The sequence below is a fragment of the Bradyrhizobium sp. 23AC genome, assembly GCF_054863025.1.
This window is the reverse complement of sequence record NZ_JAVAYN010000001.1, coordinates 54,739-112,409: the sequence shown is the minus strand read 5'-3', so window position 1 is coordinate 112,409 and position 57,671 is coordinate 54,739. Positions and strand designations below refer to the sequence as shown.

48 protein-coding genes and 1 tRNA gene (2 of these 49 only partly in view) are annotated in these 57,671 nt (G+C 64.1%); 28 read left to right on the top strand and 21 right to left on the bottom strand.

The window, feature by feature from the left end; translation table 11 throughout:
- Nucleotides 1-5,158: the 3' portion of a VCBS domain-containing protein gene (locus RAD10_RS00520; protein ID WP_461615897.1), read on the top strand. 290 nt of this gene lie to the left of the window's left edge; 5,158 of the gene's 5,448 nt are visible here — the last part of the coding sequence; the start codon falls outside the window, past its left edge; it ends in the stop codon at nt 5,156-5,158.
- 130 nt (nt 5,159-5,288) lie between these two features.
- A complete protein-coding gene (locus tag RAD10_RS00515) occupies nt 5,289-7,520 on the top strand; it encodes a CHASE2 domain-containing protein (protein WP_461615896.1) in 2,232 nt (743 codons plus the stop codon).
- Nucleotides 7,521-7,649: 129 nt separating this feature from the next.
- Here RAD10_RS00515 and RAD10_RS00510 read toward each other — a convergent pair whose 3' ends face one another.
- Nucleotides 7,650-9,245: an ABC transporter substrate-binding protein gene (locus tag RAD10_RS00510; RefSeq protein WP_461615895.1), complete on the bottom strand. Its 1,596-nt coding sequence runs from the start codon at nt 9,243-9,245 to the stop codon at nt 7,650-7,652.
- Nucleotides 9,246-9,442: 197 nt separating this feature from the next.
- On the opposite strand from RAD10_RS00510, the gene RAD10_RS00505 reads away from it, so the two are divergent.
- The 13 genes from RAD10_RS00505 (at nt 9,443) to RAD10_RS00445 (ending at nt 23,880) form a co-directional block, all read left to right on the top strand.
- On the top strand, nt 9,443-11,101 hold the full coding sequence (locus RAD10_RS00505) for an ABC transporter substrate-binding protein (protein WP_461615894.1): 1,659 nt from the start codon (nt 9,443-9,445) through the stop codon (nt 11,099-11,101).
- A 275-nt stretch (nt 11,102-11,376) separates the two neighbouring features.
- Nucleotides 11,377-12,330, top strand: a complete 954-nt coding sequence (locus RAD10_RS00500) for an ABC transporter permease (RefSeq protein ID WP_461615893.1) — start codon at nt 11,377-11,379, stop codon at nt 12,328-12,330.
- Nucleotides 12,331-12,559: 229 nt separating this feature from the next.
- Entirely contained in the window at nt 12,560-13,462 is a 903-nt protein-coding gene (locus RAD10_RS00495) for an ABC transporter permease (protein WP_008131747.1), read from the top strand.
- Between the two features lie 3 nt (nt 13,463-13,465).
- Nucleotides 13,466-14,527 carry an ABC transporter ATP-binding protein gene (locus tag RAD10_RS00490; RefSeq protein WP_461615892.1) on the top strand — a complete coding sequence of 354 codons (1,062 nt, stop codon included), beginning with the start codon at nt 13,466-13,468 and terminating at the stop codon, nt 14,525-14,527.
- Nucleotides 14,524-14,721 (top strand): hypothetical protein, encoded by a 198-nt coding sequence (locus RAD10_RS00485; RefSeq protein WP_028140661.1) that lies wholly within the window; start codon nt 14,524-14,526, stop codon nt 14,719-14,721. The genes RAD10_RS00490 and RAD10_RS00485 overlap by 4 nt, the downstream gene beginning before the upstream one ends.
- Complete coding sequence (locus tag RAD10_RS00480; RefSeq protein WP_461615891.1) at nt 14,718-16,133, top strand: amidase; 1,416 nt, start codon at nt 14,718-14,720, stop codon at nt 16,131-16,133. Before RAD10_RS00485 ends, RAD10_RS00480 begins: the two co-directional genes overlap by 4 nt.
- The gene (locus tag RAD10_RS00475) at nt 16,130-17,104 is read left to right on the top strand and encodes an ABC transporter ATP-binding protein (RefSeq protein WP_461615890.1); all 975 of its coding nucleotides are present in this window, start codon (nt 16,130-16,132) and stop codon (nt 17,102-17,104) included. The genes RAD10_RS00480 and RAD10_RS00475 overlap by 4 nt, the downstream gene beginning before the upstream one ends.
- Before the next feature lie 218 nt (nt 17,105-17,322).
- Nucleotides 17,323-17,592, top strand: a complete 270-nt coding sequence (locus RAD10_RS00470) for a GlsB/YeaQ/YmgE family stress response membrane protein (RefSeq protein ID WP_275193776.1) — start codon at nt 17,323-17,325, stop codon at nt 17,590-17,592.
- A gap of 260 nt (nt 17,593-17,852) precedes the next feature.
- A complete protein-coding gene (locus RAD10_RS00465; RefSeq protein ID WP_461615889.1) occupies nt 17,853-19,601 on the top strand; it encodes a type I secretion system permease/ATPase in 1,749 nt (582 codons plus the stop codon).
- 10 nt (nt 19,602-19,611) lie between these two features.
- The gene (locus RAD10_RS00460; RefSeq protein WP_104465049.1) at nt 19,612-20,946 is read left to right on the top strand and encodes an HlyD family type I secretion periplasmic adaptor subunit; all 1,335 of its coding nucleotides are present in this window, start codon (nt 19,612-19,614) and stop codon (nt 20,944-20,946) included.
- A 340-nt stretch (nt 20,947-21,286) separates the two neighbouring features.
- On the top strand, nt 21,287-22,756 hold the full coding sequence (locus tag RAD10_RS00455) for an AMP nucleosidase (RefSeq protein ID WP_461615888.1): 1,470 nt from the start codon (nt 21,287-21,289) through the stop codon (nt 22,754-22,756).
- 120 nt (nt 22,757-22,876) lie between these two features.
- On the top strand, nt 22,877-23,491 hold the full coding sequence (locus tag RAD10_RS00450; protein ID WP_461615887.1) for a tetratricopeptide repeat protein: 615 nt from the start codon (nt 22,877-22,879) through the stop codon (nt 23,489-23,491).
- A 113-nt stretch (nt 23,492-23,604) separates the two neighbouring features.
- Nucleotides 23,605-23,880: a DUF1488 family protein gene (locus tag RAD10_RS00445; RefSeq protein WP_020508771.1), complete on the top strand. Its 276-nt coding sequence runs from the start codon at nt 23,605-23,607 to the stop codon at nt 23,878-23,880.
- Between the two features lie 150 nt (nt 23,881-24,030).
- Here RAD10_RS00445 and RAD10_RS00440 read toward each other — a convergent pair whose 3' ends face one another.
- Complete coding sequence (locus RAD10_RS00440; RefSeq protein WP_461615886.1) at nt 24,031-24,525, bottom strand: CinA family protein; 495 nt, start codon at nt 24,523-24,525, stop codon at nt 24,031-24,033.
- 143 nt (nt 24,526-24,668) lie between these two features.
- Here RAD10_RS00440 and RAD10_RS00435 point away from each other — a divergent pair, with 143 nt between their 5' ends.
- The 3 genes from RAD10_RS00435 to RAD10_RS00425 are packed head-to-tail and all read left to right on the top strand — an operon-like array spanning nt 24,669 to nt 27,275.
- Nucleotides 24,669-25,727 carry an amidohydrolase family protein gene (locus tag RAD10_RS00435; protein WP_461615885.1) on the top strand — a complete coding sequence of 353 codons (1,059 nt, stop codon included), beginning with the start codon at nt 24,669-24,671 and terminating at the stop codon, nt 25,725-25,727.
- Between the two features lie 25 nt (nt 25,728-25,752).
- Nucleotides 25,753-26,862, top strand: a complete 1,110-nt coding sequence (locus RAD10_RS00430; protein WP_461615884.1) for an amidohydrolase family protein — start codon at nt 25,753-25,755, stop codon at nt 26,860-26,862.
- On the top strand, nt 26,862-27,275 hold the full coding sequence (locus RAD10_RS00425) for a Rieske (2Fe-2S) protein (protein ID WP_461615883.1): 414 nt from the start codon (nt 26,862-26,864) through the stop codon (nt 27,273-27,275). The genes RAD10_RS00430 and RAD10_RS00425 overlap by 1 nt, the downstream gene beginning before the upstream one ends.
- A 199-nt stretch (nt 27,276-27,474) precedes the next feature.
- On the opposite strand, the gene tcuC is transcribed toward RAD10_RS00425, so the two are convergent.
- Both tcuC and RAD10_RS00415 read right to left on the bottom strand, forming a co-directional pair.
- Nucleotides 27,475-28,806, bottom strand: coding sequence for a tricarballylate/proton symporter TcuC (gene tcuC, locus RAD10_RS00420; protein ID WP_461615882.1), 1,332 nt, complete (start codon nt 28,804-28,806; stop codon nt 27,475-27,477).
- 142 nt (nt 28,807-28,948) lie between these two features.
- A complete protein-coding gene (locus tag RAD10_RS00415; RefSeq protein ID WP_104464193.1) occupies nt 28,949-29,848 on the bottom strand; it encodes a transcriptional regulator GcvA in 900 nt (299 codons plus the stop codon).
- Between the two features lie 110 nt (nt 29,849-29,958).
- Between RAD10_RS00415 and RAD10_RS00410 the strand changes: the two genes are divergently transcribed.
- Together RAD10_RS00410 and RAD10_RS00405 are read left to right on the top strand one after the other, a co-directional pair.
- Nucleotides 29,959-30,162, top strand: a complete 204-nt coding sequence (locus RAD10_RS00410; protein WP_461615881.1) for a DUF1127 domain-containing protein — start codon at nt 29,959-29,961, stop codon at nt 30,160-30,162.
- A gap of 68 nt (nt 30,163-30,230) precedes the next feature.
- Nucleotides 30,231-30,854, top strand: a complete 624-nt coding sequence (locus tag RAD10_RS00405) for a GNAT family N-acetyltransferase (protein WP_461615880.1) — start codon at nt 30,231-30,233, stop codon at nt 30,852-30,854.
- A 191-nt stretch (nt 30,855-31,045) separates the two neighbouring features.
- On the opposite strand, the gene RAD10_RS00400 is transcribed toward RAD10_RS00405, so the two are convergent.
- Complete coding sequence (locus RAD10_RS00400; RefSeq protein WP_461615879.1) at nt 31,046-31,876, bottom strand: enoyl-CoA hydratase; 831 nt, start codon at nt 31,874-31,876, stop codon at nt 31,046-31,048.
- A 126-nt stretch (nt 31,877-32,002) separates the two neighbouring features.
- Nucleotides 32,003-32,704 carry an SDR family oxidoreductase gene (locus tag RAD10_RS00395; RefSeq protein ID WP_018321377.1) on the bottom strand — a complete coding sequence of 234 codons (702 nt, stop codon included), beginning with the start codon at nt 32,702-32,704 and terminating at the stop codon, nt 32,003-32,005.
- A gap of 34 nt (nt 32,705-32,738) precedes the next feature.
- Between RAD10_RS00395 and RAD10_RS00390 the strand changes: the two genes are divergently transcribed.
- From RAD10_RS00390 to RAD10_RS00380, 3 genes are read left to right on the top strand one after another with little or no spacing between them, the layout of a single operon-like run.
- Nucleotides 32,739-32,891: a hypothetical protein gene (locus RAD10_RS00390; RefSeq protein ID WP_461615878.1), complete on the top strand. Its 153-nt coding sequence runs from the start codon at nt 32,739-32,741 to the stop codon at nt 32,889-32,891.
- Between the two features lie 44 nt (nt 32,892-32,935).
- Nucleotides 32,936-34,720: an acyl-CoA dehydrogenase family protein gene (locus tag RAD10_RS00385; RefSeq protein ID WP_461615877.1), complete on the top strand. Its 1,785-nt coding sequence runs from the start codon at nt 32,936-32,938 to the stop codon at nt 34,718-34,720.
- Nucleotides 34,721-34,765: 45 nt separating this feature from the next.
- Nucleotides 34,766-35,854, top strand: coding sequence for a Zn-dependent alcohol dehydrogenase (locus tag RAD10_RS00380; protein ID WP_028140641.1), 1,089 nt, complete (start codon nt 34,766-34,768; stop codon nt 35,852-35,854).
- A gap of 135 nt (nt 35,855-35,989) precedes the next feature.
- On the opposite strand, the gene RAD10_RS00375 is transcribed toward RAD10_RS00380, so the two are convergent.
- From RAD10_RS00375 to RAD10_RS00335, 9 genes are all read right to left on the bottom strand, one after another.
- Nucleotides 35,990-37,240: a hypothetical protein gene (locus tag RAD10_RS00375; protein ID WP_461615876.1), complete on the bottom strand. Its 1,251-nt coding sequence runs from the start codon at nt 37,238-37,240 to the stop codon at nt 35,990-35,992.
- 388 nt (nt 37,241-37,628) lie between these two features.
- Nucleotides 37,629-37,982: a nuclear transport factor 2 family protein gene (locus tag RAD10_RS00370; protein WP_092254233.1), complete on the bottom strand. Its 354-nt coding sequence runs from the start codon at nt 37,980-37,982 to the stop codon at nt 37,629-37,631.
- 199 nt (nt 37,983-38,181) lie between these two features.
- Nucleotides 38,182-39,654, bottom strand: a complete 1,473-nt coding sequence (locus tag RAD10_RS00365; protein WP_461615875.1) for an amidase — start codon at nt 39,652-39,654, stop codon at nt 38,182-38,184.
- 248 nt (nt 39,655-39,902) lie between these two features.
- Nucleotides 39,903-40,874: an iron exporter MbfA gene (gene mbfA, locus RAD10_RS00360; RefSeq protein ID WP_028140637.1), complete on the bottom strand. Its 972-nt coding sequence runs from the start codon at nt 40,872-40,874 to the stop codon at nt 39,903-39,905.
- Between the two features lie 67 nt (nt 40,875-40,941).
- A complete protein-coding gene (locus RAD10_RS00355; protein WP_461616558.1) occupies nt 40,942-42,090 on the bottom strand; it encodes an alpha/beta fold hydrolase in 1,149 nt (382 codons plus the stop codon).
- A 121-nt stretch (nt 42,091-42,211) separates the two neighbouring features.
- Nucleotides 42,212-43,078 (bottom strand): MBL fold metallo-hydrolase, encoded by an 867-nt coding sequence (locus RAD10_RS00350; RefSeq protein WP_461615874.1) that lies wholly within the window; start codon nt 43,076-43,078, stop codon nt 42,212-42,214.
- Nucleotides 43,079-43,181: 103 nt separating this feature from the next.
- Nucleotides 43,182-43,793 carry a glutathione S-transferase family protein gene (locus RAD10_RS00345; RefSeq protein WP_091955864.1) on the bottom strand — a complete coding sequence of 204 codons (612 nt, stop codon included), beginning with the start codon at nt 43,791-43,793 and terminating at the stop codon, nt 43,182-43,184.
- A 185-nt stretch (nt 43,794-43,978) separates the two neighbouring features.
- Nucleotides 43,979-44,821 (bottom strand): fumarylacetoacetate hydrolase family protein, encoded by an 843-nt coding sequence (locus RAD10_RS00340; RefSeq protein WP_183712963.1) that lies wholly within the window; start codon nt 44,819-44,821, stop codon nt 43,979-43,981.
- Nucleotides 44,822-45,019: 198 nt separating this feature from the next.
- Entirely contained in the window at nt 45,020-45,871 is an 852-nt protein-coding gene (locus tag RAD10_RS00335; protein ID WP_461615873.1) for an MBL fold metallo-hydrolase, read from the bottom strand.
- 127 nt (nt 45,872-45,998) lie between these two features.
- Here RAD10_RS00335 and RAD10_RS00330 point away from each other — a divergent pair, with 127 nt between their 5' ends.
- Complete coding sequence (locus tag RAD10_RS00330) at nt 45,999-46,475, top strand: DUF3775 domain-containing protein (protein ID WP_461615872.1); 477 nt, start codon at nt 45,999-46,001, stop codon at nt 46,473-46,475.
- 144 nt (nt 46,476-46,619) lie between these two features.
- Here the strand turns inward: RAD10_RS00330 and RAD10_RS00325 are convergent, their stop codons facing one another.
- Nucleotides 46,620-47,402, bottom strand: a complete 783-nt coding sequence (locus RAD10_RS00325) for an SDR family oxidoreductase (protein ID WP_028140631.1) — start codon at nt 47,400-47,402, stop codon at nt 46,620-46,622.
- 202 nt (nt 47,403-47,604) lie between these two features.
- A complete protein-coding gene (locus tag RAD10_RS00320) occupies nt 47,605-48,117 on the bottom strand; it encodes a CvpA family protein (RefSeq protein ID WP_461615871.1) in 513 nt (170 codons plus the stop codon).
- A gap of 110 nt (nt 48,118-48,227) precedes the next feature.
- Between RAD10_RS00320 and RAD10_RS00315 the strand changes: the two genes are divergently transcribed.
- The gene (locus tag RAD10_RS00315; protein ID WP_461615870.1) at nt 48,228-48,989 is read left to right on the top strand and encodes an SDR family oxidoreductase; all 762 of its coding nucleotides are present in this window, start codon (nt 48,228-48,230) and stop codon (nt 48,987-48,989) included.
- Nucleotides 48,990-49,183: 194 nt separating this feature from the next.
- On the opposite strand, the gene RAD10_RS00310 is transcribed toward RAD10_RS00315, so the two are convergent.
- A complete protein-coding gene (locus RAD10_RS00310) occupies nt 49,184-50,782 on the bottom strand; it encodes a GMC family oxidoreductase (protein ID WP_461615869.1) in 1,599 nt (532 codons plus the stop codon).
- Between the two features lie 122 nt (nt 50,783-50,904).
- A complete protein-coding gene (locus RAD10_RS00305) occupies nt 50,905-52,281 on the bottom strand; it encodes a coniferyl aldehyde dehydrogenase (protein WP_461616557.1) in 1,377 nt (458 codons plus the stop codon).
- Nucleotides 52,282-52,651: 370 nt separating this feature from the next.
- On the opposite strand from RAD10_RS00305, the gene RAD10_RS00300 reads away from it, so the two are divergent.
- A tRNA-Met gene (locus RAD10_RS00300) sits at nt 52,652-52,728 on the top strand.
- Nucleotides 52,729-52,989: 261 nt separating this feature from the next.
- A complete protein-coding gene (locus RAD10_RS00295; protein WP_461615868.1) occupies nt 52,990-53,889 on the top strand; it encodes an alpha/beta fold hydrolase in 900 nt (299 codons plus the stop codon).
- On the opposite strand, the gene RAD10_RS00290 is transcribed toward RAD10_RS00295, so the two are convergent.
- Both RAD10_RS00290 and RAD10_RS00285 read right to left on the bottom strand, forming a co-directional pair.
- Nucleotides 53,886-54,035, bottom strand: a complete 150-nt coding sequence (locus RAD10_RS00290) for a hypothetical protein (protein ID WP_461615867.1) — start codon at nt 54,033-54,035, stop codon at nt 53,886-53,888. The genes RAD10_RS00295 and RAD10_RS00290 overlap by 4 nt on opposite strands.
- A gap of 199 nt (nt 54,036-54,234) precedes the next feature.
- Nucleotides 54,235-54,726 (bottom strand): hypothetical protein, encoded by a 492-nt coding sequence (locus RAD10_RS00285; RefSeq protein ID WP_461615866.1) that lies wholly within the window; start codon nt 54,724-54,726, stop codon nt 54,235-54,237.
- Between the two features lie 293 nt (nt 54,727-55,019).
- Between RAD10_RS00285 and RAD10_RS00280 the strand changes: the two genes are divergently transcribed.
- A protein-coding gene (locus RAD10_RS00280) for an ATP-binding protein (RefSeq protein WP_461616556.1) crosses the window boundary here: on the top strand, nt 55,020-57,671 show its 5' portion. Its footprint extends 402 nt past the window's final position; 2,652 of the gene's 3,054 nt are visible here — the first part of the coding sequence; the start codon lies at nt 55,020-55,022; its stop codon lies off the right edge, out of view.

Genomic DNA, 57,671 nt, shown 5'->3' with positions numbered 1-57,671 from the left:
TGTCAACGCGCTCACGGGCCATGTCCAGGTCGCTCAAGCCGCCCCCGGCGGCGCTGCCGCGGCCCAGGTCATCGGCCACGTCACAAAACTGTCCGGCAGCGCGACCGCAATCCGCAACGGCGTCTCGGTCATCCTGAACAACGGCGACAACGTCGAGAAGGGTGACGTGGTCTCGACCGGCGCGGATTCCACGCTCGGCATCACCTTCATCGACGGCACCGTGTTCGGCCTGTCCTCGAATGCGCGGATGGTGCTGAACGAGATGGTCTACGACCCCAACGGGTCGAGCAACTCCTCGCTGCTGAGCCTGGTCGCCGGCACCATCACCTTCGTCGCCGGCGAGACCGCCAAGCACGGCGACATGAAGATCGACACGCCGGTTGCCACCATGGGCATCCGCGGCACCGCCGTGCTGACCCAGATCAACTTCGTCGTTCCTGCCGGTGGCGGCGATCCGCAGCCGCAGGCAAGCTTCCAGGTACTGGTCGAGCCGAACGGCACGACGGGCTCCTATATCCTGTTCGACAAGGTCACGCTGCTGCCGATCGCGACGGTCAACCAGGCCGGCCAGATGATCCAGATCAGCGGCGGCAACGTCTCGATCTCCAATGCGCTGATGTCGCCGGACGTTCAGAAGCTGATCACCGACGTGTTCACGCTGAAGTTCACCGACAACAACACCAACACCAAGCTGACCACGAACTTCACCGACACGCTCACGCCGATGAGCCTGGACGTGGTGTTCAAGTCGGGGGGCGGCGCCGTCGCGACCGCGACATTCGTCAATCTCAATCCGCAGGGATCGGAGGCGCCCAGCACGTCCGCGCCGCCCATCGTTCGTATCCCCGGCCAGCCGATTGTGCAAAGCTTCGACGCCGGCGGCAACGTGAAGACGGCGTTCGCGCTGACCGAGCGTGCTGACGCGACCGGCGACACGCATTCCGATACGATTTCCGGCCTGATCAGATTCGTCGATCAAAACCTCGGCGACCGGCCGACGGTGAGCATCAGCCTCGCCGAAGCGCCGAACTACGTCTACAAGGACGCCGGCCAGCACGACGTCACCGGCTCGCTCTCCGCGCTCCAGAAGCAGGACATTGCGGCGACCCAGATCCAGATCAACGTCGCCCCCGACGCCGGCAACAACAACAACGGCTCGGCGGTCTGGACGTACACGATCCCGGACAAAGTCTTCGACTTCCTCGCGGCCGGCGAAACGCTGACGCTGACCTATCTGGTCCGCGTCGACACCAATTTCGCAGTCAATCCAGAGTCCAGATTCATCCCGATCACCATCACGGTCACGGGAACGAACGACAAGCCCACCGTCGCGACGTTGGGCGGAACCGTCATCGAGAAGGTCGGAACGGGCAACGAGACTCTGGATACCATCACGGGCACCGTCACCTTCACCGACGTCGATCTGACGGACCGCCCGATCGTGAGCGCGGCGCTCTCGTCGACCCAGCCGTTCAAATATCTCGATGCCGAAGGCAACGATATCACGTCGACCCTGACACCGCAGCAGCTCGCGGCGATCGCCGCCGTCGAGGTGCCGCTGACCGTGGTACAGGGCGCGGGAAACGGCAACAACGGCTCGGCCACCTGGACCTACAGCGTTCCCGACCATCTGTTCGATTTCCTCGCCAAAGGCGAGAAACTGACCCTCAATTACGTGGTGCAGGTCGATGACGGGCACGGCGGTGTCGTCAGCACGCCGGTTACCGTGTCCATCGACGGCGCGGACGTCAATGTCGAGGGCACCAACGACGTTCCGACGATCGTCGAAGATCTGACCACGCCGACCGGTGCGGTGACCGAGGATACGGCGGCCACGCTCGCCGCCAACGGCACCATCACGTTCAACGATCCTGATCTCACGGATACGCACACCGCGAGTTTTTCGCTGAAGTCGACGATTTCAAGCGCGCACCTGCCGGGCTTCAGCGACGGCACCTCGCATATCGGCACGTTCGCGCTCGCCCCCGTGGTTGAAAGCCCGGGCGCCAGCTCCCGCGGGTCAGTGGGCTGGACCTTCACACTCGACGACAACGACCCGGTGCTCCAGTCGCTGGCCGAAGGGCAGACCATCACGCAGGTCTATACCGTCAGGATCGACGACCATCACGGTGGGACGGTCACCCGGGACGTCACGGTCGTCATCACCGGCAAGAACGACGCGCCGACCGTGACCAGCAGTGCCGCGGCGGCAACGGGCAAAGTGATCGAGGATACCGGCCTGACGCTGTCGATCGACGGCACGCTGGCGATCCAGGATCTCGACCTGATCGACACCCATGCGGCGCAGGCGGTGTTCAAGTCCTCATCCATCAGCTCGGCTCTGCCGGGCTTCGATGCCGACAGCACGCACATCGGCACGTTCACGATCGATCAGTCGGTGCTCGAGTACAATACCGACACGAGCAATGGCGCGACGCTGGGTTGGCATTTCAGCCTCGACAACAGCAATGCAATGCTGCAGTCGCTGGCGCAGGGCCAGACCATCACGCAGGTCTACACCGTTACGTTCGACGATCATCATGGCGGTACCGTCAGCGAGGACGTCACCGTCACGATCACAGGCGTCAATGATGCACCGACGATCACGAGCGATGCCGCCGCAGCGACGGGCGCGGTGACCGCGGATGAGAGCGCCTCGCTCACAGCCGACGGCACGCTGGCGATCCAGGATTTGGACCTGACCGACACCCACACGGCGGCGTGGTCGTTCAAATCTTCGTTCGTCAGCTCGGACCTGCCGGGCTTCGGGACCGGCTCGCATATCGGCACCTTCACGATCGATTCGTCGGTGTCCGAATCCAGCACTGACGGTAACAACGGTGCGACGTTGGGCTGGCACTTCACGCTCGACAACAGCGATCCCGTGCTGCAGTCGCTGGCGAAAGACCAGACCATCACGCAGGTCTACACCGTCACGTTCGACGACCAGCACGGCGGCAAGATCAGCCAGGACGTCACCGTCACCATCACCGGCACCAACGATGCGCCGGCGGTGTCCTATGTCACATCGAGCTACATGAACTTCGACGGCCAGACCATCGCGGTCGGCGAGGTGCCGACGGTCGCGTCCGATGGGGTTACGCTGGATGGCTGGGTAAACTGGAACGGCGGCGCTGCGCCCGACGGCCAGGTCTTGTTCTACAACGGCAATACCTCGACAGCCGGCTTCGGTCTTATCGGTACCGTCGTCAGCGGCAATCTGGAGATCGAAATTCTCGAGGGAGGCGTCGATATCCTGGATACCGGCTTCGCGCTCACTGCAGGGCAATGGCATAACCTCGCCTTGACGCGCGATCAGGGCACCTTCACGCTTTTTGTCGATGGGAATGCCGTCTACTCCCACAGTGGAGGCGTGAACGCGGTCGGCAGCGGCCAGGATCCGTCCTACATGATGATCGGGGCCGCAAGCGACAGGTACGCCCCCGGCTTCGGGGCGCAGGGCTTCACCGGCTCGATCGCCGATGTCAGCGTCTGGACCACCGCGCTCACGCAAGTGCAAATCCAGTCGATCGATTTCACCGCGCTCACCGGCAACGAGGCGAATCTGGCCGGGTATTACCAACTCGGCGACGGCAGCGGGACCACGGTCGCCAATACGGTCAACCCCGCCAAGAGCCTCGCCATCGAGGGCGATGCGGATTGGGCCAGCGGCACCTCCGGGCCGGGCGGCGCCGTTGCCGATTTGATGGAAACCAATGCCGGCCAGCTCGCGCATGGCGTGCTGGCGGTCTCCGACGTCGATGTGACCGATCACGTCACGGTGTCGGTCAGCCAGGTGCGGGCCTATCTCAGTGGCGTGCTGCAAACGGGCAGCGTCGGCGGGCTGTCGAATGCCGACCTCTTGGGCGATCTCACGGTCCCCTCGGGCGACATCCTCGACGGCACCGCGACTCATACGCAGTTCACCTGGAACTTCAATTCGCACGGGCAGGCGTTCGATTTCCTCGCCGCCGGCCAGACGCTGTCGCTGCAATACACCATCGTTCCGTCGGATGCCGAGGGCGCTGGCACGAGCGCAGTCGTCACCGTCAACATCGCCGGCAGCAACGACGCGCCGACGCTTGCAGATCTCCACATCGGTCCGCTCTCGGACACGGCTGCTGCCGACACCTTCTGCGATCTGACCGGAATGTTGGCGGGCAACGATGTCGACACCGGCGAGACGGCGACGCTGACCTATGCCGTCATCAACGCGGATCACCATGCGGCAACGACAGCTGGCGGACTTTACGGGACGCTGACGGTCAATCCCGATGGCAGCTACAGCTACGTTCCGAACGCCGCCGCGATCAACGCGCTGGCCGATGGATCCTACGCGGATATTTTCACGGTCCAGACTACGGATGTGCACGGTGCAACCGGCACGGCCACGCTCACGGTGGACGTGACCGGGGCGAATGAGGCCGCCGGCCCCGTCATCGACACCACGCGCTTTTCCGTCTGGCACGACAACGAAGGCAACACCGACTTCATCACGGGTCTTGCGGTGGCCGATACCGATCCCGGCGCCGCGACGGATGACTTCAAGATCACGGCCGTGACCGCGCATGATCCGGATAGCACTGTCTCTCCGGCGGCGGCGAGCGGCAGCCTCGACGACATCAATTTGCTCCTCGCAGATGGCATCACCTACGATCCGGGTGACACGCCGCCGGCCATCGAGCAGATCACGCTGACGGTTACGGACAAGACCACCGGCCTGTCCGATACCGTCAACTTCATCTTCAACGAGGCCGACGACACCGGCCAGAGCGTCATCCTGGAAGGCACCAGCGGCAAGGACGTCATCTTCGCGACCGATACCAACGATACGCTGACCGGCGGCGGTGCCAAGGATCAGTTCGTGTTTGCGCCGGGGTTGATGTACGATGGCAACGGACAGCCCGTCACCGATTTCTCGCACACCATCACCGATTTCACGGTGGGCCTGGACAAAATCGACCTGCGTCAGTTCTCGGATGTGAGCTCGACGAGTAACCTCGCCATCGCCCAGCAGTTGAATGGCGACACCCTGATCACCTGGAATCAGGAAATCACGCAGCAATCCGGACCGATACAGGAACACGAGTCGCTTCTGCTCAAGAATGTGGTTGCCGCAAATCTTCGGGCCAGCGATTTCATCTTCCACACCACCTGAGCCTCGGCTCGCCGGTTCGTGACCACGGCAAAAAATCCATAAGCCTCAGGCGCCAGGGCATAGCCAATCCCGCGCCGACGCTCCATGATCGGTGCGCCCGGCATGGTCCGGGGCAGGAAGTCCTACTGAAATGAAGCGTCTCAAGATCCTGCGGCGGTGGTTTGCGCGCAAGTTCGGCTTTGCCCGGCTGATGTGCCTTGCGCTGCTGGTCGTGTTCGCCGGCGCGCGCCTGTGGGACCCGCCGCCGATCCAGGAATTGCGGCTGCGTACCTTCGACATGTTCCAGCTGATCGATCCCAGGCACAAGACATCGCGGCCGGTCGTCATCGTCGACATCGACGACAAGAGCCTCGCCAGGCTCGGGCAGTGGCCGTGGTCGCGCACGCGCATCGCCGACCTGATCCAGAACCTCACCAATAGCGGCGCGGTGGCGATCGGCTTCGACGTGGTGTTCTCGGAGCCCGATCGGCTCAACCCGGATCTGGTCGCGAGCCAGATGCGCTATCTGGACGACGCTACCCGCGCCAAGCTGCGCGAGCTGCCGAGCAATGACCAGGTCCTCGCTGACGCGATCAAGCGCTCGCGGGTGGTGCTGGGTGAGACCGGGCTTCCAGAGGTCCTGTCCGAGCTCGACAAATCGCTTCCGTTCACGGGCGTGGCTACGCTCGGGGAGGACGGGGCCGAGCGCTTCCTGTTCGAATTCCCCGGCCTGCTCCGCAACGTGCCGATCATCGAGAAGATCGCGGCCGGTCGCGGGCTGTTCTCGATCCGGACCGAGCGTGACGGATTGATCCGCCGCGTGCCGATGATCATGCGCGCCCAGGGCAACATCATGCCCTCGCTCAGCCTCGAGATCCTGCGTGTCGTCACGGGAACGCCGACCCTGCTGGTCCGCACGGACAAGGCCGGTATCAGGTCGATCCGCCTCAAGGGTCTGGAAGTTCCGACCGACAAGAACGGTCAGCTCTGGGTGCACTATGCCCGCCGGGACCCTTCGATCTATGTGTCCGCGGTCGACGTGCTCGACAACAGCCTGCCGCCCTCCAGGTTCGCCGGCAAGCTGGTGCTGGTCGGTACCTCTGCGGGCGGATTGAACGACATCAAGACCACGCCGGTGTCCCGGGCCATGCCGGGGGTCGAGATCCACGCCCAGGTGCTGGAGAGTGTGCTGAGCGGCGCGGTGATCTCGCAGCCGAATTATGCGCTCGGCGTCGAATTGCTGGCCGCGCTCGTCATCGGCCTGCTCGTGATCATCTTCACGCCGAATCTCGGCCCCGTGCGCCTCGTGCTCGCGGGTGCGACCTTCGCCGCGATCCTGGTCGGCGTGTCCTGGTTCTTTTACGCGCAGTACCGCTACCTGATCGATTTCACCTATCCGCTGCTCTCGACCACCGCGGTCTATCTGACGCTGATCTTCGCGAGCTTCGTGCGCGAGCAGCGCCAGCGCGTGCAGATCCGCGGGCAGTTCGCGCAATACATGTCGCCGGTTCTGGTCGAGCAGCTGGCGCAGTCGCCGGAAAAGCTCGTGCTCGGCGGCGAAGAGCGCGAGATGACGATCATGTTCTCGGACGTGCGCGGCTTCACCACGATCTCGGAAAGCTACAAGCAGGACCCGCAGGGCCTGATTGCGCTGATGAACCGCTTTCTGACGCCGCTCACCGATGTGATCATCGAGCGGAAGGGCTACATCGACAAATACATGGGCGACGCCATCATGGCGTTCTGGAACGCGCCGCTCGACGATGCCGAGCACGAGGTCAACGCCTGCGAGGCCGCGATCCAGATGCTGGAGCAGATCGACGCGGTCAACAAGGAGCGCGAGCAGGAAGCCGCCGACGGCGGTCATGTCTACATTCCGCTCAATGTCGGCATCGGCCTCAACACCGGCATCGGCGTGGTCGGCAATATGGGATCGGACCTGAAGAAGAATTATTCGGTGCTCGGCGACAGCGTGAACCTGGCTTCACGCCTGGAAGGCCAGTCGAAGGAATACGGCTTCCCGATCATCGTCGGATCCAGGACCGCGCTTGCCGCCAAGGACAAGTTCGCGATCCTCGAGCTCGACTTCATCATGGTCAAGGGCAAGACCGAGCCGGAGGTGATCTACGCCATCGCCGGGCGCGAGGACGTGATGCACTCAGGCGCCTTCCAGCGCCTGCGCAACATCACCATCGAGATGCTCGGCTGCTACCGCGGCCGCGACTGGCAGGGCGCACTCGATGCGATCGAACGCGGCCGTCGCAGCGAAGATGCTGACACGCTGGAAAAGCTGTTCAGGCTCTACGAGGCGAGGATCAAGGATTTCCAGCTCAACCCGCCGCCGGAAGGCTGGACCGGGGCGTATGCGCTGCTGACGAAGTAGTAGCCACAATCACCGCTCTCGTAGGGTGGGCAAAGGCGCGGTAGCGCCGTGCCCACGATCTTGCTCGGCAATGTAGAAATGGTGGGCACGCTTGCGCTTTGCCCACCCTACGACACCTGTGTTTGCCTCTCACTCCATCCCGATCGTCGTCAGATCCTGAAACCAGTGTTGCGCCTGCACGAACTGCTTGATCTTCGGCGACAGCGCGTGCGGGTTGGTATCGTGCACGACCCAGACCAGCGTGGCGTCGTCCACGATCAGCGCGTGCGCCTGGGCCAGCAACTCGTCCTGTTTGGCGCTATCGAACGTCTGCTTGGCCTCGTCGATCAGAGCATCCACCTTCGGGTTCTTGTAGCCGCCCCAGTTGACGCCCACAGGCGCGATCTGGCCCGAATGGAAGAAACGGACGATGGCGTAGAGCGGGTCTGAGGTGACGTAGGCGATGTTGTTGGCGGTGATGCCGGCGTTGATCTCGTCGGCCGCGCCCTTGCGCCAATGCGTATAGAGCGTCTCGAGCTCGACCACCCTAAAGTCGATGTCGATGCCGATCTCTTTAAAACTCTGCTGCAGGAACTCGTTCATCGGCAGCGACAGCATCTGGCCGGTGCCGCCCTGTGCGATGATGAAGGTGGCCTTCAGCGGCTTGGCCTTGGAGTAGCCGGCCTCCTCGACTAGTTTCTTGGCTGCGGTCGGATCATATTTCAGCTCGAAGCCGGGCTTGCCGAACCACGGGCTGGACGGGTCGACCTGGCCCTTCGCGGGCTTGGCGAGGCCATTCATCAGCCCGACCACGGCGTCGCGGTCGATCGCAAGGTTCAGCGCCTTGCGCAGGCGGATGTCGGTCCAGGGCGAGCCCGGCAGCACGCTGAGATGATAATTCCAGACATGCGGTGTGACGTTGTCGACGAGCTTCATGCCGGCGGCTTTCAGCTGCGGCACGGCATCTGGCGCCGGCGTCTCGATCAGATCGACTTGCCCCGCGAGCAGCGCGTTGGTGCGGGTCAGCGCTTCCGGCATCGGCACCAGCACGATCTTGTCGGCCTTCGGGATGCGCTTCTTGTTCCAGTAGTCCGGGTTCTTGCCGAGTTCTGCAAGCTCGCGCGGTACCAGCTTGGTCAGCTTGAACGGGCCGGTGCCGGAGGGCTGGCTCGCGAACTTGTCCCAATCCTTGCCGAGCTTGTCATACTGCGCGGGGCTCGACACCAGAAACCACAGCATTTGATAGGGGAAGAAGGAATCAACCGTCTTGGTGGTGATCTCTACGGTGAAATCGTCGAGCTTGGCGTAGCTCGCAACGGAGGGAAGGCGGGTCTTCACCTGCGCGCTCTGCCGCTTGTCGAATTGCGGCGCCTTGTCGTTGAGCACCTTGTCCAGATTCCAGATCACGGCGTCGGCGTTGAACTCGCTGCCGTCGTGAAACTTCACGCCCTTGCGAAGCGTGAAGCGCCATTTGGTCTTGTCGGCATCGTCGACCTTCCACTCGGTCGCAAGCCCCGGCACCAGCTTGCCGGGCCGGTCGGCGACGTCCATCTCCCAGGCCACCAGGGGATCGTAGATCGTGTAGGCCGTGAACTGATAGGCGCCGGCGCCGCGATCGGGCTGACCCGTGGTGAGCGGAATGTCCGCCATCGAGATGCCGTAGCGCACCACCATTTCGGCGCGCGCCGAGATTGCGGATAACGCCAGTGCAAGCACGGCGAGACAAATCGATAGACGAACACGCATGGTCCAAGCTCCCAGGGATTTCGGGACCGAACTTGCAATCTTGATGCCAGAATAGGCAGCGCGGCGCGTGCACCCGCCTGCGACCTACAAGGACTTGTCGTCGCAGGGCCAAATTGCAGAATAAGTTTCTCTTTGGCATAGCCATTGCATACGATTGCATCAAAAATAGTCATCGAAGCCGGAAAAGGATTGAGGCGATGCTTACTAAGAAGAAGAACACGCGCGCGGCATGGATCGCGGTGCTCGCTCTAACGACGGCGGCTGCATGGCCGCGTGAGGCCAGTGCCGACACCGTGCTGCGCATCGGCATGACCGCTGCCGATATTCCGCGCACGCTTGGCCAGCCCGATCAGGGTTTTGAAGGCAACCGCTTCACCGGCCTCACCATGTACGACGCGCTGACCGGCTGGGACCTGTCCTCCGCCGAGAAGGCGAGCGTGGTGATTCCCGGCCTTGCCACCGAGTGGAAGGTCGACGATGCCGACAAGACCAAGTGGGTTTTCAAGCTGCGCCCCGGCGTGACCTTCCATGATGGCTCCCCGTTCAACGCGGATGCGGTGGTGTGGAACGTCGAGAAGGTGCTGAAGCAGGACGCGCCGCAGTTCGACGCCAGCCAGGTCGGCGTCACGGCCTCGCGCATGCCGACGCTCGCCTCGGCGAAGAAGATCGACGACATGACGGTCGAGCTCACCACCAAGGAGCCCGACAGCTTCCTGCCGATCAACCTCACCAATTTGTTCATGGCGAGCCCGGCGAAGTGGCAGCATTTCTACGACAAGGCCGAAGGCGCCGACGCCAAGGCCAAGTCGCAGGCGGCGTGGACGGCGTTTGCCAAGGACGCCGCAGGCACCGGCCCGTGGAAAATGGCGAGCTTCACGCCGCGCGAGCGGCTCGAGCTGGTCAAGAACGCGGCCTATTGGGACAAGGCGCGCGTGCCCAAGGTCGACAAGATGGTGCTGTTGCCGATGCCGGAAGCCAACGCGCGCACCGCGGCGCTGCTCTCCGGGCAGGTCGACTGGGTCGAGGCGCCGGCGCCGGACGCACTGCCCGAGCTGAAGCAGCGCGGCTTCAAGCTCTACGCCAACGAGCAGCCGCATGTCTGGCCGTGGCAGTTCTCCCGCGTCGAGGGCTCGCCCTGGAACGACATTCGCGTGCGCAAGGCCGCCAACCTCTGCGTCGATCGCGAAGGCCTCAAGGACGGCCTGCTCGCCGGCCTGATGGTGCCGGCGACCGGCACCTTCGAACCCGGCCATCCCTGGCGCGGCAAGCCGAGCTTCGAGATCAAGTATGACAAGGCGGCTGCGCAGAAGCTGATGCAGGAGGCCGGGTTCGGCCCCAACAAGAAGCTGACGGTCAAGACCCAGACCTCCGCCTCGGGTTCGGGCCAGATGCAGCCCCTGCCGATGAATGAGTATCTCCAGCAGGCCCTTGCCGAATGCTACTTCGATGTGCAGCTCGACGTCATCGAATGGAATACGCTGTTCACGAATTGGCGCCGCGGCGCCAAGGATCCGTCGGCGAACGGTTCGCACGCGACCAACGTGACCTACGCGGCCATGGATCCGTTCTTCGCCCTGGTGCGCTTCCTGCAATCGGGCATGGCGCCGCCGGTCTCGAACAATTGGGGTTTCATTAACAATCCCAAGTTCGACGAGCTGGTGAAGAAAGCGCGCCAGACCTTCGATCCCGCCGCGCGCGACGCCGCGCTCGCCGAACTGCACGCGGCCTCGGTCGACGATGCCGCCTTCCTCTACGTCGCCCACGACGTCGGCCCCCGCGCCATCAGCCCGAAGGTCTCGGGTGTGGTGCAGCCGAAGAGCTGGTTTATCGACTTTTCGCTGGTGTCGATGAAGTAGTTCGCACCACACGAACAGTGCACCCTCTCCCTCCTGTCCGCCGAAGCCTTGGCGAAGGCGGATGTGGGAGAGGGTGGCTTCGCGACAGCGAAGCCGGGTGAGGGGTCTCTCTCCGCGAGTGGCCCTTTCTCTCATTCGATAATGCTGTATCCGCGGGTAGAACCCCCCATCCGGCGCCGTAGCCGAAGCTTTGCTTCGGCGTCGACTTAAAAACGGCCGCCGGAGGCGGCCTATGCCACCTCCTCCCACAAGGGGAGAAGGAAGAAAGAAACAACGTGCTCGCCTATATCGCCAGACGCATCGTCTATGTCGTTCCGATCGTCATCAGCGTCGCGCTGGTGTGTTTTCTGCTCGTGCACATCACGCCGGGTGATCCGCTGGTCGCGGTGCTGCCGGCCGATGCCTCGCAGGAGCTCGCCGCGCAGCTCCGTTCCGCCTATGGCTTTGACCGCCCGCTGCCGGTGCAGTTCGGCTTGTGGCTGATGCGCGCGCTGCACGGCGATCTCGGCAATTCCATTGCGACGGGGCGCCCCGTGCTCGCCGAAGTCATGCGCGCCGTCAGCAATACCGTCACGCTGGCGATTGCCGCCGCGATCATCGGCTTCACCATGGGCATCCTGCTCGGCCTGATCGCCGGCTATTTCCGCGAGACCTGGATCGACAAGCTCGCGACGTCCTTTGCCATCGCGGGCGTCTCCGTGCCGCACTACTGGCTCGGCATGGTGATGGTCATCATCTTCTCGGTGCAGCTGAACTGGCTGCCCGCGGTCGGCGCCGGGCCCGGCGGCTCCGCCACCTGGGCCTGGGACTGGGCACACCTGCAATACCTCGTGCTGCCGGCGATCACGACATCGGTGATCCCGATGGGCATCGTCACCCGCACGGTGCGTGCGCTGACCGGCGACATCCTGAGCCAGGATTTTGTCGAGGCCTTGCGCGCCAAGGGGCTGCATGAGCGCGGCGTGTTCCGCCACGTCATCAAGAACGCCGCGCCTACCGCGCTCGCGGTGATGGGGCTTCAGCTCGGCTACATGCTCGGCGGCTCGATCCTGATCGAGACCGTGTTCTCCTGGCCGGGCTCGGGCTTCCTGCTCAATTCGGCGATCTTCCAGCGCGATCTGCCGTTGCTGCAGGGCACGATCCTGATCCTGGCGTTGTTCTTCGTCTTCCTCAATCTCATGGTCGACATCGCGCAAGCCGCGATCGATCCGCGCATCAAGCGGGGCTGATAATGAGTTCAGCTGTCGCCACGCAAAAGGTGCTCCCCCTCTCCCGCTTGCGGGGGAGGGTCGGGGTGGGGGTGTCTCCGCAATCGAGGACCCACAAGAGGAGAGAACCCTCACCCGGCGCACGGGACGATGCTTCGCATCGCCCGGAGCGCCGACCTCTCCCGCAAGCGGGAGAGGTGCACCACCTCCTTGGCTCGCATCGATCGTACCAACGACTGGGAGCCAGCCAATGAGCGAGCTTCCGTTGTCCGCCACCGCCGATGCCGCGCTGCAGGCCGCGCCGGCAACCAAGGCGCGCGGTTATTGGGCGACCGTCGGCCGCCGCATCCGGCGCGACAAGGTCAGCATGGCATGCGCGCTGGTGCTGCTACTGATCTTCCTGTCCGCGATCCTCGCGCCGTGGCTGGGTCTGGAAGATCCCTACAAGGGCTCCATGATTCGCCGCCTGCGCCACATCGGCACCGTTGGTTACCCGCTCGGCACCGATGAGCTCGGCCGCGACATGCTGGCGCGGCTGATCTATGGCGGGCGGCTGTCGCTGGTCATCGGCATTCTGCCCGTGATCCTCGCCTTCTGCATCGGAACCTCGCTGGGTCTCGTCGCCGGCTATGTCGGCGGCAAGCTCAACACCGCGATCATGCGCACGATCGACGTGTTCTACGCTTTTCCCTCGGTGCTGCTGGCGATCGCGATCTCCGGCGCGCTGGGCGCCGGCATCCTCAATTCCATCGTGTCGTTGACGGTCGTGTTCGTGCCGCAGATCACCCGCGTCGCCGAAAGCGTCACCACGGGCGTGCGCAACATGGACTTCGTCGAGGCCGCGCGTGCCTCTGGCGCCGGGCCCTTCACCATCATGCGCGTGCACATCCTCGGCAACGTGCTCGGCGCGATCTTCGTCTATGCGACGAGCCTGATTTCGGTCTCGATGATCCTGGCCGCAGGTCTCTCCTTCCTCGGTCTCGGCACCAAGCCGCCGGAGCCGGAATGGGGCCTGATGCTGAACACCTTGCGCACCGCGATCTACGTCAATCCCTGGGTTGCCGCGCTGCCGGGCGCGATGATCTTCGCGGTCTCGATCTGCTTCAACCTGCTCTCGGACGGCCTGCGCAGCGCCATGGACATCAGGAACTAGGCCATGAGCGAGAGCAACACATCCGTTGAAATGCTGGAGCCGGTCGAGGACCGCGGCGGTGTCGCGCAGCCGCTGCTGCAGGTCAACGGGCTGACCAAACACTTCCCTGTTCGCGGCGGCCTGTTCGCCGCAAAGCGCACCGTGCGCGCCGTCGACAACGTCTCCTTCGCCGTCGCCAAGGGCGAGACCGTCGGCATCGTCGGCGAATCCGGCTGCGGCAAGTCCACCACCGCGCGGCTCTTGATGCATCTGATGCCGCGCGACACCGGCGACATCATCTATGACGGCATGACCGTCGGCCAGTCGCTGAGCTTGCGCGAATTGCGCCGCGGCATGCAGATGGTGTTCCAGGATTCCTATGCTTCCCTCAACCCGCGCCTGACGATCGAGGAATCGATCGCCTTCGGCCCCAAGGTGCACGGCATGGGCGATGGCGCGGCACGCGCATTGGCGCGCGAGCTGCTCGGCAAGGTCGGCTTGCGCCCGGAGAACTTCGCCAACCGCTATCCGCACGAGATCTCCGGCGGCCAGCGCCAGCGCGTCAACATCGCACGCGCGCTGGCCCTGTCGCCGCGGCTGGTAATCCTTGATGAAGCCGTCTCCGCGCTCGACAAATCCGTCGAGGCGCAGGTGCTCAACCTGCTCGCCGATCTCAAGCGCGAGTTCGGGCTGACCTATCTCTTCATCAGCCATGACCTCAACGTCGTGCGCTACATCAGCGATCGCGTGCTGGTGATGTATCTTGGCGAAGTCGTCGAGCTCGGCCCGGTCGACCAGGTCTGGGATGGTCCTGCGCATCCCTACACGCGCGCGCTCCTTGCGGCGATGCCGTCGTCCGACCCCGACAAGCGCACCGAGCAACCGCCAATCACCGGCGATCCGCCCAACCCGATCGACCCGCCCCCGGGCTGCCGCTTCCACACCCGTTGCCCGTTTGCGGAGCCGCTCTGCGCAAATGCGACACCAAAGCTCACCGCGCTGGATAATATGGGCCACGAGGCCGCGTGCTATATGGCGATACCGGGTTCAGGCCACAGCCGCGCGCCCAGGGAGAAGACCGCATGACGAGACCGACACCGAAAGAGATCAAGCCGATTGCGCTGGTTGCCGGCGTCCCCGTGGACGACGAGATCGCGACGCGCATCTCCAATTCCATCGGGCCTGCCTTCGAAGGCTTCGCGGCCATCGCCGGCACGCTGCCGTTCGACCTCGAGCCCGCGCTCTATCCGATCGCGCAGACGCAGAAGGTGTCGAAATGAGCACTGAGCCTGCATTGATGACGCTCACCGAGATCGCGCGCGCGATCGCGATGAAGCAGGTGTCCTCGCATGAGGTGACGCGCGCGTTGTTGCACCGCATTGCGCAATGGCAGCCGCATCTCAACGCCTTCATGTCGGTCGAGGGGGAGGCTGCACTGAAGGCGGCCGAGGCCGCCGATGCCGAGCTCGCCAAGGGCAATGTCCGTGGTCCGCTGCACGGCGTGCCGCTCGCGCACAAGGACATGTACTACGATTCCGGCCACGTCGCGACCTGCGGCTCGCTGATCCGCCGCGACTTCGTGCCGACCGTGACCTCCACGGCGTTGCAGCGGTTGAAGGACGCCGGCCAGGTCCGACTCGGCACGTTGCACCTCGCTGAGTTCGCCTACGGTCCGACCGGGCACAACGCCCATTACGGCCCGGTGCGCAATCCCTGGAATGTCGCGCACATCACCGGCGGCTCCTCGTCGGGCTCCGGTTCGGCGGTGGCCGCGCGGCTGACCTATGCGGCGCTCGGTTCCGACACCGGCGGCTCGATCCGGATGCCCGCGCATTTCTGCGGCGTCACGGGGTTGAAGACCACCGTCGGTCGCGTCAGCCGGGCCGGCGCGATGCCGTTGTCGCAGTCGCTCGACACCGTTGGCCCGCTTGCCCGCACCGCCGAGGATTGCGCATTGCTGCTGGCGCTGATGGCTGGCGCTGACCCCTTGGATTCGACCTGCAGCCACGAGCCGCTGTCGGACTATGTCGGCGCGACCAAGGGCTCGTTGAAAGGCCTCAAGATCGGCGTGCCCACCTCGTTCTATGTCGACGATCTCGACAGCGAGGTCGCGCGCGTGCTGGACGAGACCATCGCCGTGCTCAAGCGCGAGGGCGCCGACATCGTCACGGTCGAGCTGCCGGACCAGCGGCAATTGTCCTCGGCGAGCCAGCTCGTGCTTGCCGCCGAAGCTGCCGCCTTCCACAAGCGCTGGATGATCGAGCGTCCGCAGGATTATGGCCCGCAAGTCCTGATGCGGCTTCAGAACGGACTCGCCGTTCCCGCCATCACTTATCTCGAGGCAATGCGCTGGCGTGGTCCCGCACTCGCTGCGCACCATGCGGCCACTGCTGGCGTCGATGCGGTGATCGCACCGGCCTCGCCAGTGCCGGCGCCGACGATCGAGGAGAGCGATGTCGGCGGCGGCCCGAACGCACCGGCCATGGTGCAGCGGCTGACGCTGTTCACCCGCCCGGTGAACTTCCTCGGCCTGCCGTCGCTCACCGTGCCCTCCGGCTTCACCAAAAGCGGCCTGCCGGTCGGCATGCAGCTGATCGGCCGCTCCTTCGACGAAGCGACCCTGCTCACCATCGGCGCCGCCTTCCAGCGCGTCACCGACTATCACGATCGATTGCCGAAACTGCCGTCATGACAAAGCTCGTCGAGATTTCAGGCCTCAACATCCGCTTCACCGGGGAGCGCACGGTTTATGCCGTGAACGATCTCAGTCTCTCGCTGGGCAACAGCGAGGTGCTGGGCCTGCTCGGCGAGTCCGGTTCGGGCAAGAGCGTGACGCTGCGTGCGCTGATGCGGCTGCTGCCGAAGAAGCGCACGCAGATATCGGGCAGCGTCAACGTCATGGGCCGCGACGTGCTCGCCATGAACGACGAGGAGCTGTCGTCGTTCCGCGGCCAGACCGTGTCGATGATCTTCCAGGAGCCGGCATTGGCACTGGATCCGGTCTACACCATCGGGGCGCAGATCGCCGAAAGCGTCGTGCGCCACGAGGGCAAAAGTTACGCTGAGGGCAGGGCACGCGCACTCGAAATGCTCGAGGTCGTGCGCATTCCCTCCGCAAAACGCCGGCTCGACGCCTATCCGCACGAGATGTCCGGCGGCATGCGCCAGCGTGCCATGATCGCGCTGGCGCTGGCCTGCCGTCCAAAAATCCTGCTGGCGGACGAGCCGACCACCGCGCTCGATGCCACCGTGCAGATCCAGATCCTGCTCTTGCTGCGCGAGCTGCAGCGCGAGTTCGGCATGTCCGTCATCTTCGTCACCCACGACATCGGCGTCGCCATCGAGATCTGCGACCGTGTCGCGGTGATGTATGCCGGTCAGATCGTGGAGCAGGGCACGCTTCGCGACATCGTCCGCAGCCCGGTGCATCCCTATGCCAAGGGCCTGCTCGCCTCGACTATTCACGGCGCCAAGCGTGGCGCCCGCCTCGAAACCATCCCCGGCACGCCGCCCTCACTGGCCGAGAAACCCCACAACTGCTCCTTCGCCCCGCGCTGCGCCGTGGCGCAGCCCCGTTGCCTGGAGCAATTGCCTGCCAATGTGGCGGTCGGGCCGGGCCGGGCGGCGCGATGTGTGCTGGCGGAGCAGGCGGCGCTGTCATAATATTTGAACGGCGCTGCAGCAGCGCTCCTTCCTTTGAAATTCCTCCACGGCAACACCGAGTTGTCACAGTTCGCCGGCGACTGCAGGCAGAAGCCGTTCTACTTTGCATGGGGTTGTTTTCGACATTTTTGTCGGAGCCGGGTGAAGCGACTAGCATTCAGACGCCATTCATCCCGGTTCCCGTTCCATGCGGCCGTTCATGCAGAGGGACCAGACTTATGTACATTTCAAACGAAGGCCTGCTCGTCATCCTGTTCGTCGGCCTGGTGGCCGGCTGGCTCGCCGGCAAGGTGGTGCGCGGAACGGGGTTCGGGATCATCGGCGACATCGTGGTCGGCATCGCCGGCGCGCTGGTGGCGAGCTTCCTGTTTCCGAAGCTCGGCATTCGCATCGGCACGGGCCTGGTATCCGAGATCGTCTATTCCGCCATCGGCGCGGTCATCCTGCTGCTGGTGGTGCGGCTGGTGCGGGGCGGCGGCCGGTTCTAGCAGCCGCCCGGTTCGATCGATCGGAACTAGCCGCCTCTCCAGAACTGGGGAGGGGCGGCGGCCACGCACCAAAAAGCCGCAAAGACTGTGAAATACCGGACTTGCGTGCGGGGCCATCAGGGGTAGATGTGGGCCATCAGGGTTTTGGATGAACCCGGCTGCGTTGGACGCAGGGCGAACATGATGTTAATCCGGGGCGAGTACCCTGAATTGCCCGTGAAATCAGGGGCCTTGGCCCCCACCTGAAAGAGATCAGACTGATGGCAGCCGGTCCTGGCGTCCGCCGTTCAGAGCTCGGTGACGCTTTGCGCGCTTGTCGCACGGCGTTCATCGGCGTCGGCTTCATGAGCTGCATGATCAACCTGCTCTATCTGACCGGGTCGATCTTCATGCTGGAGGTTTACGACCGGGTGCTGCCGAGCCGCAGCGTCCCGACCCTGGTCGGACTGATCATCCTCGCCAGCTTCCTCTACATGGCGCAGGGCGTGCTCGATATGATCCGCAACCGGATCCTGGGACGGATCGGCACCGCGCTCGATGAAGCCCTCAACAAGCGCGTGTTCGACACCATCGTGCGCCTGCCGCTGCTGGTCGGCAGCCGTAATGAAGGCCTCCAGCCGCTGCGTGATCTCGACAACGTCCGCTCTTTCCTCGGCGGCATGGGCCCAAGCGCGTTCTTCGACCTGCCCTGGCTGCCGCTCTATCTCGCCATCTGCTTCGCCTTCCACGTCATGATCGGCGTCACCGCGCTGGTCGGCGCCATCATCCTGGTCGGGCTGACGCTGGTCACCGAGTTCATGTCCCGCCAGCCGGCGCGCGAGGCGATGGGGCTTGCCGCCCAGCGCAACGATCTCGCCCAGGCCAGCCGCCGCAATGCCGAAGTCATGGTGGCGATGGGCATGGCCGGCCGGATGAACCAGCGCTGGAGCGAGACCAACGAAAAATATCTCGCCGGCAATCAGCGCGCGAGCGACGTCGCTGGCGGTCTCGGTGCGGTCGCAAAGGTGCTGCGCATGATGCTGCAATCGGCCGTGCTGGCGGTCGGCGCCTATCTCGTCATCCACCAGGAGGCGACCGCCGGCATCATCATCGCCGGCTCGATCCTGTCCGCCCGCGCGCTTGCGCCGGTCGATCTCGCTATTGCGCACTGGAAATCCTTCGTCGCGGCGCGCCAGAGCTGGCACCGCCTCACGCGCCTGCTGGAGCAGATGCCGGCGCAGACCATGCCGACCCAGCTGCAGGCGCCCACCAGCCGGCTCTCGGTCGAAGGCGTCGCCATGGTGCCGCCCGGCGACCAGCGCCTCATCGCGCAGGACATCACCTTCGCGCTCGCCGCGGGCAACGGCCTCGGCGTGATCGGCCCGAGCGGCTCCGGCAAATCGTCGCTGATCCGCGCGCTGGTCGGGGTCTGGCAGCCTGTGCGCGGCAAGGTGCGGCTCGACGGCGCGGCGCTCGATCAATGGTCGTCCGACATGCTTGGCCGGCACATCGGCTATCTGCCGCAGGACGTCGAATTGTTCGGCGGTACCATCGCCCAGAACATCAGCCGGTTCGATCCCGAGGCGACGTCCGAGGGCATCATCGCGGCTGCGAAAGAAGCCGGCGTGCACGAGATGATCATCAAGATGCGCGAGGGCTACAACACCCAGGTGGGCGAGCAGGGCACGGCGCTTTCCGCCGGCCAGGCGCAGCGCGTGGCGCTGGCGCGCGCGCTCTATGGCAACCCCTTCCTGATCGTGCTCGACGAGCCCAACTCCAATCTCGACACCGAAGGCGACGAGGCGCTGACCCGCGCCGTCCGCGCCGCCCGCGAGCGCGGCGCCATTGTCGTCGTGGTCGCGCACCGCCCGATCGGCGTCGAGGCGGTCGACCAGGTCCTGGTGCTGCGTGACGGCCGCATGCAGGCGTTCGGCCCCAAGGAGCAGGTGCTCGCCCAGGTGCTGCAGCCGCGCGTGACGCCGCCGGCCCCGATCAAGATCGTCAGCGAAGGTGGAGTGGCCAAACCATGAGCACAAAGCCATGAGCACGATGGCCATTGGCGGCCCGAAGCCTGCCGCGAACAAGACCGTGCGCGAATCCATCAAGTTTCACCTGATCCTCGGCTTCGTGATCGTGCTGGTGCTTGTCGTCGGTCTCGGCGGCTGGGCCTCGACCGTGCTGATCTCGGGCGCGCTGATCGCGCCGGGCCAGATCGTGGTCGAATCCAACGTCAAGAAGGTGCAGCATCCGACCGGCGGCGTGGTCGGCGAGGTGCGCGCCCGCGACGGCGACCTGGTCAAGGCCGGCGACATCGTGGTGCGGCTCGACGACACCGTCACCAAGGCCAACCTTGCCATCGTCACCAAGAATCTCGACGCCGCGCAGGCGCGTGCGGCGCGCTTGCAGGCCGAGCAGCGCGGGGTCGACAGGATCGAATTTCCGCAAGCCCTGATCGAGCGCGCCAGCGATCCCGACGTCAAGCTGCTGCTCTCCGCCGAAACCAAGCTGTTCGACGTCCGCGTCAACGGCCGCACCGGACAGAAGGCCCAGCTTCGCGAGCGCATCACGCAGCTCAACGAGGAGATCGCGGGTCTCAGCGCCCAGGAGAAGGCCAAGGATCAGGAGATCGCGCTGGTGCAGAACGAGCTCACCGGCGTGCGCGAGCTCTACGACAAGCGTCTGGTGCAGATCTCGCGCCTGACCCAGCTCGAACGCGACTCGGCCCGTCTCAACGGCGAACGCGCGCAATACATCGCTTCGCGCGCCCAGGCCAAGGGCAAGATCACCGAGACCGAGCTCCAGATCATCCAGGTCGACAAGGACGTGGTGAGCGAGGTCTCCAAGGATCTGCGCGAGACCAACGACAAGATCGGCGAGCTGATCGAGCGCAAGGTCGCCGCCGAAGACCAGCTTCGCCGTATCGACATCCGCGCGCCGCAGGACGGCATGGTGCTGCAATCCACGGTGCACACGGTCGGCGGCGTCATCACCGCCGGCGACGCTCTCATGCTGATCGTGCCGCAGGCCGACGATCTCCAGGTCGAGGCCAAGGTCAATCCGGTCGACATCGACAAGCTCCAGATCGGCCAGAAGACGTTGCTGCGCCTCTCCGCCTTCAATCAGCGCACCACGCCGGAGCTCAACGGCCTCGTCAGCCGCGTCTCGCCCGACGTCACCACCGACCAGCGCACCGGCCAGAGCTACTACACCATCCGCGTCTCGATGCCGGCCGAGGAGATCGCCCGTCTCGGCGACGTCAAGATGATCCCGGGCATGCCGGTGGAAGCCTTCGTCCAGACCGGCGACCGCACCATGCTGTCCTATCTGATGAAGCCGCTGCACGACCAGCTGATGCGAGCGTTCCGGGAGAAGTGACGGGCGAAAGCGCGTCATCCCGGAGCGCGCTTAGCGCGCATCCGGGATCTCGAGCGGCAAGCTCGCTGTCATCGTCCGGCTTGACCGGGCGATCCAGTATCCCAGAGACGCCAGCGATTGAGCCGAGAGGCTGCGGCGTACTGGATGCCCCGGTCAAGCCGGGGCATGACAGCGGTACGCGTGATGCGCGGTCTCGTAGGGTGGGCAAAGGCGCGATGCGCCGTGCCCACCATCTTTTACACGACGAGCATATTGGTGGGCACGCTCCGCTTTGCCCACCCTACGGCACTGACTTCTTTGCTATAGTTCGACTCAAGCCCATCAACCTCGGCGGTCGACCATGCAATCTCCATCCTCCATCGCCACCGAATCCTTCTCCGACGCCTCCCTCGCGGTCGCGCGGCTCGAAGAAATCTACGAGCGCAACACAAAATTCCTGCGCGACCGGTTCGAGGCCTATGTCGGCGGCGAAGCGATCACGACACGGGTGCGAGCCTATTATCCCTTCGTCCGCCTCACCACCGCGACGCATGCGCGGCTGGATTCGCGTCTCGCCTACGGCTTCGTCGCCGGGCCCGGCGTGCATGAAACCAGCGTGACGCGTCCGGATTTGTTCTGGAGCTACCTTGTCGAGCAGATCGGCCTCCTGATCCAGAATCACGGCGTGCCCGTCGAGATCGGCGAGTCCGCCGAGCCGATCCCGATCCACTTCGCCTATCGGCGCGACATCAACATCGAAGCTGCGATCACCACGAGCGAGAATTCCCCTGTCGCGCGATCGCTGCGCGACGCGTTCGACGTGCCGGATCTTGCCACCATGGACGATTCGATCGCCGACGGCACCTTCGAGCTTCAGCCTGGCGCGCCCGAGCCGCTGTCGCTGTTCCGCGCCGCACGTGTCGATTACTCGCTGCGCCGGCTCTATCACTACACCGGCACCGACCCCGAACATTTCCAGAATTTTGTCATTTTCACCAACTACCAGTTCTATGTCGACGCCTTCGCACAGCTCTGTCAGCAGCGGCTCCAGTCGAGTGAGGCTGGTCTTGAAGCCTTCGTCGCGCCGGGCAACGTCATCACGCGTAGCGGCGGCGCAACCAGCGGCGTTGCGCCCGCGCGCATGCCGCAGATGCCGGCCTTCCACCTGGTCACGCCGGACTATCGCGGCATCACGCTGATCAACATCGGCACCGGTCCGTCCAACGCGCGCAACGTCACCGACCATGTCGCCGTGCTGCGCCCGCATGCCTGGCTGATGCTCGGCCACTGCGCGGGCCTGCGCAACACGCAGCGCCTCGGCGATTACGTACTCGCGCACGGCTATGTGCGCGAAGACCACGTGCTCGATCGCGAGCTGCCGTTGTGGGTGCCGATCCCCGCGCTGGCCGAGATGCAGGTCGCGCTCGAAGAGGCGGTTGAGGACGTTACCGGCCTCGAAGGTTTCGAGCTCAAGCGGCTGATGCGCACGGGGACGGTGGCGAGCGTCGACAACCGCAATTGGGAGATCTCCGGGCCTGAGGTGATCCGACGCATGTCGCAGTCGCGCGCGGTCGCGCTCGACATGGAATCGGCCGCGATTGCCGCCAATGGCTACCGCTTCCGCGTTCCCTACGGCACGCTGCTCTGCGTCTCCGACAAGCCGCTGCATGGCGAGATCAAGCTCGCGGGCATGGCCAGCGAATTCTACCGCCGCCGTGTCGGCCAGCATCTCGAGATCGGCCTGAAGGCGCTGGAACGGCTCAAGCAGCAGGAATCGGAGCGGTTGCATTCGCGAAAGCTGCGCAGTTTTGCCGAGGTCGCCTTTCAGTAAAGGACACAGGAACTGTCGTACGCATGCTGACGCCTCCGTGAGCGCAGCGTCCCGGAATATTGCCGCCGCGATAGGGTTATCAATTGGTCCGGGGCCGCTTGAAACACTGAGGAGGCAGACATGATCGCAGCGATGATCAAGCGCGTCGTGTTGGGTGCGTTCGCGGCAGCCCTATTGTGCTCGCCGGCATTTGCCGCGGGCGGAGGCGGCGGTGGTGGAGGCGGGGGCGGCGCTAGTTCCACGGATCCGTACGCCGGCGCCTATTCGGATCAGAAGCCGCAGCCGACCTATCCGAAGCGCCCGGGCGCCAAGGCAACCCAGAAGGGCAAGAAGCCGAACAATCAGTCCAGCATCGGCGATCCTGCATTCGCGGCCGGCTACCGCGTGGCCTATGACACGATCTACGAGCGCAACGACTATGCGGCCGCGATCGCGCAATTGACGTCGCTCGGCCATGACGACCATCCGAACGTCGCCAATCTCATCGGCTACTCCTATCGCAAGCTCGGCGACTACGAGCAGTCGCAGGTCTGGTATGAGCGCGCATTGAAGGCCGATCCAAACCATGTGCTGACGTGGCAATATTACGGGCTGTGGCAGCTCGAGCGGGGTAATCGCGAGCAGGCGCTCTATCATTTGAGCCGGATTGCCTCCATCTGCGGGACCGGTTGCGAGGAGTATCGGTCGCTGGCCGCCGCGCTCGACAGGCCGACCGGCACGGCGCTCGTCTACTGAAGCTGGACCGCTGCTGATGGGCGTCGGATGACCGCCACGTCCTTCGGCGCGGATAGTGACAAGGCGTCAGATTTTCAGCATTGTCCCGTTCGGGGGCGCGACGGGACAATTGGATGCCGCTGACGCGCGACAAGATCATTGGCCATGACCTCGAACGGCTGGCCTTTCGCTTCACCATGCTGAGCGGCGACGAGGTCGTGCAGTGCCAGATCAGCGACGCCGCCATGGACGAGCTCGCGGGCATGCAGGGCACCGAAAGCAGCGCACGGCAGGCGCAGTTCTTGTCGTTGCGTGAGACCATCGAGCGGATCGCGTCAGATCTCTACGACGAAGCACCGCGATTCCAGGGATATGTGGTGCGGATCTTCATGCGGCATTTGGGGCGGTGAGCTCTCGCCTCACTCTCCGCTGTCATGCCCCGCGAAGGCGGGGCATCCAGTACGCCGCGGCCGGTCGATTCAATCATAACCGTCTCGGAGTACTGGATCGCCCGGTCGAGCCGGGCTATGACAGCAACGTGGTGGTGAGGCTGTCCCGACTCACCCGCGCAGCTCCCCCTCCAGTTTCCTCAACAACAGCCTCAGCGCCGTCGCAGCAAACATTTGCATGTTGCCGAACCGGTCGTTGTTGCCGGTCTCCAGCGTCATCACCTCCGTCACAGGCCCGCTCACCGCCATGCAGCTATGGCCGGCGGCGTCGCCGTAGCGGTTGCCGGTGGGGCCGGCTGCGCCGGTCTCGGACAGGCCCCAGTCGCTGTCGAAGCGCGTTCGCATCTGCTCCGCCAGCAGTTGCGCGTAGGGCTCCGACGAGGAGCGAAAGCTCTTCATTCCTTCGTCCGAAATATCCATCAACACGCGCCTGGCATCGCGGGTGTAGACGACCGCGCCGCCGAGGAAATAGGCGGACGCGCCGGGCACCGCGAGCAGGCTGGCCGCGATTAGGCCGCCGGTTGAGGATTCTGCCACGGCGATGGTCTGTTTGCGCGCGATCAGCTTCGCTGCGACCTGTTCCGCAATGCCGACGAGCTCTTTCATTCCTAACCCCTTGTCCGTTCGCAACCGAGCTCGGCCTTCCTAGCATATGACAGGACGCTTGGCCGAGTTGCGGGCGACGGGCAGGCCTGCTTGAATGGCGGTATAAGAAGAGACATGCGAGGAAACGTGAGAAGGGAGACGTCATGGCGTCCCTGATCGCCGGCGGGGTGGATTGCGACGTGCATCCGGCCGTGCCGCATCTGACCAGCCTGCTGCCCTACCTGAACGACTATTGGCGCGATCAGGTGACGACGCGCGGCATGGTCGACCTCGTCTCGCAATCCTACCCGCAGAACTCGCCGATCGTGGCGCGCCCTGATTGGCGCCCCGAGAGCGGCAAGCCGGGCGAGAGCCTCGACGACATGCAGCGCCATGTGCTCGATCCGTTTCAGGTCAGCTACGCCATCTGCAATCCGCTCTACGGCGTGCAGATGGTGTTTTCGGAAGATTTGCAGGCCGCATTCTGCCGCGCGCTGAACGACTGGCTGGTGAAGGAGTGGCTCGATCGCGACAAGAGGCTGCGCGGCTCGATCGTGATCCCGACGCAAAGCGTCGAGAAGGCCGTGGCAGAAATCGAGCGCTGCGCGCAAGACAAGCGCTTCGTCCAGGTGCTGATGCTTGTGATGGGCGACACGCCGCTCGGCAAGCGCGCGCTGTGGCCGATCTATGAAGCCGCTGAACGGCTGGAACTACCCGTCGGCATTCACGCGGGTTCCGCCTATCACAATCCGCCCACTGCCGTGGGATGGGGTTCCTACCACATCGAGGACTATGTCGGGCAGGCCCAGGCGTTCCAGGCCCAGCTCACCAGCCTGATCGTCGAGGGCGTGTTCGCCAAATATCCGCGGCTGAAAATGGTGATGCTGGAATCCGGCGTCTCCTGGATCTCTCCCTATCTCTGGCGCCTGCACAAGTTCTGGCGCGGGGTGCGGATGGAGACGCCCTGGGTTGATCGCGCGCCGCTGGATATTGTGCGCAGCAACATCCGCTTCTCCTTACAGCCATTTGATGCGCCGCCAGACGAGGCGACATTAATTCGCCTGTTTGATCATATGCAGTCCGATGAATTGGTCCTATTCTCCACGGACTATCCGCACTGGCAGTTCGAGGGCCAGGACGCGCTGCCCGAAGGTCTCACCCCCGATCTCGTGCGCAAGATCATGATCGAAAATCCACATGCGACCTATCCCCGCCTGAAATGAGCCCGCTGCCAAAGGAGGCAAGGCGATGAATATCCAATTCCGCGAGAGCCAAGAAGCCGCTTCGCCACTGACCGTCAAAACCGCGATCGCGGACTGCGACATCCATCCGGCACGCGCCACCCGCACCGAGCTTTATCCCTATCTCGCCAAACGCTGGCAGCATCATCTCGAAGTCTACGGCGTCCATGCCTATCAGGGCATGATGGAGGGCCCGCCCTATCCGAAGGCCCAGCCCAACGCCTCGCGCCGCGATGCCTATCCGCCCGAAGGCGGCCCGCAGGGCTCCTCGCTGTCCTTCATGCAGAAGCAGCTGCTCGATCCCAACAACGTGCAGCTGGGTGTGCTCAATCCGCTCAACACCGGGCAGGGCATCCGCAATCACGAACTCTCGGCCGCCTTGTGTTCGGCGATCAACGACTGGCAGATCGACAAATGGACCAGCAAGGACAAGCGGCTCAAAGCCTCGATCGTCGTCGGCAATGAGGACGGGCTGTCGGCCGCCGCCGAAATCCGCGAGCGCGCCGGCGACAAGAACTTCGTGCAGGTGCTGCTGCTCAGCCGCAATGTCGAGCCGCTCGGCCAGCGCCGTTACTGGCCGATCTACCAGGCCGCAGAGGAAGCCGGCCTTCCCGTCGGCGTCCACGCCTTCGGCTTCGGCGGCAATCCGATCACGCCGTCGGGCTGGCCGTCCTATTATATCGAGGAGATGGTGGGTCACTCGCAATGCCAGCAATCGGCGCTGGCCAGTCTTGTTTTGGAAGGCGTGTTCGAGCGCTTCCCGAAACTGAAGATGGTGATGATCGAAGCCGGCTTCGGCTGGGCGCCGTCGCTGGCGTGGCGGCTCGACAAGACCTGGCAGCGCCTGCGCAGCGAGGTGCCGCATGTGAAGCGGCCGCCGTCGGAATATATTCGCGAGCAGGTGTGGTGGACCACGCAGCCGATGGAGGACCCGGAGCGGCGCGAGGATCTGTTCGACGTCATCAACTGGATCGGCTGGGACCGCCTGTTGTTCGCCACCGATTATCCGCATTGGGACTATGACGAGCCCTCCCGCGTCTTGCCGGCGGGCGTCAGCGAAGTCAATCGCGAGGCGTTCTATCTAGGCAATGCGCGCGCGCTGTACGGGATTGGTTGATGGCGCGGCATGTGATCGCGCCGGTCGATGAACTGCCGCCGGGTACGCGAAAATTTCTGGAGATCGACGGGCGGCCGATCGCGGTCTTCAACATCAAGGGTGAATATTTCGGCCTGATGAACCGTTGCCCGCATCAGGGCGCGGCGCTGTGCGAGGGCCCGCTGATCGGTCTCGCGCAGTCGAAGGAGCCCGGCGAGATCGAATACACCAAGCTCGGCGAGATCATCCGCTGCCCCTGGCACGGTTGGGAGTTCGACATCCGCACCGGCCAGTCCTATTGCGATCCCCGCCGCTTCCGCGTGAAGGCCTATCCGGCCCATGTCGAGCCGGGCGCGAGCGTGATGAAGGGGCCGTATGTGGCCGAGACGATTCCGGTGAAAGTCGAGAGCGACTACGTGGTGGTGGAGCTCTGAGCCTCATCTCTTCACCCTCCCCTGGAGGGGGAGGGTCGATCGCGCGGAGCGCGAGCGTGGTGGGTGATCTCTCCCCACGGGCAGCGTTCGATGCGGAGGGACCTTCACCCCACCCCGTCTCACATTGTCGCTGCGCTCAATGTGAGCCGACCCTCCCCCTCCAGAGGAGGGTGAGAGGCGGCGATGATCTAAGCGACCATCAACGCCCCGCCACAGGCTCGGCCACCGCATCATATGTCGGCACGGTCTTGCCGCCGCCGCGGTACACCGTCGAGGCCGCGATGATGCCGAGCAGTGCAGCGAGCATCAGCCAGAAGCCGGGCGAGGCCTTGTCGCCGGTATGCTCGATCAGCAAGGTCGAGGCGAATGGCGTGAAGGTGCCGAACAGGGCGGCGGCGAGCGCGAAGGCGAGCGAGAAGCAGGTGGTACGCACATCCGCCGGCACGATCTCGACCAGCGCGCCGAGCATGGTGCCGCTGTAGACGCCGAAATAGAACGAGAACATCATCTCGACCGCGAGCAGCTTGCCGAAACTCGGCGCCGCCACCAGCCAGTGCAGTGCCGGGTAGGCGGTGACGAGCGACAGGCCGGCGATGGTGAGCAGCACCGGCTTGCGGCCGATGCGGTCGGACAATGCGCCGCCGATCGGGTTCCAGAAGAAGTTGGTGACAGCGACGAGCAACGTCACCAGCAGCGCATCCTGCGTCGATAGCTTCAGCACCGTCTTGCCGAAGGTCGGCGTGTAGACGGTGACGAAGTAGAATGTGGTCGTGGTCAGGATCGCGATCATCATGCCGAGGATGACGATGCGCCAGTTGGCGAGCGCGGAGGCGAACACTTCGCTGGCCGTCGGATGCTTCTTCATGGCGAGGAAGGCCGGCGTCTCCTCCAGGGTCCGCCGCAGGACAAAGATCAGGGGAATGATCAGGCAGCCGACGAAGAAGGGAATGCGCCAGCCCCAGGCGGCGACAGTGTCGGCCGGCATCACCTCCGAGAGGATGTAACCGAGGATCGAGGCGACGAAGATCGCGACCTGCTGGCTCGACGACTGGAACGAGGTGTAGAAGCCGCGATTGCCCGGGGTGGAGATCTCCGAGAGATAGACCGACACGCCGCCGAGCTCGACGCCGGCGGAGAAGCCCTGCAGCAAACGTCCGATCAGCACGATAATGGGCGCGGCGATGCCGATGGTCGCATAGCTCGGGCAGAACGCGATGACGACGGTGCCGAAGGCCATGATGGCGAGGGTGACGATCAGGCCCTGGCGGCGGCCGATGCGGTCGATGTAAGCGCCGAGCACGATCGCGCCGACCGGCCGCATCAACGCGCCGAGCCAGAACACGCCGAAGGTGTTGAGCAGCGATGCGGTCTCATCAGAGGAGGGGAAGAACGCCTTGCCGATCGCGGCCGCATAGAAGCCGAACAGGAAGAAGTCGAACTGTTCGAGAAAATTGCCTGACGTGGCGCGCAGGATGGCGCCGATGCGTGAGTTGATCGCGGGTGGATTGGTCGATGCGGCTGGTCCAGCCATGGTGTTGCTCCCCTTGGAAAGGTCTGGCCGGACCGGGAAATCATCCCACGGCAAGGCGACAGAGACTGCGACAATCTGCCACGCCTCTTCCCGCGCGAGGCGGGCCGAGTCAATCCGTTTTGCGGAGGAAGCTGATGATTTTTCAGGCTTTATTTTGCGTCGCAGCGAGCATCCATTGGCGGAATGCGGTCAGCTTCGGCGCTTCGCGGCGTCCCTCGGGCGCGACCAGGTAGAAGCCGGCGTCGGCCGGCAGCGCGATCTTGAAGGGCACCACGAGGCGGCCCTTGGCGATGTCGTCCTGGACGTAGGAGGTCCGTCCCATCGCCACGCCGATGCCGTCGATCGCGGCCTGGATGGTCATGAAGATCATGTCGAAGGTGATACCGGGGTGCCTCGCGATGTCGGCCGGCAGGCCCGCCGCGGTCAGCCATAGCCGCCAATCGTCGCTGTTGGCGCTTGAGGTGTGCAGCAGCGGATGGTTTCCCAGGTCTTCGGGCCGGCGCAGTGGCTTGTCGCCGCGCAATAGCGACGGACTGCATACCGGAAACAGCTCATCCGCCATCAGCCAGTCGGCGCGCAGGCCCGGCCACTGGCCGCGGCCGTAGCGGATCGCGGCATCGACATTGTCGCGCTGGAAGTCGACGAAGCTGGTCGAGGTGGTGATACGAACGTCGATGCCGGGATGCTGCTCCTGGAAATCCGTCAGCCGCGGCAACAGCCATTTTGCGGCGAGCGAGGCCAGCGTCGAGACCGTCAGCACCTTGTCGTCGTCCTTGCGCAGCAACCGGTCGGTCGCAAGCCGGAGGTCGTTGAAGGCGGCGCGGACGCCGGGGAGGTAGTCGCGCGCCTCCGGGGTCAGGGCCAGCGCACGGTTCTGCCGGATGAACAGGCGGATGCCGAGCTCCTCCTCGAGCCTTCGGATCTGATGGCTGATCGCGGTCTGCGTCACGTTCAGTTCGGCCGCCGCCAGCGTGAAGCTGAGATGGCGCGCGGCAGCCTCAAACGCCCGCAATCCGTTCAGGGACGGCAATCTGGCAGTCATTTGGCAGTAGGATACATGACGTTATTTCATGCTAAAAGGTACAAATTGTCGTTTGTCGCGGTGCAGCAGGAAGCAGATATTAGCGGTCAACTTAGCTCCAGGAGCTGAAAATGTCTACTTTGACCGACAATTCGATGACAAATCATCATGCGCCGGGTTTGACCGAGCAGATCGGCGAGACGCTTCACGTCTGGCACGAGCGCTACCGGACCAGGCGCGAACTCACGCACTGGACCGCGCGTGATCTCCACGATGTCGGGCTGTCCTGGTCCGACATCGCCTACGAGGCCGACAAACCCTTCTGGCGGGCCTGATTGGCCGCCAGGCCGGCGCCGCCTCATCAGAGGGACGCCGGCGGTCCTTTTTGCCCCGAGCATGTGTCATGACCGCTCTTCGCCTGGAAGATCTGAAGCAATTTTCGGACACGCTGCGCACCCGGCAAGGTGAGGCGCTCAACGTACGCTTCGTTGAGCCGCGCGATACCGACGAGCTTCAGCACTATTTCCGCTCGCTCTCGACCCGTTCCCGCTACAACCGCTTCTTCGGCGCGATCAGCGAGTTGCCGAATGGACTGCTGCACGATTTCCTTCAGATCGGCGAGCGCGAACGTTTCACCGTGGTCGCGACCATGATGGTCGACGGCTTCGAGACCATCGTCGCCGAGGCGCGCTATGCGCTGCACGCCGAAACTGCCACGCTCGAATTCGGCCTGTCGGTGCAAAATCGCTGGCAGGGCCACGGCATCGCCACAGCGCTTCTGAAGAATCTCGAATGCCGCGCGGCCGCGCTTGGCGCCGAGCACATCTTTGGCGAAACGCTGCGCTCCAACGAGACCATGATCTCGCTTGCGCGCAAATCCGGTTTCGCTTTCGTCAATCACCCTGATGACTGGAAGCTGGTGCGCTTCGACAAGGAGATCAGCGTCGCGGCAAAGGATATCCCCTGCGCGAGCTGGCGCCTTGCCGCGCTTTCCCGTCAGGCCGCAAGCCCCTCAGCCTCGGTTTGACACAACTGCAAGCCCGGCCTGGTTTTCCAGTGCCGGGCTTTTTTTGCTTTCTCGCTGTTATTGGATGGGTGAGCTGTTTCCACACTGTCATTCCGGGGCGCGCGTAGCGCGAACCCGGAATCCATTTCACGGCGTGTTTTGCGGCTCGATGGATTCCGGGCTCGATGCTGCGCATCGCCCCGGAATGACGATTACTTCCCCGTGAACACCGCTTTCCGCTTCTCGATGAACGCCTGCACCGCCTCCTTGTGATCGGCGGTCGTGGTCAGGCGGATCAGCCGTTCGGCTTCGTGGTCGCGCGCGGTTTCGAAGTCGAACAGCACGGCTTCGTCGAGATTGTCCTTCATGTAGCGCAGCGCGAGGCGCGGGCCTTCGGCGAGCGATTTGGCCAATGTAAAGGCCTCTGTCTGCAATTTCTCGTCAGGCACGACGCGGTTGACGAGGCCGATCGCTTCGGCCCGCACCGCATCGACGCGGTCGCCGGTGAACATCAGCTCGCGCGCCCGCGCTGTGCCGACGAGCCGCGTCAACAGCCAGGCGATGCCGTAATCACCGCTCAGCGCGATGCGGGCATAGCCGGTGGCGACGAAGGCCGATTGCGCGGCGATGCGGATATCGCAGGCCATGGCGATGGCGAGCCCGGCGCCGACCGCGGGGCCGGGCATTGCGGCGATGGTCGGCTTGCGTACCGACACCAGCGCGCCGGTGAGCAGCCGTTGCCGCTCCTGCAGATCGGCGATGCGATCTTCCAGCGGCATCTCGAGCTTTGCCTTGTCGCGATGCGCGCCCATGCCCTTGACGTTGCCGCCGGCGCAGAACGCTTCGCCCGCGCCGGTGATCAGCAGCGCGCCGACGCCGGGGTTCTCGCCGCAGCTGCGGATCATCGTGCGCAGCGCCGGTGTCAGCGTATCCGACAGCGAATTGCGCGCCTCCGGCCGGTTCAGCGTGATGACAGCGACACGGTCGCGGATGGCGCAGAGGAGCTCGTTGGTGCCGGTGTCGATGGTGGTTTCCGTGGTCATTGATCCTCCCTGCTCTAGTTGGACTAGTAGGGTGGATTAGCGAAGCGTAATCCACCCCTTCTCTAATGCGCGGTGACAACAGAGGTGGGTTACGCCTTCGGCTAAACCACCCTACGGCATCTCGCCTCAGAACTTCTCCACCCAGGGACGCAGCTCGAGCTCCCAGCTCCAGGCGCTGCGTGGCTGCTGCAACACGTTCCAATAGCTCTGCGCGATCGCGTCGGGATCGAGCATCGAATCCGGCTTGTCTTCGGCTTCCGTCCGCGCCGCGCTGCGGATGCCGCCGTCGATCACGAAATGCGCGACATGGATGCCTTGCGGCGACAATTCACGCGCCAGGCTCTGTGCGAGGCCGCGCAGCGCGAACTTGCCCATCGCGAACGAGGCCGACTGCGCGTAGCCCTTGACGCTGGCGGAGGCGCCGGTGAACAGGATCGCGCCATGCTTGTTCGGCAGCATGCGCTTGGCCGCCTGCTGCGCCACCAGAAAACCGCCATAGGCGCTGACCGCGATGGCGTTGGCGACGTCGGCCGGAACGAGGTCGACGAACGGCCCGCGGGTGCGGCCGCTGGCGTTGTAGACGACGAGGTCGGGCGTGCCGATCTCGCGCTCGACCAGGCCAAACAACCGCTCGACCTCATCGGGCTCGGTGGCGTTGCAGGCATAGGCCTTGGCGCCGGTCTCGCTACAGAGCGCGCCCAGTTTCTCGATCTTGCGCGCCGCGAGCGCGACGCGAATGCCTTGCGCAGCGAGCAAGCGCGCCAGCGAAGCGCTCAGGCCTTCGCCGGCACCGACGATGAGGGCGATCTTGTATTTCGGATGTTCCATGTGTGGTCTCTCGGAAGCGGGGAGCCCCTGATCTATGCATGGCTTTCGCGAACAACCAGCCGGCGCGATCGCAATTCCGCAGAGCGAATTGCTCCTTCACGGTGATCATGCCTCCCTGACGATTTGCGGCTTTATCGCTACCCGCGACTGGAGCATGATCGACATCATCCCAAGCGGCAAGCGCTAAAGTGGCGCAGAACGTCCGCAGCTCGCGGAACGAAGAGGACGATCATGCATAAGCCGGCCCCAGCGCAGCCAAAGAATGTCGCGGCCGCACCATCCGGCCTGCTGGCGCCCGACACCACAGGCATGAATTTCTACCGCGCCGATCCTGCGCTGACCGACCTGCTCCGCATCCATCTGCCGGAAAATCTGTTCCGCCATATCGAGCCGCATCTCGATCGTCTCGGCGAACTCGCCGGCGGCCGGCTCGACGACTGCGCGCGGCTCGCCGACCGTCACACGCCGGTGCTGCACCAGCGCGACAAGTTCGGCCGCGACATGCAGTGGATCGAATATCACCCGGCCTATCGCGAATTGGAGAACGCAGCGTTCGGCGAGTTCGGCATCCATGCGCTCTCGATCCGCAAGGGCATCATGGGCTGGCCGGACAAATATCCCGTGGTGGCCAAGCACGCCTTCACCTTCCTGTTCAATCAGACCGAATTCGGCATGGGCTGCCCGATCAACGTCACCGACGGCTGCGCAAAGCTGCTGGCGAATTTCGGCAGCGAGGCGCTGAAGGCAAAATATCTGGACGGCCTGACCTCGACCGACATGAGCAAGCTGACGCAAGGCGGCCAGTTCATGACCGAGAAGGAGGGCGGCTCCGATGTCGGCACGCTGACCACGCGCGCGGTGCAGGAGGGCGACCATTGGCGCCTCACTGGCGAAAAATGGTTCTGCTCGAATGCGGATGCGAAAGTGGTGATGCTGCTCGCGCGCCCCGAAGGCGCCGGCCCCGGCACGCGCGGCGTCGGCCTGTTCCTGATGCCGCGCTTCCTCGACGACGGCTCGCAGAACCACTACCGGATCGTGCGTCTCAAGGACAAGCTCGGCACCCGCTCGATGGCCTCGGGCGAGATCAAGCTCGAAGGCGCGATCGCCTATGCGGTCGGCAAGCTCGACCGCGGCTTCGTGCAGATGGCCGAGATGGTGAATTCGTCGCGGCTCTCCAACGGCGTCAAGTCGACCGCACTGATGCGCCGCGCCTATCATGATGCCATGACGGTTGCGACCAATCGCGTCGTGTTCGGCAACCGCATCATCGACCTGCCGCTCGGCCGGCGGCAGATGCTGAAGATCATGCTGCCGGTCGAGCAGGCGCTGTCGATGAGCTTCCTCACTGCGGACGCGCTCGACCGCGCCGAGGCCGGCAGCCAGGAGGCGGCAGCATTGTTGCGGATCCTGACGCCGACCCTGAAATTCCGCGCCACCCGCGATGCGCGAAAGGTCTGCGGCGATGCGCTCGAGATGCGCGGCGGCATCGGCTATATCGAGGAATTCGCGACGCCGCGGCTGCTGCGCGACGCGCATCTCGGTTCGGTCTGGGAAGGCACCGGCAACATCGTCGCGATCGATGCGCTCCGGCGCGCGGTCGGCCGCCACGGCGCGGAATCCGCGCTGTCAGCCGATCTGCATGCGCGGCTCGACGACAGTGCATCCGTGCCGCAGGCCTGGCGCGACAATCTGCGTGGCCTCGTCGATCGCGCTGTCGGCTTCGCGCGCCAGGTTGCGGGGAAATCCGAGAACGAGGCCGATGCGCGTCGTGCGACGAGCCTGCTCTATCATGTCGCCAGCGCCGTCGCGCTCGCCTGGGAAGCACACCGCATCCACGAGATGCGCGGCGATGCGCGCCGGCTGCTGTTGTCGCGGCTGGTGATCGACCATCGGGTATCACCGAGCGATCCGTTCCGGCTGACGGAAAATGCCACGCAAGCCAGGATCGCCGCGCTGCTGCTCGGCGACAGCTCAGGCGGCATGAGCGAGGTTGGCGAACTGGTTCTGGCAGCGTAGGCTGCACTCCACGATCAAACCAAGAAACGCGACAGGGAGAGCTCGATGAAGGCCGCCGTCCTCTATGAAGTCAACCAGCCGCTCGTCATCGAGGATGTCAGCCTGCCGAAGCCGGGCCCGCGCGAAGTCTTGATCCGCACCACGGTCGCCGGGCTCTGCCACTCCGATCTGCATTTCATGGAAGGGCTCTATCCGCATCCGCTGCCCGCGGTGCTCGGCCACGAGTCTGCCGGAGTGGTCGAGCAGGTCGGCTCCGATGTCACTTACGTCAAGCCGGGTGACCACGTCGTCACTTGCCTGTCGGTGTTCTGCGGCACCTGTGACAACTGCACCACGGGCCGCACCGTGCTCTGCACCGACACCACCGTGAAGTTGCTGCCGGGCGCCTCAAACCGGATGCAGTGGTCCAAGCCTGAGAAGCTGCACCAGTTCCTCAATCTCTCGTCCTTTGCCGAACAGATGCTGGTGCACGAGAACGCGATCGTCAAAATCCGCAAGGAGATGCCGCTCGATCTCGCCGCGCTGATCGGCTGTGGCGTCATCACCGGCTATGGCGCGGTGGTGAATACCGCGAAGGTGACGGCCGGCGAGACCGTGGCGGTGATCGGCTGCGGCGGCGTCGGCATGGCGGCGATCAACGGCGCGCAGATCGCAGGCGCCGGCCGCATCATCGCCATCGACACCAATCCGGCCAAGCTTCAGCTCGCGACCAAGCTGGGAGCGACCGACATCATCAACCCCGCCGACGGCGATGTCGTCAAGCAGGTGCGTGATCTCACCAATGGCGGCGTGCATCATTCCTTCGAGGTGCTCGGCCGCAAGGAGACCGCCGAGCAGGCGTTCGGTATGCTCGCCTCCGGCGGCACCGCCACCATCGTCGGCATGATTCCGTTCGGCCAGAAGATCGAGCTGCACGGTTTTGATTTCCTGCGCGAGCGCCGGATCCAGGGCTCCTCGATGGGCTCGAACCATTTTCGCGTCGACATGCCGCGCCTGGTCGACTTCTACCTGCGGGGCCGGCTGCACCTGGAGGACTGGATCTCGGCGAAATTGAAGCTGTCCGAGATCAACGAGGGTTTTGCCAATATGAAAGCCGGCAAGACGCTGCGCAGCGTGATCGTATTCGACAGCTAAAGCGCGATGCGATCAGGATGAATCGTCATCGCGCTTTAGGTTGTTGTTTAAGCATGATCTTTTCGGAAAACCGCTGCGCACTTTTCCGGATCATGCTTTAGCACAACGGACGCCGTCGTCGCCCGAAAATTGAAGTCAACGCGACGCGCCCGGACCGTCGGCCGAGGCGCAGCGCGTCTCCTTGACGAGCAGCAGCGTCATGGCCGTGGCAAGTCCCGCGACAAGCATATACGCGACGGATACGTTCAGGCCGGCACCCGCGAACAGTAAATAGGAGAACAATCCCGCAGTCGACGCGGTGAAGCCAAGCCACGCAAACCTCGGAAAGCGAAATCCACGTTCGCCGTGGCGGAGATCGAGCACAAGGTAGAACGCCAGAAAGGTGTTGCAGAGCGCGGCCGGCAACAGACCCATGACGATCTCGCTCTCGAATGCGAGGTAGGATAACACGCCATCGACTTGGGCAATCACCGCGAACGGCAGATAGCGCAGATTGAGGCAGGCCAGGGCGATCGCCGCAAGCTCGAAGCCGTAGAAATAGCGCTCGTGCATCTTCGGAAGCAGGTACGGCATGAGGATGAGCGATACGCACGCGACCAGAAGAATGAACTCCGGCCCCGTCCGCCTGGACTGTGCGATGAAGATCGATAGGGCGAGCCCGCTCGCCGCCGCGAGCACGAGGCCGGCGGCGACCCCGACCGCGTACGGCGTTCCTCCTGCGAACACCCAGATATTCGCTGCATTCATGGTCAGGTGATGAAATGTGTTGGCCTGGCCGAGATAGATTCCGAGTACGGAGACCAGGGGTCTGCCGGCGACGAGAACCGGAACGGCGAGGATCGCATAGGCTGCGGGAATAGCGGCAAGCCATGCCAGGTGGATCTTGCGGCGCAGGATCATGCCTAGCACGAACGGCCCCAGGAAGACGCCCTGGGCCTTCACCGAGCAGGCCACTGCGAATGGCAGAACGCCGTTTCGGTCCCGCATGAACATCGCCACGGAGATCAGCGCGAAGAAGGTCCAGATCGAATCGGCCTGTCCCCACATTGCGCCGTTGAAGAGCACCGTCGGCGCAAGCCACACCGCGCAGAAGGCCAGGGACGCGCGCAACGGCACGCCTGTAACGCGCCAGACCATCCGGGCCACAACGATCGCGCAGCCGAACTCGAATATGGCCGAGATCATCTTCACGAGGGAAAGCGGCTGGCCCAGCCAGTCAAATCGGGCGGCGATTAGCAGCAGGTAGCTGTAGAACGGCGTATAGTTGGTGAAAGCCTCGGCCAGCCCGCCAATGCCGTGATCTCGCGCGAAGCTATACCAGGTGATGTACTCCGCGGCGTCGGCGGTTGCGTGTTCCCGCGCGAGGTAACGGAGCACGATGCCCATGAGCCCGCACGCGACCGCTACCGCAATCGGAATGCGCCATCTCTCGGGTAGCGTCTCATCTGGATTGACGCGACGATAGGGGTCGCGGAGCGCGCCTATCTCAATTGTATCGTTTGTCACGCAATCACTCTCGCCGGATTTGAGCGGTACCCTCGCCGAGGCTCAGAAGCACTCCGAGCTTCGCAGCGTGTCCTCGTGACATGCTCGAGATCGATGCCCTGAGGGACCTCTCGCCAATTGCAATTTTGACGGGCGAACGATTGCCAGCTGGATAAAGGTCAGATCAGCGGTTTGCCCATTGCTCGCGAAAAGATTATTTGGTTAGCGATTTCTTTATGGCAGTCGTCGAATGCCCCGCGGCCCGAGGGGGAACGGCAGCGTGCTCGCCTCACCGCGACACGTGTGCCGACACCGCGAGCCACTTGCCATTTTGCTTCGCCCAGCAATCGGTATAGCGCCCCGTCGCCTGCTGGCCATCCGCCGTGGTGTAGCTCGTCGCGGCGTGGATGACGGCGAAGTCGCCCATGATGCGGATGATGACGTCGCGCTCTTTCAAGTTCCGGATCGCGATCGGCCGCGCTGTCTGCTCCAGGAAGGCGGCACGGTCGACCAGCGTCTTGTCGGGATTGGAGCAATAAAACTCCGCCGCCAAGATTTCGTCGAAACGCTTGACGTCGCAGTTCTGCACGGAGGCAACGTAGTCACGGTTGAGGGCGGTCAGTTGGTCGAGGTCCTGGCTCATGGTGCTTCCTTTCCGTCATTCCGGGGCGCGCGACGCGCGAGCCCAGAATCGCGACGTTGTCGTCCTCCGTCATTGCGAGGAGCCGGCGACAAAATTGCGAAGCAATTTTGCGCTGGCGGCGAAGCAATCCAGACTGTCGCCTCGGAAAAATTCTGAATTGCTTCGCTTCGCTTCGCTTCGCTTGCAATGACGGGAAGAGCTAATCATTGAATAATGGCGGCGGCTGGAACCCGCCGAACTCACGCTCGATCAGTTCAGCGAGCTTGAGCGGCGTACGGTCTTCGAGGAAAGGGCCGATGATCTGAACGCCGACCGGCAGGCCATCCTTCGACAGACCGAGTGGAACGGCCGTGGCCGGCAAGCCCGTCAGGGTGGCGATGCCGGGCCAGGCAAGCTGGTCCGGATAAACATGGTCCTTGCCGTCGATATTGATCCGGCGCTTCTCCTGCTCCGGCGAATGATCATGCGGATAAGCGGGGGTCGGCATGATCGGGCAGATCACCGCATCGAATGTCCGGAACAATTGCCGCCATTGCGCGCGTAGTCCGGCGCGCGCGCCCTCGTCGAACACCCAGGCCTGATGGCTCGAGGTCATGCCGCGCAGGCGCTCGGCCGCTAGGCTCTTGTTCTCGGGTGAGAGCTGCGCCGCGCCGGCATGTGCGCCGGCGAGAATGTCCGGCGGAAAGAACGCGCCGAGAAAACTCATCAGCATGCGCATGTAGAGGCGCGAGGCCTCCGCGAAGTCCGGAAACAGCGGGCTTTCGCGCGCGACGCTCGCGCCGGCGCCCGTCAATCGTCCCGCCAGCGTCTCGATCGCGCCGCGAATGTCGGCATTCGCAGGCAGCAACGGATGGCTGTCGATCACGAGCAGGCGGAAATCCTTCAACTTGTCGTGGCGTGCGTCCGGCAGCGCCAGCTTGTATCCGATGCCGAGGTCGACCGGATCGGGACCGGCCATCACGTCGAGCAACAGCGTCAGATCGGCTGCACTCCGGGCCATCGGGCCGATCACCGCCATATCGCGTTCCATCGGGACCGCCGGAAATGGCGGCGGCGTGTGGCCGCGCGTGGGACAGAGATTGTATGTCGGCTTGTGCGCATAGACGCCGCAATGGAATGCCGGCACGCGCAGCGAGCCGCCGATGTCGGATCCGAGCGAGAGCGGTCCGTAGCCGGCCGCAAGCGCAGCCGACGAGCCGCCTGATGAGCCGCCGGGCGTGCGGCCGAGATCGTATGGATTGTTCGTTGTGCCGTAGATGTCGTTGTAGCTCTGCCAGTCCCCCAGGCCCACGGGAACGTTGGTCTTGCCGAGAATGACGCCGCCGGCGTTCTTCACCCGGGAGATCGACAGCGCGTCCTCGGTCGGCTTGAAATCCTTTTGCGGCGTCCAGCCCCAAGTTGTGGGCAGGCCCGCGATGTTGAAGGATTCTTTCACCGTCACCGGAATTCCGAGCAGCGGTTTTCTTTCGCCGCGCGCCAGCGCCACATCGGCCTCGCGTGCCGCACTGCGGGCGCGATCAAAATCCCGCACGCAGATCGCGTTGACCTTGCCGTCGTGACGCTCGATGCGGTCGATGGCATCCTGTGTAAGCTCGACCGCGGAGACCTTCTTTGCGGTCAATGCGGCCGACAGTTCGACCGCGCTCTTGAAACTCCATTCCGATCTGGCCACGGCGCTTCTCCTGCTCTTGTTGTCGGAGGATGATGCGCAGTTTGCCCGAATGCTACAACCGCCGTTTGATCGCGATTGATGTCCCGGTCGAGCCGGAACGGAAGGAGTTCAGGAATTCGCCGTCATCGCCCGCGAAGGCGGGCGATCCAGTATTCCAGAGGCCTTCATTTGGAAGCTCGCTCTCACCATATCCGCCGCGGCGTACTGGATCGCCCGCCTTCGCGGGCGATGACACCGCGGGCGGGTCGCTACGCCGCCCCGATCAACACGCCCACCGCCAGCACGATCGCGCCGCCGAGCACGATCTGGAACACGGCCTGGAGGAACGGCGTGTCCATATATCGGGAGCGAATGAAGGCGATCGCCCACAATTCGAAGAACACGACGACGCAGGCGATCGCGGTCGCGATCCAGAACGCATTGGCCCAATGATCCGGCACCAGATAGGGCGCGGTGTGGCCGAGCCCGCCGAGCGTCGTCATCGCGCCGCAGGTGACGCCGCGCAGCCAGGGCGAGCCGCGGCCCGTAAGCGATCCGTCGTCGGACAGCGCCTCGGCAAAGCCCATGCTGATGCCGGCGCCGATCGATGCGGCGAGGCCCACAAGAAACGTCTGCCAGTTCTGGTGGGTGGCGAAGGCCGCTGCAAACAGCGGCGCCAGCGTCGAGACCGAGCCGTCCATCAATCCGGCGAGGCCCGGCTGCACATATTGCAGCACGAACATGCGGCGGTTGGTGCGATCCTCCTCGGCGCGGACGTCGGAATTCAGGATCTCGCCCGTCAGCTTTGCGGCGGTCTCCTCGTGACCTTTCTCGGCTTCGGCGAGATCGCCGAGCAGGCGGCGCACGCCGACGTCCTGGGCCTGTTCGGCGGCCTTCACGTAGAAGCGCTCCGCCTGCATCTCCATGGTCTCGACTTCCCTGCGGATGGCGTCGAGCGAGAGGTTCTTGGTGAGCCAGACCGGGCGGCGGCGCAGGAATCCCTTGACGTCCTCGCGCCGGATCGGCGGCAGATGCTTGCCGAAGCGCTGCTCGTACAATTCCAGCAACATGTGCCGGTGACCGCGCTCCTCCTCGGCCATCTCCTCGAAGATCTTTGCCGTGTCCGGGTAACGCTCGCGGAGGTCCTCGGCGAAGGTCATGTAGATGCGGCTGTCCTCCTCCTCGGAGGAGATCGCGACCGCAAGCACCTCGCGCTCGGTCAGATCGGCAAAATTCTTCACGGCGGCCCTGTATCAGTAGTTTAGAATTATTCTAAACTATATAATGGGCCGGGGTTCCCGGGTCAAATCAGGCCTTGCCGGCCTTGGCCAGGAAGTCGAGCAGCAGCCGGCTCACCTCGGCGGGTTGCTCCTGCTGCACCCAATGGCCGGCGCCGTCGACGAGATGGCAGCCGAGCATCCTTGTGCAGCCGCGCCCCTGCATCGCCTCGAACACGCCCGGACGCTGATGAGTGCCCCAATCCTGCCTGCCCGCGATGAAGCATGAGGGCACGTCGATGCTGCGTCCTGCAAACAGCCGCATCTCGCTGTTGAGCATGCCCGACGTGCCGTAGCGATACCATTGCAGCCCGCCCTGGAATCCGATGCGGCCATATTCGGCGCTGTAATAGGCGAGGTCGCGGTCCGGCAGCCATTGGTTGGCGGCGATCGCGGCGGGCGAGGGCATTTCCTTTGCAACCGTCTCGGCCATGGTCTGGTTCAGGTCCATCACATAGTAGGTCGGCAGCTTCGCCAGTTCGTTCGCTGACCACGATGATAGCGGATACGGCTTGTTGTCGGTCCAGTCCGCGCTCTTGTGATGATAATAGGCGCGCAGGAAATCATGGACGCCCTGCGGCGCGTGCTGCATGTCGGCGTTCGCTTCGCGTGTCGAATAGTACCATTGATAGTGCTTGCGCGGCCGCGGCAGCGCGGCGAGCTCGCGATGCACGGGGTCTTCGGCGGGCGGCTTTGCCGGTGTGTCGACCGTATTGAAGGGCAGGGGCGGCGGCCCACCGAACGGCGCGCTCATCATCGTCACCGAACGAAACACATCAGGCCTTATCAGCGCGCACCAGGATGCGACCGGGCTGCCGAAATCGTGTCCGACCAGATCGACCTGCCTGTAGCCGAACGCCGACACCAGAGCGAGCGCGTCGCGCACCAGGTTGAGCAGAGAGAACGGCGCGAGATCGCCGTCGTATTCCGCGCGCCATCCCGTGGTGCGGCCATAGCCGCGCTGGTCCGGCGCAATCACGTGATACCCGGCCGCAGCCAGCGTCGGCATCACCTTGCGCCAGGAGAAGGCGAGCTCGGGAAAACCGTGCAGCAAGAGGACGCATGGCCGCCCCTTGGTCTCGAAGCCGGCCTCCAGCACATGCATGCGCAAGCCGTTGATGCCGTCGACATAACGCGAGCGGATTCCGGCGGGCAGGGGGATTTGGGGGAGTGTAGTCATCATGTTTCTCCACTCGGGTGGAACCGTAGGGTGGGCAAAGCGGAGCGTGCCCACCATAAAGAGTGGTGGGCACGGCGCGCGAAGCGCGCGCCTTTGCCCACCCTACGGCATCTCGGCTAAATCACACTTTCACACATTCGAATGCATTGCCCTTGCGCCGGATCTTCCCCACCGAGGGCGAGGGGAAATGCGCGGTGCAGCACAGCGTGTCGGTGTCGCAATAGCGTTCAAGGAAGCTGCGGCGCGTTTTCGCCGCCGCGGCTGGATCGACGTCGAACTTGATCGACAGCTCCGGATAGAGCGTCTGCAACGGCGAGTGCATGAGATCGCCGGAGAACACGGCATCGTCCTTGCGGCGGCCCATCGTGATGGCGATATGACCCGGCGTGTGGCCCGGCGTCGGCAGGATGCGGACGTGATCGCCGATCTCATGATCATTGCCGACGAGCTCGTGGCGTCCGGCCTCAACCACCGGCAGCACGCTGTCGGCGAAGGGGGCGACCTCGGCCTTCGCGTTCTGCTCGATCCAGTGGTCGAATTCCTGCCTGGCGAAGACGTAGCGTGCCTTGGGGAAGGTCGGCACCCAACGGCCGTTCTCCAGCCGCGTGTTCCAGCCGACGTGATCGACATGCAGGTGTGTGCACATCACGAAGTCGATGTCCTCGACAGCAAATCCGGCGGCGCCCAGTCCGCGCAGATAGGTGTCGTCGGTCTTCATGTTCCATTTCGGCCGAGGTCGCGGCTTGTCGTTGCCGATGCAGCTGTCGACCAGGATGGTGTGATGCGGCGTCTTCACCACATAGGACTGAAAGCACAGGAGCAGCACGTCCTGGTCATCCAGCGCCTTGCTCTCGCGCATCCATGCCCGGTTCTGGGCCAGTACCTCGGCCGTCAATCCCGGCAGCATCTCCAGCGCCGGGACGAACGAGGTTTCCTGCTCGATGACGCGATGGATGGTGAGATCGCCGACCGAGAACTTCAGGCTCATGAGAACTCCGGTTGTACAGCATGATCCGGAAAAGTATTCAGCGGTTTTCCGACAAGATCATGCTCAAGCAACAATCCTAAAGCGCGTCGATCTTCATCGCGCTTTAGGCAGCCGGTGGCACCGAGATCTTGACCGAGGGCCGCTCCAGCATCTTTTGATGGAAGGCGTCGAGCTTCGGATAGGCCTTGCGCCAGCCGCAATCGGCGAAGCGGAAGTCGGCATAGCCGAGCACGCAAACGAGGCCGATCTGCGAGATGTCGAACGGGCCGTTCAGCACCTCGGGCATGTTCTCGAACCGCGCCATGCCGGTCCACGCCCTGTTCCAATGGTCGTCCGACCACGCCTGCCATTGCAGGCCCTGCGGCCGCACCATCTTCTCGTAGCGGCACAGCAGCATGGAATCGAGCATGCCGTTGATCAGGGAATGATTGGTCTTGGCCTTCCAGCGCCGCGGGCCGTAATCCGGGATCAGGCTGCCGCCGGCGATCTCGTTGAGATATTCGACGATGACGTAGGAATCCAGAATGACGTCGCCGTCATTGGTGATCAGCACCGGCAGCTTCTTCAGCGGCGTGATCTTCGAATAATCCTCATTGGCCGTGCCCGGCGCGACGCTTGCGGGCACGAGCTCGATCTTGTCGATCAACCCGAGCTCGATCGCGGCGATGCGCACCTTGCGGGCGAAGGGCGAGGCGGGGGAGAAGGTGAGTTTCATTGGAAATAACCTCTATCCAGGCACACAGTCCTCATCCTGAGGGGCGCGCCTCTGGGCGCGCGTCTCGAAGGATGGACAACGAGGGACGCTCTCTCGTCGCCCGGCGCGAACGCCGGGCAACCGTGCTTGTGGCGCATCCTTCGAGACGCGCGCGTTGCGCGCTCCTCAGGATGAGGGGCGGCGCCCTACGCCGCGATAATCTCCTGCCTCTGCTCGCCGAGACCCTCGATGCCGAGGCTGACGACGTCGCCGACATTGAGGAAGGTCGGCGGCTTCATGCCGAGGCCGACGCCGGGCGGGGTGCCTGTCGTGATGACGTCGCCGGGCAGCAGCGTCATGAACTGCGAGACATAGGAGATGCACTTGGCCATGGAGAAGATCATGGTCTTGGTCGAACCGGTCTGGCGGCGCTGGCCGTTGACGTCCAGCCACATCGACAGGTTCTGCACGTCCTTGATCTCGTCCTTGGTAGCGAGCCACGGACCGAGCGGGCCGAACGTGTCGTGCGACTTGCCCTTGGTCCACTGTCCGAGGCGCTCGATCTGGAAGGCGCGCTCGGAGACGTCGTTGCAGACGCAGTAGCCGGCGACGTGATTCAGCGCGTCGGCTTCCGAGACATATTTCGCACGGGTGCCGATGATCGCGGCGATCTCGACCTCCCAGTCGAGCTTGGTCGAGCCGCGCGGCTTTTCGACCGCATCGTTCGGGCCGGACAGCGATGTGTTGGCCTTCATGAAGATGATCGGCTCGCTCGGGATATCGGCGCCGGTCTCCTTGGCGTGGTCGCTGTAGTTGAGGCCGATCGCGACGAATTTCGAGATGCCGGTGACGGGGGCGCCGAACCGCGGCTTGCCGGAGACCGCGGGCAGCGAGGCGGGGTCGAGCGCCGCCAGCTTCTTCAGGCTCTCGGGCGAATAGGCCTCGCCGGTGAGGTCCTTCAGATGCGCCGACAGGTCGCGCAACTGGCCGGATTTGTCGATCAGGCCGGGCTTTTCCGCACCCTTCTCGCCATAACGAACAAGCTTCATTCTCGTTTCTCCCTAGGAATGGACCGATCGGTTAAACAGCTTCATGGAACAGGGCGACGGGAAATTCAACCGCCCAGAGCGGGGCGCATTGCAGCCCTTCCTTGTAGGGTGGGCAAAGGCGCGGAGCGCCGTGCCCACCAATTCATTTTGGTCGCCCGGGATGGTGGGCACGCTTCGCTTTTGCCCACCCTACGAAGCCTACGATTGCAGCGCCACAAACCTGAATGCCTCTCCATCCCGCCTGATATGCCCGGCCGAGAAATGGCCGCCGATCACCAGCGTCGGCGTGTCGGCAAAGCGGCCGAACAATTCGCGCCGTGTCTTTGCAGATTGGCTCTGGTCGGAATCCGCGGTCGAGGACCAGTCGAGATGCGCCATCTGGCAGGGGTGATGGGCGACGTCACCCGTGAGCAGGCCCTGTTCGCCGTCCGATCGGATGAGAATGCTCATATGGCCGGGACTGTGGCCGGGGGTCGGGATCATGCTGATCTCCTCGCAGAGCCGGTGATCGCTCGGGATCAGATCGGCCCGGCCGGCATCGACGATCGGCTTCACGGAATCCTCGAACACGGCTCGCTTGTCCGGCTCGGTCGAATGCTCCAGCCAGTGCTCGTATTCGGTCTTGCCGAAGACGTAGCGCGCCTTGGCAAATGTCGGCATCCATCGGCCGTCGACCAGCCGCGTATTCCAGCCGACATGATCGACATGAAGATGCGTGCACAGCACCGTGTCGATGCTGTCGGGCGCAAAGCCTGCTGCCATCATCGTCGCCAGGAACGGCGTGGTGCGGTTGTTCCAGGTCGGAACATTGCGGCCCTGCTTGTCGTTGCCGAGGCCGGTGTCGACCACGATGCGGCGCGAAGGCGTCTCCACCACCAGCGAATGGATCGACATTTTCAGCCGGCCCTCTTCGGTAGCGAAATGCGGGATCAGCCAGGGAAGCTTCTGGATCTCTGCGTTGCTCGCGAGCGGCAGGATGAAGCGGGTCGAGCCGACCGTCTCCAGCTCCACAATCTTGGTGATTTTGACCTGGCCGACCTTCCACTGCATCCGCCGCTTTCCCATGTTTTTGCCTTGATGCCGAAAGATGCGCCGTTTCCGCCATCAAGCGCAATGGATCATCTGACGCGGTGCGGCGTTATCGCGGGAACCCCAGGAAAAAGCCGAAGAGGAAGCCATGCCAGAGCTTGCGATTTCCGCGGAGAAGGTCGCCTTCATCATCGAGAAGGCGCGTGAATTCGACGTCAAAGAGGGGGATTCCGATCCGGATTCCGGCTCGAACCCGACCGATGACGACGCGGTCGACGTCCTCGAAGATGACGGCTCCGATCCTGTTGTCCAAGAGCTCGGCAGCTTCATGATCGCCTTGAACGAGGACGAGCAGCTTGATCTCGTCACGCTGACATGGCTCGGTCGCGGCGACGGCACCATCGATGACTGGGACGATTTGCGCGCCCGTGCGGTGGAGGCGCGCACCGAATATCGCAGCCCGCGCCGCGAAACGGTGCACTATCTGCTCGGCGAGCCGATGCTGGGCGATCTGCTCGCAGGCGGGCTCGACGAATTCGGCATCGACTGGACAGACGAGCGCACGACGGCCGACTCGTCCGACCCGAGCGAACGGGACGAAGACGAACCGACGAAACGGCGGTGATGATCGGGCTCTGACGCCTCCACATCGTCATGGCCGGGCTTGACCCGGCCATCCACGTCTTACTTTGCTGAACAAAGAATGTGGATGCCCGGGACAAGCCCGGGCATGACGATCTTTCGTGGAATGCGCCGTTGCGGATGCGATTTACAACGTCCCCGGGAACGCGCCGCCATCCAGCAGAATGTTCTGCCCGGTGATGAAGCCGGCCTTGGCGCCGCACAGGAAGGCGCAGGCATAGCCGAACTCGTCGGGCTGGCCGAAGCGGCCGGCGGGATTGAGCTTGGCGCGCTCGGTCAGGATCTGCTCGGCCGAGACGCCGCGCTTGTCGGCCTCGGCCTTTGCGGTGCCGGTCAGGCGATCCGTCTCGAACGGGCCGGGCAACAGGCCGTTGATGGTGACGTTGTTGATCACGGTCTTGCGCGACAGGCCGGCGATGAAGCCGGTGAGACCGGCGCGCGCGCCGTTGGAGAGGCCGAGGATGTCGATCGGCGCCTTCACCGCGGCCGAGGTGATGTTGACGATGCGGCCGAACTTGCGCGCCATCATGCCGTCCACGGTCGCCTTGATCAGCTCGATCGGCGTCAGCATGTTGGCGTCGATCGCCTTGATCCAGTCGTCGCGGGTCCAGTTGCGGAAATCGCCGGGCGGCGGGCCGCCGGCGTTGTTGATCAGGATGTCGGGCTCGGGGCAGGCCTTCAGCACGGCTTCGCGCCCGGCCGGCGTCGTGATGTCGCCGACGATCTCAGTGACCTTCACATCAGGATAGGCTTTCCGGATCTCGTCCGCCGTCTTCTTCAAAGCTTCCGCGCCGCGCGCGGTCAGCGTGACGTCGACGCCGGCCTCCGCCAGCGAGATGGCGCAGGCACGACCGAGGCCCTTGCTGGATGCGCAGACGATGGCGCGGCGACCTTTGATCCCAAGATCCACTGTTTCACTCCCGTAAATGTCAGGCAGGTTTTGGATGCCGCTATTCTAGCCAACATCGGTGCCGCTGATAAGGCATGGGCTCGCATCAAAATGCATGGCGCGTCCGCGCGGCGATGCAAATGCGCAGGCATGATCCTGAAAAGTGCGTAGCGGTTTTCCGAAAAGATCATGCCCAACAACAAAGGCGCGATCTTATCGCGCTTCAGATCCGCCGCTCCTGCTTGAGGCGGTCGATCGCGGAGGTCGCTTCCGGGGGCAGCGATTTGAAGCCCATCTGACCCGCCGTCGAGAACAGCGGCCGCAGATGCGAGCCGGCGAGAAAAGGCGGCTGTTTGTTGGCCGGCACGATCTGGTCGAACACCAGCACCAGCGTGGTGGCGACGAGACCGACCCTGACGGCGCCGAGCGCGGCGCCGCCGAGCCGGTCGCCGATGCCGGCGTTGCGGATCGTGTCGTTCAGCGCCAGGCGGCCGATATAGCCTAACAGCATGCCGACCACCACGAAGATGCCGAACAGCCAGATCCAGTTCTGCAGCAATGGCCCATTCGGGTTGCCGGCGATCTGCGGCACGATCAGCGGCATCAGCGCGACTGCGATCGGCGCGGCGAGCAGATAAGCGAGGATGGTCATGGCGCTGCGGAGCAGGCCGGTCCTGAAGCCGAAGCCGACCGCGATAGCGAGCGCGGCGTAGACGGCGAGATCGAAATTGTTCATCAGCAAAACCCAGCCTCGATGGAACGAATGAACGCCGGACCGATCATTCCGGTTTCAGATCGCTAAAATCGTCTGTATTGATGGCTCCAAGAGCGCAAGGGTTATCGCCAATGTCAGACCTATTTGACGTCAGTAAAGAAACCATCCTCGTCACGGGCGCGAGCCAGGGGCTGGGGCGGCAATTTGCCCGGGTGCTCGCCGCCCACGGGGCAGCCGTCGCGCTCGCGGCGCGTCAGGCCGACAAGCTGAAGAGCCTGGAGGAGGAGATCCGCGGCAAGGGCGGCCGCGCCGCCGCGGTCGCGCTCGACGTCACCGACACGGCCTCGATCGCGCGGGCCGTCGACGCGGCAGAGGCCGCGCTCGGTCCCGTCACGGTGCTGATCAACAACGCCGGCATCGCCATCGAGAAACTCGCCACCGAGCAGACCGAAGCGGATTGGGACGCGGTGATTGGCGCGAATCTGAAGGGCGCCTATTTCCTCGCGACGGAACTCGCGCGGCGCATGATCGCGCGCCAGCAGTCAGGCAACATCGTCAACATCGCCTCCGTGCTCGGCACCGGCGTGTTGAAGGCGGTGTCGCCCTACGCGATCTCCAAGGCCGGCATCATCCAGGCCACCAAGGCAATGGCACTGGAGCTCGCCGGCCAGAACATCCGCATCAACGCGCTCGCGCCCGGCTATATCGACACCGAGATGAACCACGCCTTCTGGTCGACGCCGGCCGGCGAACGCCTGGCCAAACGCATCCCGCAGCGCCGTGTCGGCGCCGAGTCCGATCTCGACGGTGCGATTCTGCTGCTGGCGTCACAGGCGTCGCGGTACATGACGGGGAGTGTGATCACGGTCGACGGTGGTTTCCTGCTCAATTGAGCCCGGCTGTCGTCCCGGACAAGCGCGCCTCAAGCGCGAGCAGATCCGGGACCCATAGCCACAGGGAGAAATTTGGCGAGGACTCGGAGTTATCATCTCGCGCCACAACTCCTCCCTGTGGTTATGGGTCCCCGCGCCCGTGCGCAATTGCGCACTAGGCGGGGACGACACCGAGAATGACGCGGCAGCATCGCCTAACTCGCCCGCATCTCCGCCCTGATCATATCCGCCGCCTTCTCCCCGATCATGATGGTCGGCGCGTTGGTGTTGCCGCCGATCAGCGTCGGCATGATCGAGGCGTCGACGACGCGCAAGGCCTCGACGCCGTGCACCTTCAGTGCCGGATCGACCACGGCCATCGCATCCGTCCCCATCTTGCAGGTGCCAACGGGGTGATAGACGGTGTCCACGCGACTACGCAAAATGTTGCGGATGTCGTCGTCGGTTCGCACGTCGGACGTGAACATGTCCTTCTTCTGCAGCGCGCGCAGCGCCGGCGTCTCCATCAGCCGCCGCGTGGTCTTGAAGCCCGCGACCATCCTCTCGAGATCCTCCTCTTCGCCCAAAAAGTTCGGATCGATCAAGGGCGCTGCGAGCGGATCGGCGCTCTTCAGGGACACGCTGCCGCGGCTCTTCGGCCGTAGCAGGCAGACGTGACATGAGAAGCCCGCCTCCTTGTGCTTCTTGCGGCCGTGGTCGTCGAGCATCGCGATGACGAAGTGGAGCTGGATGTCAGGCACGTCGAGATCAGGCCGGGTTTTCAAAAAGCCGCCGCACTCGGCGAAATTGGTGGTCATCAGGCCGCGTCGTTCGCTGCGATAGCGCTGGATGGCACGGAGCAGGGACGGCAACCGTCCGAGCGAGGCATGAACCAAGTGCGGATAGTCGGAGGCGTAGACGAACACGAAATCCGGGTGGTCCTGCAGATTGCGCCCGACGCCGGGCAGATGGTGCACGACGCCAATGCCGTGCTTGCCAAGCGCATCTCCATCGCCGATGCCCGACAACATCAGCATCTGCGGTGACTGGAAGGCGCCGCCAGCAAGGATCACCTCGCGGCGCGCGCGCAGCTGCCTGGTCTGCTTGCCCTGCACATATTCGATGCCGACGGCGCGCCCGCCCTCGAACAGGATTTTCGTGGCGTGTGCGCCCGTCTCGACGCGCAGATGGGCTCGCTTGCCGATGTGGGGATGCACATAGGCGCGTGCCGCGCTCCAGCGTTCGCCATTGTGCTGCGTCACCTGATAGCTGCCGAGCCCTTCGTGATCCTCACCATTGAAGTCCTCGCGAATGCGGAACTGCGCCTCGCGTGCGGCCTGATGGAAGACATCATGGATCGGATTGTCCGCGCGCAGCCGGTTGACATGCAGCGGGCCGCCCTTGCCGTGATACTCGCCGTCGAAATCCGAGTTGTTCTCCGAGCGCTTGAAATAGGGCAGCACGTCCGCATACGACCAGCCGGCATTGCCGAGCGAAGCCCAGTGGTCGTAGTCCCATTTGTGGCCGCGGATGTAGACCATGGCGTTGATCGCCGAGGAGCCGCCAAGACCCTTGCCGCGCGGCTGATAGCCGATGCGGCCGTTCAATCCCTTTTGCGGCACGGTATCGAAAGCCCAGTTGGCCGTTTTGTAAGGCAGAGCAAGCCCAAACGGTGTGGTGATGCGCCAATTGTCGTTCGTCCCGCCCGCATCGAGCAACGCGACGGATGTCGCCGCATCCTCCGACAGCCGCCCCGCAACCGTGCAGCCGCCGGAGCCGGCGCCTACGACGACGAAATCGAATGTGTCGATCACTTGTTTCCCCCACGAAAATTCTTTGTTGTTTTCGTCATTGCGAGCGTAGCGAAGCAATCCAGGATGTCTCCGCGGAGGGATTCTGGATTGCTTCGCTGCGCCCGCAATGACGCGCTGCCCCCCTACGACATGAACCGCATCAACTTCTCCAGCCGCGCGATCTTGCCGCCATAGGGCGGATAGAGATCGGCGAGGCGGTTGAACTTGGAGCGATAGAACACCGGCTTCAGCTTGCTGAACGTGCGAAAGCCCCATTCGCCGTGATAGGCGCCGGTGCCGGATGCGCCGACGCCGCCCATCGGCTGGTTGATTTGCGTGAAGTGAAACAGGCAGTCGTTGATTGTGACGCCGCCGGAGACGGTGCGCGCCAGCACCTCGTCGCGCGCGGTGCCGTCCTTGCCGAACCAGTACAGCGCCAGCGGCCGGTCGCGATGGTTGATGAAGGCGATGGCATCAGTGGGATCGCGATAGCTGAGAACGGGGAGCACCGGCCCAAAAATCTCCTCCTGCATCGCCGCCATCGCTTCGGTCGCACCGACGATCAGCGTCGGCGGGAATTTGCGATGCGCCTTCCAGTTCGGATCGTCCGCCTTCGCCGGCTGCAGGATTTTTGCGCCGCGCTGCGCCGCGTCCGCGACCAGGCCTTCGAGCCGCGCATAATGCCGGTCCGAGATGATCGAGGTGTAGTCCTTGTTTGAGGGATCGGTGCCGAACATCCGCCGCATCTGGGCGCGCACCTTCTCGGCGAAGGCCTGCAACGAGCGCTCCGGCACCAGCACATAGTCCGGCGCGATGCAGGTCTGCCCGGCATTGAGCAGCTTGCCGTAGGCGATGCGCTCGGCCGCTTCATCGAGGTCGGCCGAGGCGTCGATGATCGCAGGCGACTTGCCGCCGAGCTCGAGGGTAACAGGCGTCAGGTTACGCCCAGCAGCCTCCGCGACCAGCCGCCCGACGCGGGTCGAGCCGGTGAACACGAGGTGATCGAACGGCAGGCGCGCAAACGCCTCTGCGATCTCGCCCTCGATGCCGGTGACGAGTAGCTCGGTCGCATCGAATCGCGCGGCGACCGTCTCCTTCAGAAGGCCTGCGAAGTGCGGTGTGAGCTCGCTCGGCTTGATCAGGACGCGGTTGCCGGCAGCGAGCGCGCCGATCGCGGGCGCGAGCGTGAGCTGGAGCGGATAATTCCAGGGCGCGATGATGCCGACGACGCCGAGCGGCTGCGGCATCAGCCGGTTGCGCGCGGGCAGGAATTGCAGCGCGGTCGCGACGCGCTGCGGGGCCATCCAGCTCTTGAGGTGCTTGGTGGCGTGCCGGATCTCGGAGAACAGCAGCATCGTCTCGGCGATGGTGGTCTCGACCGCCGAGCGGTGGCCGAAATCGGCCGAGATCGCCTGCCGGAAGCGCTCCTCGTTGTCGGCGACCACGGCGCGCAACCGCGCCAGCCGGTCGAGCCGCTCGGCAAGGCCGGCCGGCGGCTCGTCCCGCGACCGCGCGACCATGGCGTGGAAGGCCTCCTCCAGCGCTCCGACCGGGGCGCTCGTCAGGGATTTGTCCACGGGCGTTCCTCCCTCAAGCGCGCGTTTCAGCCTTAATCTTGTTGCCGCAAGCTGGCCCTTTGTGGAACTTCTGGCAAGAGCACAGGGAACGCAGCCGAAATCGGTCGCTTCCCCTGTCATAAAGTCGAAAAAAACGTTCCCGCGGCCCTTTCCAAAGGCAGCTCGGGTTGGTACATACGCCCCGCACCCGACGGGCTTTGCCCGGGGTTGCCTTCCAAGGAAGCCTTTGGGACGGACGAGAAAAGCCACGCGAACAGCGCCGGCCTCAACCGACCGTCCCCGGGATCCAACTGAAGGCAAAGCAAGTGTTTAACGCGGGGTGGAGCAGCCCGGTAGCTCGTCAGGCTCATAACCTGAAGGTCATAGGTTCAAATCCTATCCCCGCAACCAAATTCGGATTTCACCGGATCCGAGACGAAAATGGCCCGCTTGAAGCGGGCCATTTTTGTTTGAGGGCGATCGCGCGGAGCTGCGATTCGTTGGTGCTGGTTCGGACAGGACATGACGGGCCGCCGCTCCTTGGGCGTGCATGCCGCGCGCAACAGCACTGCATGATTGAAGGAACACGGTCTCGATCCGCGCGTCATCTTTGTCGCCGGGCTCATCCGGCACTTGCTTTCCGGCTGTCTGTCATTCGGAAGGACTGGTCCCATGAAGTTCGAGGATTTCGAGGCCGCCGATGTTCAGGCGGAGGAAGCACGGATTTTCATCCGTCGGGCCGGTTCGGGACCGCCCATTCTCCTGTTGCACGGATTTCCCCAGACGCATCTGATGTGGCGAGACGTTGCGCCATTGCTCGCGCAAGACTTCACCGTCGTTTGCGCCGATCTTCGCGGATATGGTCGCAGCGCTTGTCCGCCCTCCAGCCGGGACCACGCGCCATATTCGAAACGGGCGATGGCAAAGGACATGGCGTCCATCATGACGGAGCTTGGCTTCGATCGCTTCTCGGTTGCGGGCCATGATCGCGGTGGCCGTGTCGCTTACCGGCTCGCACTCGACCACGGCGAACGCGTGGAGCGGCTCGCCGTCCTCGACGTCGTTCCGATCGCCGATGCCTGGGAGCGCGCCGACAAGAAACTGGCGGTCGGCTATTGGCCCTGGTCGTTGCTCGCGCAGCCTGAACCTCTCCCTGAGCGGCTAGTGTCCGCAGCTCCCGATGCCGTCATCGACAATGCGCTCCATGGCTGGGGGTCGCGAGCAGACAGTTTCAGTCAGGCCGTCCGGACATCCTATGTCGAGGCGTTGCGCGATGAGGCGCATGTTCACGCGATCTGCGAGGAATATCGCGCGGCGGCGACGATCGATCATGAGCACGATCTGGCGGATCGCAATTCCGGCCGCCGGATTGATTGCCCTGTCCTGATCCTCTGGAGCGGCCGCGGCCCCTTGAATTCCTGGTATGCGAGCGAGGGCGGCCCCTTGGGGCTATGGCGGACCTGGGCCGATGACGTGCAAGGAAAGCCACTCGATGGCGGGCACTTCTTTCCGGAGGATATTCCGCAGCAGACGGCCCATGAGCTGAATCGGTTCTTCGGGAGCGATAGCTAGTCGCGCGTCCGCAACCTGCGAAGATGGCTCGCTCGCGTCCGGCGCGATGCTCCCACGACCTCTGTGGTGTCGGCGTCCGACCGCCCCTCCGGCCAGAACTGGCCGACCTCGATGGTGCCTTCGACCTCCAAGAGTCCAACGGTCATCGGCCGCTCCTCTCAAACCGGCGCGTCGCTCCCTTGAGGCGGCGACCCGCGCGCGCGAGCGAAGGGCAGCGGATCATCTTGCTGCGACGGGCCCACGACGGGAGGCGGGACGGGCGCGACGCGCGCGCGGCCCTGGCAAACAAAACGCCCGCGCACCTCAAGTGCGCGGGCGACGATCGAAGCCGATCGCGTCTGCAGCTCACTCCCTGTACGGACAGACCATCGTCAGATTCAGCAACGTCGGCTTGTCCGAGCCCTTCTTGTATTCCCACTCCAACCTGATCTCGTGCCGATGGGCATAGGCGTCGCTCGGCGCGTGGGTGATGATGTTGGTCTTCATCGGGATCGGCGGCTCGGAGTTGAAGCACTTCCGCACGCAGGCATCGAGCAGATCGCATCGCGTCAGAGGAATGACGCCGGGCTCGTCCCTGGACAGGGGGATCGTGTTAGGCTGGGTGCTGAGGTCGACGCGGGCCCGGCCCTTCTCCTTGTGCCAGTACTTGGCGCTGCCTTGCGGCCATCTCGACGGCGGGTTCAAGATCAGGTGGTACTGGCCGTATTCCAAAGTCGGTAGATGGATGTCGTCCGAGGCCTTGAGCTTGGCCACGCTCTTCTTCATGTTCGCCAGCGGATAGTAATTGCTGTTCATCAGGTCTTTAAATGGCTTACCAGTATAGACTATCATGCCCATGTATTTTGCCCCTCCATGAGTGCTTGGCTTCCCTGGGAAATATGCAGCTCTGCGAAGCTTGACGGCGAGGACAGGAGCCTGGCGGCTCGTCGTTCGCAGCCTCTTTTTCGCGCAGCTTCTGGCAAGCTACCACCTGGGACTGTGAATCGTCCAGATCACCAACCGGTTCGGGGACGCCATGCCCAAGATGAATTGCATGCCCCGTTGCTAAGCAGGTTTGCTTAAGCGATCTTATCGCCATCGTTTGCAGAGGCCGACCGAGGATGCCGCTGCAAAGTCTTGAGAGCACGGGAATGCTTTGCACGGCGTGTCAGTCGACGATCGGCCAAGGCGACAGCCGATGCCCCAATTGCGGTGCGAGCGTGCGCCGCTCCGATCCCGACAGCGAACGGCGGTTTGTCACAATTCTCCGGGCCGATGTGGTCGATTCCACCGGGCTCGTTGCCGAACTGGACCCGGAGGAGGCGGTCTCGCGGCTGGAGCCGGCGTTGGCGGCGATGAGAGGGGCGGTCAGGCAGTTCGGCGGCATCGTCAGCAAGGAGCTGGGCGACGGGCTCGCCGCGGTGTTCGGTGCCCCGATCGCGGACGACAACCATGCGCCGATGGCCTGCCACGCGGCGATCGAGCTCGTCCGCCGTGTCGCAAGCCTGGGTGACCCCGGACTGCAGGTGCGGGTCGGCCTCCACTCCGGTCATGTCGTTGCCTACATGGTGGCCAGCGAGTTCTCCAAGGTCTACGAGATCGGCGGCGCTGCCCAGCATCTGGCCGCGCGGCTGGAGGCGGCGGCAGAGGCGAACCAGATCTACGTCTCCGAAGCCTGCCAGGAGCTCGCCGAGGGGCATGTCCGGTTCGAAGCGCTGGGCGGCAAGTCCCTGCGCGGATTCAGCCAGCCCGTGCCGGTCTACCGGATCGTAGGCGCGAGCGATCTGTCGAGCTGGCGGGTTCGTCGGGCTCGCAGCGTCTCTCGCTTCGTCGATCGCACCACTGAGCGGGCTCTGCTGGAGCGCACCGCCGAAAGCGCCAGGACGAGCCGGCAGACGGTCCTGCTGCTGGGCGATGCGGGGATCGGAAAATCGCGGCTTGCGCATGAGTTTGCCCAGGGGCTGAAGGCCGGCGGCTGGAAATTGATCGACGCCGAGTCCAGCCCGAACCTCCAGGGCGCGCCTTTCAGCACCCTCAAGCGGATTTTGCTGTCGGCAATGGATGGGGCAGCGAAGGACCCTGACGGTCCGAGGGATCCGCGGAAAGACTTGTCGGCGATCCAGCAAGCCGCGCTCGACGCGGTTCTCGATCTGCCGATATCGAATCCGCTCTGGGACGAGCTGGAGCCTCACGCACGGGGACGAACGATCTCCGAGGCATGCTGTGCGATCGTCGCAGGCCTGGCCAATCGCCAGCGGACGGTGGTTCTGCTCGAGGATCTGCACTGGATCGACCGGGCCAGCGATGTCGTCGTTGCCGCCATCGCATCGCTGCAGGCGGCCGGTCTTCTCGTGCTCTTCACTTCTCGGCCAAATGGCATGCCGGTCTGGATTGCGCGCTGTCACGCAGAGATCGTCGCAATGCGGCCCCTCGACGACGATTCAGGGTTGGCCATGCTGGCAGATATGCTTGGCTCTTCCGAGACGAATGCCGATTTGAAGAGCCGGATCATTTCTCATACCGCCAACGTCCCCCTGTTCATCGAGGAGGTCTGTCGCGGATTGAAGGATAGCGGCACGCTGCGTGGCCAATGGGGCGACCTCGCACTCGCGCGTCCGATTGACGAACTCGGCATTCCTACCAGTATCCAGGGCGTGATTGCAGCGCGTCTCGATCGGGTATCGAAGCAAGAACGATCCGTTCTGCAGATCGCCGCCAGTTTGGGGACGAGATCGAACGAAGCCATGCTGGGGAAGATCGCAGCGCTGTCGGGCGATGTTCTCCAGAGATGCCTCGCGGGGCTTGATCGCGCCGAATTGCTCGTCAGGATCGATAGCGAATTGGAAAATTCGCTGGAGTTCCGGCATGAGATGGTCCGGCAAGTCACCTACGACGCGATGGTCGAAAAGGTGCGCGACGACATCCACGCGCGCATTCTTTCGGCTCTGGAGGGCAGCGAAGGCGGTGCCGACGATCCTGATAAGCTCTGCTATCATGCCACGCGGGCGAAGGATTGGGAGAAGTCGTTCAGCTACGGCAGAGCTTCGGCGAGAAGATGTTTGGCGCGTTCGGCATTTACCGATGCTGCTGACTATTTCGAGATCGCCATGAGATGTCTGGACATGACGCCGGAAAATCCTTCCAGGGAGGCGAATGCCGTGGATATTCGTATCGAGGCGCGTTCGGCATTCATTGCGTCTGGCCAGATTGCCGAATGGCTCAACCTCGGCAAGGAGGCCGAGCGTCGTGCCGATGCGATCAGCGACATCGGACGCAAAGTAGCCGCGATGACGGTCATGGCGGCCGCGCAGAACTTCTACGGGACGCCAATCGAAGCGGTCACGATCGGCGAGGAGGTCGTGCGCCTTGCGCAGGAGTGGGGCAATCCGGGCTGGCTCAATGCTGCGCAATACGGTCTCGGCCAGGTGTATTTCCTTGCCGGGCGCTACCGGGAAGCTGATCGGTTCTTCGCACGGACCTGCGCTCAATTGACGGGACCGGAGGCCAGTGCTCCTTCCGGCTCGACCCCGAAATCCGCATTGTTGCTCTGCTGTATGATGAACACCATCAACAGCACCGTCATGGGCGAGCTCGACACCGCCGAGCAGTTCCAGCAACAGGCCGCCGCGATCGCGGAGGAGACCGGCCGTCCCTACGATCGCGTCGCCGCCGCCTATAGCGGCGGCTGGCTGATGCTCGGCCGGGGCAACCCTGAGGCGGCCGCCGCCATTCTCGAAGACGGGTTTGTGCTGGCGCAGAAGCACGGCATCCGCCTGTTCGTGCCGGTGCTCGCCTGCCACCTC

Coding starts and splice junctions, on each gene's coding strand:
- RAD10_RS00345 (WP_091955864.1), bottom strand. CDS start 43,793: ATGAAACTCACCTTCTCCCCCGCCTCGCCCTTCGCCCGCAAGGTGCGC.
- RAD10_RS00415 (WP_104464193.1), bottom strand. CDS start 29,848: ATGACTGCCAGATTGCCGTCCCTGAACGGATTGCGGGCGTTTGAGGCT.
- RAD10_RS00390 (WP_461615878.1), top strand. CDS start 32,739: ATGCATGGCTTTCGCGAACAACCAGCCGGCGCGATCGCAATTCCGCAG.
- RAD10_RS00460 (WP_104465049.1), top strand. CDS start 19,612: ATGAGCACGATGGCCATTGGCGGCCCGAAGCCTGCCGCGAACAAGACC.
- RAD10_RS00355 (WP_461616558.1), bottom strand. CDS start 42,090: ATGACTACACTCCCCCAAATCCCCCTGCCCGCCGGAATCCGCTCGCGT.
- RAD10_RS00405 (WP_461615880.1), top strand. CDS start 30,231: ATGACCGCTCTTCGCCTGGAAGATCTGAAGCAATTTTCGGACACGCTG.
- RAD10_RS00340 (WP_183712963.1), bottom strand. CDS start 44,821: ATGAAGCTTGTTCGTTATGGCGAGAAGGGTGCGGAAAAGCCCGGCCTG.
- RAD10_RS00445 (WP_020508771.1), top strand. CDS start 23,605: ATGCCGCTGACGCGCGACAAGATCATTGGCCATGACCTCGAACGGCTG.
- RAD10_RS00380 (WP_028140641.1), top strand. CDS start 34,766: ATGAAGGCCGCCGTCCTCTATGAAGTCAACCAGCCGCTCGTCATCGAG.
- RAD10_RS00470 (WP_275193776.1), top strand. CDS start 17,323: ATGTACATTTCAAACGAAGGCCTGCTCGTCATCCTGTTCGTCGGCCTG.
- RAD10_RS00450 (WP_461615887.1), top strand. CDS start 22,877: ATGATCGCAGCGATGATCAAGCGCGTCGTGTTGGGTGCGTTCGCGGCA.
- RAD10_RS00385 (WP_461615877.1), top strand. CDS start 32,936: ATGCATAAGCCGGCCCCAGCGCAGCCAAAGAATGTCGCGGCCGCACCA.
- RAD10_RS00370 (WP_092254233.1), bottom strand. CDS start 37,982: ATGAGCCAGGACCTCGACCAACTGACCGCCCTCAACCGTGACTACGTT.
- RAD10_RS00400 (WP_461615879.1), bottom strand. CDS start 31,876: ATGACCACGGAAACCACCATCGACACCGGCACCAACGAGCTCCTCTGC.
- RAD10_RS00335 (WP_461615873.1), bottom strand. CDS start 45,871: ATGCAGTGGAAGGTCGGCCAGGTCAAAATCACCAAGATTGTGGAGCTG.
- RAD10_RS00375 (WP_461615876.1), bottom strand. CDS start 37,240: ATGGGCATCGTGCTCCGTTACCTCGCGCGGGAACACGCAACCGCCGAC.
- RAD10_RS00285 (WP_461615866.1), bottom strand. CDS start 54,726: ATGGGCATGATAGTCTATACTGGTAAGCCATTTAAAGACCTGATGAAC.
- RAD10_RS00490 (WP_461615892.1), top strand. CDS start 13,466: ATGAGCGAGAGCAACACATCCGTTGAAATGCTGGAGCCGGTCGAGGAC.
- RAD10_RS00515 (WP_461615896.1), top strand. CDS start 5,289: ATGAAGCGTCTCAAGATCCTGCGGCGGTGGTTTGCGCGCAAGTTCGGC.
- RAD10_RS00425 (WP_461615883.1), top strand. CDS start 26,862: ATGGCGCGGCATGTGATCGCGCCGGTCGATGAACTGCCGCCGGGTACG.
- RAD10_RS00475 (WP_461615890.1), top strand. CDS start 16,130: ATGACAAAGCTCGTCGAGATTTCAGGCCTCAACATCCGCTTCACCGGG.
- RAD10_RS00290 (WP_461615867.1), bottom strand. CDS start 54,035: ATGACCGTTGGACTCTTGGAGGTCGAAGGCACCATCGAGGTCGGCCAG.
- RAD10_RS00315 (WP_461615870.1), top strand. CDS start 48,228: ATGTCAGACCTATTTGACGTCAGTAAAGAAACCATCCTCGTCACGGGC.
- RAD10_RS00350 (WP_461615874.1), bottom strand. CDS start 43,078: ATGAGCCTGAAGTTCTCGGTCGGCGATCTCACCATCCATCGCGTCATC.
- RAD10_RS00435 (WP_461615885.1), top strand. CDS start 24,669: ATGGCGTCCCTGATCGCCGGCGGGGTGGATTGCGACGTGCATCCGGCC.
- tcuC (WP_461615882.1), bottom strand. CDS start 28,806: ATGGCTGGACCAGCCGCATCGACCAATCCACCCGCGATCAACTCACGC.
- RAD10_RS00510 (WP_461615895.1), bottom strand. CDS start 9,245: ATGCGTGTTCGTCTATCGATTTGTCTCGCCGTGCTTGCACTGGCGTTA.
- RAD10_RS00330 (WP_461615872.1), top strand. CDS start 45,999: ATGCCAGAGCTTGCGATTTCCGCGGAGAAGGTCGCCTTCATCATCGAG.
- RAD10_RS00440 (WP_461615886.1), bottom strand. CDS start 24,525: ATGAAAGAGCTCGTCGGCATTGCGGAACAGGTCGCAGCGAAGCTGATC.
- RAD10_RS00395 (WP_018321377.1), bottom strand. CDS start 32,704: ATGGAACATCCGAAATACAAGATCGCCCTCATCGTCGGTGCCGGCGAA.
- RAD10_RS00495 (WP_008131747.1), top strand. CDS start 12,560: ATGAGCGAGCTTCCGTTGTCCGCCACCGCCGATGCCGCGCTGCAGGCC.
- RAD10_RS00410 (WP_461615881.1), top strand. CDS start 29,959: ATGTCTACTTTGACCGACAATTCGATGACAAATCATCATGCGCCGGGT.
- RAD10_RS00480 (WP_461615891.1), top strand. CDS start 14,718: ATGAGCACTGAGCCTGCATTGATGACGCTCACCGAGATCGCGCGCGCG.
- RAD10_RS00295 (WP_461615868.1), top strand. CDS start 52,990: ATGAAGTTCGAGGATTTCGAGGCCGCCGATGTTCAGGCGGAGGAAGCA.
- RAD10_RS00320 (WP_461615871.1), bottom strand. CDS start 48,117: ATGAACAATTTCGATCTCGCCGTCTACGCCGCGCTCGCTATCGCGGTC.
- RAD10_RS00505 (WP_461615894.1), top strand. CDS start 9,443: ATGCTTACTAAGAAGAAGAACACGCGCGCGGCATGGATCGCGGTGCTC.
- RAD10_RS00485 (WP_028140661.1), top strand. CDS start 14,524: ATGACGAGACCGACACCGAAAGAGATCAAGCCGATTGCGCTGGTTGCC.
- RAD10_RS00305 (WP_461616557.1), bottom strand. CDS start 52,281: ATGGTCGCGCGGTCGCGGGACGAGCCGCCGGCCGGCCTTGCCGAGCGG.
- RAD10_RS00455 (WP_461615888.1), top strand. CDS start 21,287: ATGCAATCTCCATCCTCCATCGCCACCGAATCCTTCTCCGACGCCTCC.
- RAD10_RS00465 (WP_461615889.1), top strand. CDS start 17,853: ATGGCAGCCGGTCCTGGCGTCCGCCGTTCAGAGCTCGGTGACGCTTTG.
- RAD10_RS00430 (WP_461615884.1), top strand. CDS start 25,753: ATGAATATCCAATTCCGCGAGAGCCAAGAAGCCGCTTCGCCACTGACC.